The organism is Siminovitchia fortis, from assembly GCF_007681465.1.
GTDB classification, from domain to species: Bacteria; Bacillota; Bacilli; order Bacillales; family Bacillaceae_C; genus Siminovitchia; species Siminovitchia fortis.
Map to the genome: position 1 here is coordinate 1 of NZ_VEKZ01000006.1, position 48,352 is coordinate 48,352.

Below are 48,352 nucleotides of genomic sequence, written 5' to 3' on the forward strand. Positions count from 1 at the left end.
GAAAACTATCGGATTCGAAAATGGATTTACTGATAGCTGCTTATTCGAGAAACATTCTCCGTTTGCCAATATAATTTATTTAGCTCAAATTATATAGCTTGTTCAACATAAAGGGCTTTGCCCTCTCCGGATAAATGCCTTCTGTCAGGAGCCATCTCCAAGAAAATTGCCCACTGTTTTGCCCAATCGTTCCAAAGAACAACAGATCTGGTTTAATTATATTGACCGGAAGCCCTCTAGTGTGAAAAATCCTTCCGTCGTCCAACTTTTCAAGAATAACCGTCTCATCAATAATGTCAATCACCTGAAAAAGGGTATGAAAAGATCTGTTAAAATGATAAAGCAAGTGTTCAATTCGATCAAAATCTTTTTTAAAATCCCAGCCCTCCTTATGGAAATCCGGATATTGCTTGAGAAATAGGCGGTTGAGGAGTCGTTCGCATATTTTTAAATCAATCAACGCTTCGTCAGAATAGGTCCTAACCTCTTGAGTCCATCTGGTGCCGGCTTTCTTATCAATACGTTTGACAAACCTATTAAGTTCAGAAAGAAAATTCTCGACTTCTTTCTCTTCTTCAGTGACTTTAAAGTGGTGGGGGAAATGGGCGAAAATGAGTTCTTCCCAAAAGGGAGGATGACAGTCATTCCAACTTGGAGGACAGTGATCTTCCAGATAATCGGTCATGTAGCTTGAAAAGACTTGAAGAAATTCATTGCGGATCATACAACGGGGCTTTTCGCGCTTAAAGGCTATTAAATCTTTCCCATAGTACTGATACAGCCCGCGGTATCGCATCTTAAACTGGGAGCTGACCTGCAAATCGCTCAGAAACTCCTGATATTCTTCCGGACTGGCGAAAGAGTGCTTGAACACTTTGACCTCAGGGATTTGATTCAATATTTATTCAACCTGCTTTCATAATGGATTTATTGGAGCCAGTATAGCGTACCCCCCGCAAGCCTGTCATATCGTCAAAATTGAACTTTTCCCGGATGCTTTTGTTGAAAAATAAGATTTAGAGAAATTTTTAACGGCTTGGCTTACCTTTCGGAGACGAAAAGTTAAAAAATCGCAAAAAATAAATCCCACGCCAGATGAAGCCCGGTTAATTTTTCGTCCGATTAATACTTTGAATATCTAATCAAACGTTTGATTAGCTGACTCAAAGCCAATAATCGTGCAATCAAAAAAGCCCGTTTTTTAAATCAAACGTTTGATTAGCTGTTCCAAAACCAAAATCATGCTTTTCCTTTCATCAAGCATATATAATGTGAGGAGTACCTTTTAGAAAGGATATCTCACGATGAAACAGCAGGATTTTACGGCCGGGCCGATTGGGAGGCAGCTCCTTGCTTTTTCGCTCCCGATTCTGGTCACCAATCTTCTTCAGACTTCCTATCAATTTATTGACAGTCTTTGGGTCGGGAATTTGCTCGGGGCCAATGTTCTTGGGGCTGTGTCGGTTTCGAGCACGGTCATTTTTACTGTTCTTTCTTTTATCATCGGTGTGAATAATGCGACGCTGACAGTCCTTTCCCAGCTTAAAGGGAAGGACGACGAGGCCAAGCTGAGGAGTTTTGTCAACGCATTTGTTGTCATTTTAAGCGGCATGGCGATTGCTCTAGGGGTTGCAGGGTTTATTTTTGCAAAAAATATTCTCCAGTTCCTTGGCACTCCTTCTTCAATGATTGCAGAGGCTGTCAGTTATTTGCAGATTAACTTTCTCGGAATCTTGTTTTTGTTTGGCTATAACTTTATTTCTACTGTTTTCAGGGCGCTCGGCAACAGTAAAACTCCTATCCGATTCGTCCTGATTGCAGTCATTTTAAATGCGGTTCTCGACCCTATATTTATCTACGTCTTTGATTGGGGGATCGAAGGGGCGGCTTATGCGACGATTGTCGCGCAAGGAGCGGCGTTTGTGTATGGCCTGTTTGTCAGCATCCGTTTCAAGCAGATCCCTTTTTCTATTCCAAAACTTCCGAAAAGGGAAGAGGCATCCATCATCCTAATGCAGGGGATTCCATCAGGTCTTCAAATGACGGTAATTTCCGCTGGGCTTGCTGCGATCATGAGCGTTGTCACTTCGTTCGGTCCTGATGCAGTGGCAGGTTTTGGCGCGGCGCAGCGTCTGGACAGTATCATCATGCTGCCGGCACATGCGCTTGGCACAGCTGTCAACAGTATGGCGGGACAGAATATTGCCATCAAACAGTGGGACCGGGTCAGGCAGATCACGGTGTATGCCCTGTTTTTGAACTTAGCTGCTATGTTATTGGCGGCTGTCATCATTTTTATTTTTGCAAGATGGGGAATCCGCATGTTCGTTTCTGATGAAGGGGCGGTTGCCTTTGGGACGGAATATGTGAAAATCATCGCCTTTTTCTATCCGTTTCTCGGCCTCAATTTTGTGTGGAACGGTGTTGTTCGGGCTTCAGGGGCCATGTTCCAGGTACTTATGCTCAATATTATTTCTTTCTGGGTCTTGCGTTATCCACTCACATTTATTTTCGCGAAATTAATAGGCGAAAAAGGAATCGGTGCCGGCATCGCCGCCAGCTTTGTCATCAGCAGCATTCTCGCATTCGGCTACTATCGATTCGGGAAATGGAGAGAAAGGGAGCTGTTTGAGGAAACGGCCTAATAAAATGCCGTGGGTAATCAGGATGAAACCTGAATTTTGAATACTTACGGTTTTCAAAAGCTGCATAACCATGTAAGATGGAACTATATATTAATCTATGATAGCCCGGATCTTGAAAGTTGATCCGGGCAGACTTTTATGCATTCTTAAAGAATACCAGATGGAGGACGGAAAAAATGGAAGTGTCAGTCATGGAAACACGAGAAGAAAAAGACTTTTTAGGAACAAAGGAAGTACCCGTCGATGCTTATTACGGGATTCAAACACTCAGGGCAGTGGAAAATTTTCCAATCACGGGAAACAAGCTTCATGAAGAGCTGATTAAAGCATTGGCCATTGTTAAAAAAGCTGCGGCATTGGCGAACACGGAAGTCGGATTGCTGCCGGGGGAAATCGGGCAGGCGATTGTTGAGGCTTCGCAGGAGATCATTGAAGGGAAACTGCATGACCAGTTTATCGTGGATCCGATTCAAGGCGGAGCAGGCACATCGATGAATATGAATGCCAACGAGGTCATTGCGAATAGAGCGTTGGAATTGCTCGGCAAAAACAAAGGCGATTATGCCTCCATCAGCCCCAACTCCCATGTGAATATGGCCCAGTCTACTAACGATAGTGTTCCGACAGCCATCCATGTAGCAGTACTGAATGTTCTGGATGGATTGCTGTCAGTCATGGAAGATATGAAAGCCGCTTTTGAAAATAAGCAAAAAGAATTTGACCATGTTGTGAAAATGGGAAGAACACATCTTCAGGATGCTGTCCCCATCCGTCTCGGCCAGGAGTTCGGTGCATACAGCCGTGTCATCGGAAGGGACATTAAACGGATCCGCCGCTCAAAAGAGGGGCTTTACGAAGTGAACTTGGGAGCAACAGCAGTCGGATCAGGCTTAAACGCTGATCCAAAATATATCGAACTGGCTGTTGAATATCTTCAGGATATCAGCGGACTGCCGATGGTTGCAGCGGAAAACTTGGTTGATGCAACGCAGAACACGGATGCTTACACAGAGGTGTCTGCCGCGTTGAAAATCTGCATGACAAACATGTCCAAAATTGCAAATGACCTGAGATTCATGGCGTCAGGACCGAAAGCGGGCCTTGCGGAAATCAGTCTTCCCGCAAGGCAGCCGGGTTCATCCATCATGCCCGGAAAAGTGAATCCGGTCATGGCCGAACTGATCAACCAAATCGCTTTCCAAGTGGTCGGAAATGACCAGACTATCAGCCTGGCTTCAGAAGCGGGGCAGTTTGAACTGAACGTGATGGGGCCGGTCCTTGTCTACAATTTGATGGACTCTATCACAGTAATGACAAACGGTTTCAGAGTGTTCACTGAATACTGCGTTTCGGGCATCATCGCCAACGAAGAAAGAATGAAACATTACGTAGAATCGAGCGTGGGCATCATTACTGCGGTCAACCCGCATATCGGATACGAAGCCGCTGCAGCCATCGCTAGGGAAGCTATTGAAACAGGCCGTTCCGTCCGCGAACTTTGCCTCGAGCTAGGCGTGCTGACTTCTGAAGAGCTTGATCAAATTTTAGATGCACATGAAATGACCAACCCGGGAATCGCCGGTGCGGCTTTGTTGAAAAGATAAAGGAAAAATGGGAATCCTCGACATGAACGGGGGTTCTTTTTTTCGGATAAATCACGAAGTCTTGCCCCTTAAAAAATTAAAAAATGATGTTTTCCATAACGGATGATTAAATTATCATAAAAAGGGAAAACTTCAATATATTAAAGACCATAAGAGATAGACGAACTACCTTTCGCCTGTTAGTATAAAGGTACTACTAGGGCGAAAGGAAGTGAATTTAGTGGTAATCGATTTCAAAGATAAAAATGTAGTACTTAGAAGAAATGAATCAAGTGGGGTGCTTACATTGAATAAACCTCGGGACATCAAAGACATTGAAAAGGGCCTGGGGATTGATCAAATAAAGCCGATTACACTAACTCCTTCCGACAGCGAAGATATGAACGAAAAAGAACAGGAGTTAAGGGATTGGTATGAGCATGAACTCAGGAAATTCTTTGAATCGCAAAAAAGGGAGTTCCCTTAGTAAGCGTGAATCTTTAACAAGAGCCAGGCGAAGCGCAAAACACGGTGACTTCTTTTTTGCCAAATGGGCTACGAGTGATGGATATGTAAGGGAATCTCCTTGTTTAGTTGTAAGCAATCACCCAGATCCACATGGTGAAATTATTGTTTTAAAGTGCACCACACAGCAAGCCAAGACGAGTTTTGATGCACCCGTTTCTTGCTTGAAATTTCCGAGTGTCGTAAGATGCAATAAAATTTACACAATAGAACGAAGTCAACTTGCTTTTCCGATTTCAGCTTCGATAGATACCAATGAATATCAAGATATAATGAACAAATTAGCTGCAGCGTTGTGTCTGTAAGACATTCTTTGATTTCAAGGAGTGTCTTTTTTTATTTTATTACTGCTTTAAACACATAACTAACCTTATCGTATCCCATTTTTTCTTCGTAAAAGCGGTGTGCATCCGTCCGCTGCAGCCCGGAAGACAGCGCAACGCTTTCGAACTGGTTTTCCTTTGCCCATTTATGCACATATGAAAGAAGTTGTTCACCGTATCCTTTTGAACGACTGTTGGCATCCGTAACTAAATCGCAAATCCAAATGAATCTCCCGTAATATAAAGTGATCATGGGCTGGAAACCAATTACCGCAACGATTTTCCCTTTATAGAGAAGCGCGAACATTTTGTAGCCCTCTTTCTCCTGTGCTTCAACGACCAATTCAAGATATGAGTCTTCATCCAGATGGGTCCGCAGTTGCTTTATAACGGAAAAGGCTGACATGATCTCGTCATGCGATTGAAGCTCTTTGATTGTTACACTCATATTTAAACGCTCCTTTTTGTAAAGATCATATCCGCGTTCGCCAAACTTATCCACATTATAAATGAACTTGTGATGCAAACAACACACAGAAAAGGAATGCAACTCAGGAGAAAATTGTAGTATATCCCCAGATCCGCCACGAAGTTATCCACAATATCTGTATAACTTTCCGGGATTTCCCCAATCACAGTAAAATCAAGCCTTCCAATTGGAGGTTACTAACATATGGGCAGGTTAAGAATGGGTTTATCCCCAATGTTATCCACATTTGGGCATAAAAAAGGACAGAGTTGCCACCCTGTCCATCATCTCAATCAATCAAGAAACCAACTTTTCCAAACTGCTCGGCCTCTTCCAAACGGTTGAAGGCGATTTCGTACTTGCTTAACGGAAAAATGGCTTCGATTTCCGGTTTGATTTTATGTTTTTCCACAAATTCAATCATGTCCGTGAATTCTTCAGCACTTCCCATGGTGGTCCCAAGCATGTTGTACTGTCCGTAAAAGAAGCTGCGAAGATCCAACTTCACTTCATCTCCTGCAGAAGCGCCAAATGTAACGATTGTTCCGCCCGGACGAAGCTGTCCGACAGATTTGTTGAAAGTCGCCTCTCCGACAGACTCTATAACCAAGTCCACTTTTTCGCCGCCTAACTGTTCATCCCAATCACCGTTGCTGTCAATCGCTTTATCAGCTCCGAGTTCAAGTGCGCGCTGCCGCTTTTCTTCTGAGCGCGATGTAACATAGACAGTCGCTCCGACTGCTTTGGCAAATTTTAAAATAAAAGTGATGACGCCGCTTCCCGCTCCAGGAAGAAGGACAGTCATATCGGGTGTGATCTTTCCTCTTGTAAACAGGGCGCGATATCCTGTAAGGGCAGCAAGCCCAAATACCCCTGCTTCTTCCCATATTAGATGTTGCGGTCTGGGGACTGCATTTTCAGCCGGAATCACGATGTAATCGGCAAATGTTCCGTGGTCCGGAAGCCCGACAATCTCAAATCCCTCAGGCGGAGCATCGCTTTTTTCCTTCCAGCCGAGTCCAGGATTAATAATGACTTCGTCGCCAATGTTGACATTTTCAACGCCTTCGCCAACAGCATCAATAATGCCGGCACCGTCTGAACCAATAATGAGCGGCGGATCAGCCTGTTTATGGCGGTGAAGAACGAATAAATCTCGATGATTCATCCCTGTTGTTTTCAGTTTAACCCGTACTTCACCCGGGCCAGGCTGTCCAACTTCCATTTCCCGCAAAGAGAGACCTGCCATTCCCGGCTTGCCTTCATGAACGATCGCTTTCAACAAAATCCCCCCGTTTTGTGTAAATTCTAATCATTCTCATAGTCTATCATACAGAGAACAATTCTGCGTCCAAGTCAACTTATTTTATCAATTTTGACTCTTGCGAAAGTTCATGAACCATGTTTAAGTAAAGATGAGAGTTGAAGAAAAGAGGGATTCTAGATGGCTGATCCAGGGCAATTTGGAAAGCCGGCAGGTACGATTGGTAAATTTTTCGGGTGGATGATGGACAAATACAATAAGGATGAACATGAGGAAACAATACAAATTCTTGGTCTGCAACCGGATGACCATGTGCTGGAAATTGGGTATGGAACAGGCCAGGCGATTCGTTTGGCTGTGGATAAAATTCAAAATGGGAAAATTGTCGGCGTTGACCATTCAGATGCCATGTTTGAAGTGGCTTCTCGGAAAAATAAGAAATGGATTCATCAAGGGATCGTTGACCTTCTTGTAGGTGATGCAGGCAAATTGGATTTCGGTGAGGAGTCTTTCGACAAGGTGTACAGTATTCATTGTATCTATTTTTGGGAACAACCCGAGTCAAACTTAAAAGAAATTTATAGGGTGCTAAAGAACAAAGGAATAATTGCAATCACCATACGGACGGGTAAAGGAGAGGTCTATGAAAAATTCACGGATTCCAACGTAAAAAAGTGGCTTGAAAACTGCGGATTTAAACATGTCACGATCAAGCGCTATGGTAAAGCGAAACACAAGTCATCCATTATTTTGGGGGAGAAGTGATTTTTGCAAGGAAGGGAGTGCCGATTATGCTGGCATTAAAAAGGCTTGCTGCATATATCACTGATTTTCTAATCCTTGCGGTTGTTTTATCAGGATTACAGATGCTTATCAGCTTATTAACCGGTGGATGGCCTTTTGATCAATTCCGCACCGGCTTGCAAATTGAGTTATGGGTACTTTGTACAATGTCGCTTCCTGTATGGGCTTATTTCATTGTTTATGAATTTCGAAGGCAACAGACAGCCGGAAAACGATTATTCAGGCTCCGGGTCGTCCGGAATGATGGAGACAGAATAACACTTTGGCAATCATTTCTGCGAACATTCATCAAGCTCCTGCCTTGGGAATTAACACATCTCATCGTATTAGTCCCGGTACCTTGGTGGGAACCAGGGGCCGAACCCAACCATTTGATCTACATCCCGAATGCACTCATATTAATTTATATCATTTGCTTGTTCCTGACGGCTGGAAGAAAGGGACCGCATGATATCGTAGCGGGGACAGAGGTTAAGGCGTAAAGTGAAACTTTACAATATCTTAGTTCGTATTAAAAACAAACACACTGGAGGTAAAAAAGATGGAAAAAGAAGATACAAATCTGCAATTATTAAATGAACTAAAAGAACTGAAGGCAAGAGAAGAAATAAATACACAATTGCTGAATGAAGTAAAAGAAATGAAGGCCAAAATGGAAAAACTCGAGCAGGATATCGAGGACATTAAATTTTTCACACCGAAGCCAGTCGTAACCCCGGCAATGATCGGCCAAATTGGCGGTATCCTACTGGGAGCACTCGTTATTATCGGGCTTTTTTGGCTGTGAAAAATTTTGGCAGGCATTTTTACTATTCTTAACTGTGTCCGTGTGCCTCCATTAAGCTAAGGCGAAACGCGGGTTCCTGTACTGTTGAAACGATCCAATGCCCACGTTTGGAGAAAAACGCATAGCCCGGTCAACGGCTCCGCGATCCAAAGCCCGCGTTTGATGAAAAATGCGTTAACCGGTCAACGGCTCCGCAATCCAATGCCCGCGTTTGGAGAAAAACGCATAGCTCGGTCAATGGCTCCGCGAGCCAATGCCCACGTTTGGAGAAAAACGCATAGCCCGGTCAACGGCTCCGCGATCCAAAGCCCGCGTTTGATGAAAAATGCGTTAGTAGGTCAATGGCACTAAAAAGATCATAAATAATAGGTATTGTTTTATTTTTTATAGCAGTATATAATTCTATTTGTAAGCGTTTACACATATATTGATATAATGATATCAGAGGAGGAATGTGGATGGTACAATTCGTTGAATGGCTGAATGGTGTGTTATGGAGTTCTCCCCTTATTTATTTGGCACTGGGCATTGGCATCTTATTTTCTATTATGACTCGTTTTATGCAACTCCGCCTTGTCAAAGACATGATTACACAACTATTTTCGGGGAAAAGCTCCGATGCCGGGATTTCCTCGTTCCAGGCGATGTCGGTTGCACTATCGGGGCGAGTCGGAACCGGTAATATTGCCGGAACGGCAACTGCTATTGCATTTGGGGGTCCAGGGGCCGTCTTTTGGATGTGGGCGATCGCCTTTCTTGGCGCCAGTACAGCGTATGTTGAATCAACCCTGGCGCAAATTTATAAAGTGAAACAAGATGGCGAATACCGCGGAGGACCTGCATACTATATTGAAAAGGGCATGGGGAAAAAGTGGTATGCCGTGATCTTCGCAGTCTCAACTGCTATAGCAATGGCTTTTCTTATGCCTGGGGTGCAAGCGAACTCCATTGCAAGCGGTCTTAAAAATGCTTTTGGGATCAGCACTGTCGTCACAGGCATTTTTATCGTTCTATTACTGGGCTTCATTATTTTTGGGGGAATAAAAAGAATTGCAAGGACGGCAGAATGGGTTGTTCCGTTTATGGCCATCGGCTATGTTCTTGTGTCACTGATTGTCATTGCGTTTAACATTACCGAATTACCAGCTATTATTGCATTGATCTTTAAAAGTGCCTTTGGTCTGGATTCCGCCTTCGGCGGTATTCTGGGAATGGCGATTTCCTGGGGGGTAAAACGCGGAATCTATTCAAATGAAGCAGGCCAGGGATCAGGGGCTCACGCTGCGGGGGCAGCCGAAGTATCCCACCCTGCCAAACAGGGAATCGTTCAGGCGTTTTCTGTATATATTGATACTCTTGTCGTGTGTTCCGCCACCGCATTCATGATTATTATCACGGGCATGTACAATACGGTTCGCCCGGATAATACCTTTATTGTCAAACGTCTCGGTGATGTCGAGCCGGGGCCGGGCTATACCCAGGCTGCGGTAGAATCCGTTTTGCCGGGATTCGGTTCGGGCTTTGTGGCGATCGCACTCTTTTTCTTTGCTTTTACGACAATCATGGCTTACTACTATATATCCGAAACGAATGTCGCTTATTTAACAAGAGGAAGAAACGGGCAAATTGCGATGTTTATTGTAAAAATCGCCTTGCTGGCAAGTACGTTTTATGGATGCATCCGTACGGCCAAAGTGGCTTGGGACCTCGGAGATATCGGACTGGGCATTATGTGCTGGTTGAACATGATCGCCATCCTGATTTTGTATAAACCGGCCATGGTTGCTTTAAAAGACTATGAAGCGCAGAAAAAACAAGGGTTGGACCCAGTCTTCGATCCTAAAAAAGTGGGCATTAAAAACGCCGACTTCTGGGAAAGTGATGACTTTAAAAAGCAGGATGTCGGCTAAAAGCGCAGAGCCGGGCTGTTTGTTCAGCCCGGTTTTGCTGTGTGCCCCGCAGCAATACAATCTATATAGGTTGAGATAAGTTATCGCGATTAGTATTCAGAGAGATACAATTAAGTTTTGGCCACCGGAAGGATAGTTGCAAATTGTCCGGTGCTCTTTTTACGGCAAGGAATCATTAGATTGACCGAGCTCACAGACTTATCTCCCTTCTGGAGGGAATCTCCCGGATTCCGGCGTCGACTCCAGCGCCCGCGCAATCAGTTTAACGTATTACCCGGTCACTGGGCAGTGTCTCCAGCGCCCGCGCAATCAGTTTAACGTATTACTCGGTCACTGGGCAGTGTCTCCAGCGCCCGCGCAATCAGTTTAACGTATTACTCGGTCACTGGGCAGTGTCTCCAGCGCCCGCGCAATCGGTTTAACGCAGAACCCGGTCACTGGGCGTCGACTCCAGCGCCCGCGCAATCGGTTTAACGTAGAACTCGGTCACTGGGCAGCGTCTCCAGCGCCCGCGCAAAAGGTTAAACGCAGAACCCGGTCACTGGGCAGCGTCTCCAGCGCCCCGCGCAAAAGGTTAAACGCAGAACCCGGTCACTGGGCAGAATCTCCAGATCCCGCTCAAGAGGCTAATCGTTGCACCCGGTCACTGGGCGGGGCTCACATCCGGCTTATGGCAACACGGACACATCATTCTAAGTATTCGCTGGCTGGGTTCCGATCCCTCACTCCAACGCCCGCTCTACCCGATACAGGCTCAAGTCCATTTTCGGTTCCTTTCCCAAAGCCAGACACGCCAGTTCCGACCCCAAATAAGGTCCTGCGGTCAGACCGGTTGCCCCCAGCCCGTTTCCGATCAAGATGTTTTCAAATCCGGGCAGCTTTCCGAGGACCGGAATCGATTCAGGCGTATAGGGCCTAAAGCCGACCCGCGTTTCCAAAATGGTGCTGTCAGCAAGACCGGGTGCAATTTCCAGCGCCTTTTCCAAAATTTCATGCATCCCGCCCGCGGTTACACGCAAATCAAAGTTGGTGAAGTTTTCATAGGTTGCACCGGCAACGATCCGTCCATCTTCAAATGGTACGATGTATTGGCTTCCCGGTGGCATGATCACCGGCCAACTTTCCGTCTGTGTTTCAGGCAGTACCATATGTACAATCTGGGCCTTTAAATCTTTTGAGCGGAAATCAATCCCAATGGACTGCATCAATTCCCGGATCCACGCGCCAGCTGTAATCACGACTTTTGTTGAATCATAAAAACATCCATTTGCTTCAACACCTGCAACCTTTTTCCCTTCCAAAATTAGCTTTGCATCTCCATAAACCCTCCGCGCCCCTAATCGCTCGGCTGAATGTAAAAGGGCGTCCCGCAGCCTGCGGCCGTTTACACGCGCCGCGCCGCTGACATAAACGGAGCCGAACTCTTCCGCCAATGGAGGGAAAAGCGCGCGCGTTTCATTTGCATCCAGCAGTTTGATTTCCCCTATTTCGGGAGCGTCCTCCAGCCTTTTCAATGCCCGCTCCTTCATTTGCAGCAGTTTTTCCGTGTCTGAATGAAGGCTGACGGCCCCAACCCTCGCATAACCGGTTTCCGTTTCTCCGATTTCTTCAAGTTCAGTTATGAGTCCGGGATAGAACGCGGCTCCTGTTTTCGCCAGCCTGTACCAGTCCTTATTCCTGCGTTGTGACAGCCAGGGACAAACGATTCCTGCAGCGGCGTCAGTCGCTTGTCCCATATCCTTGCGGTCAATGACCGTTACATCCGCTCCTGCTTTCGCCAAATGATAAGCAGTGGATGCACCGAAAATTCCGGCGCCGATTACGATAATTTTGTCCATGGTTTACATCCTTTGTCTATTTATTGCTGTCTCAAGAATATGTTTTGGTTGACTTCCTTAATTCGTTGTAAGTATAAAAAACCCTTCTGTTTCAGACCATTCTGCGTATAAAATATTGCTCGTGTCGGAACAGCCTTCCTTTTTCAATTGCTCTTGCAGCCAATCGGCCGTTTTTCCGATAAACTTCAGCATGTCCTCTTGTACTCTTCCATTATCTACCAGCAAGATGGATGGCGATTCGTCTTTGACTTCCATCCGGAGCATTCCCGCGGTCGGCGGTTCAGCGGATGAATATTTCTTTACACTGATGGTACCGCTTGTCTCCAAATAGAGATCCCTCACCTCTTTTAATGAAAATATTCCTTTTTGGCGAAGCATTGTACGAAGCTGTTCCATTTCGATATGATTCTTGTTCAATTTTTCAAGATCCAGCTTTCCGTCTTTCATCAGCCTCGTTGAGCTGCCTTTGAAAAGCCTCCTCAGTTTGTCATTTTTTCCGACAAGAATCTCCACTATATAAATTAACACAGCCCATACGGCAACACCAAACAGCATTTGCCAAATGGATATTTTATGATCGTAAAGGCTTTCCTCAAGCAATGAGCCCAAAATAAGTGCATATACAAAATCAAATGGGGTGAACTGCCCCAGCTCTTTCTTTCCGAGCAGCCGTGTAACAGCAAGCAAAGCCCCAAGGCCCAATGCCAATTTGATGACAGTATCAAGATAGAGCATTTGAAACCTCCTCCAATTATTCTTTTTTATACCACAAAAAACGCTTGCTAAGCATTTGGCATGCGGCATTATAAGTTTTCTGCGGAAGGGAATACTATTCAATAATCAAAAGGAGGTCTGTTCTATGACAAATCATGATCATGTAAAACTGACCGCAAGTGAATTGTCCACATTTTTCATATCGTATTTGCGGGACACGATGGAAGTGTGTGTACTGTCCTATTTTCGTGAGCATGTGGAGGACCCGGATATTAAAGAAGCTGTTGAATACGCATTGCAGCTGTCGGAAATGCACGTTGACATGGATAGGAATTTATTTGACAAAGAGGGGCTTCCTACTCCGGCAGGGTTTATAGAGCAGGACGTTAATGTAAAAGCTCCAAGGCTGTTCAGTGATGAATTGATTCTCCAGTACGTGGCGAATTTAGGGATAGTGGGAATGAGCGCCTACAGCGTTTCCGTTGCGAATTCAGCCCGTCCGGATGTGCGAAAACATTTTACTTCTTGCCTTGAATCGGCAGCTGAGCTATATAACCGTTCGGCAAATATCTTGCAGGAAAAAGGATTATTCATCCGTTCCCCTTTTATTCCATATCCGGAAATCACCGAATTTGTTAAAAAGCAGCACTTTTTATCAGGGTGGGTGGGTAAACAAAGACCTTTGACGAGCACGGAGATCTCATTTTTATATATGAATTTATTGCGAAACAACCTTGGAGGGGCTTTATTGACAGGCTTTGCGCAAGTTGCAGAGTCAAAAGAAGTCCGTAAATTCATGGTGAGGGGATCAGAGATTGCCAAGCACCATGAGACTGTATTTAATAAGTTTTTATCTGAAAGCAACATTTCCACTCCGCTTCCATGGGTTTTAACTGTAACAGCGTCAAGGACTCCCGTGTTTTCCGATAAATTATTGATGTTCCATACAAACTCCTTAAATATTGCCAGTATCGGATTTTATGGCCAAAGCATGGCAGCCAGCCCGCGGAGGGATATAGGTACAGCCTACAGCCGTTTAATGATTGAAATTGGCGAATATATAACGGAAGGAACGCAAATCACGATTTCCAATGGATGGCTTGAAAAACCGCCTACGGCTCCTGACAGGCGAGATTTGACGAAGGGTTAAAAGATGTGAATTCGAAGGAAAAGTTATTTTGGAGTATTGCATTCCCCGGATTTGGACAATTTTTAAATGGTAAATATATTAAAGGAATAGTATTGCTTATATTGGAATTCTTGGTGAATATGCGGTCCAACTTTAATTCGATTATTATTTTCAGTTTTCATGGCGAGATCGGCAAAGCCATCGATCAGGCCGATTTTCAATGGCTGATGTTTTACCCTTGTATTTACTTCTTCTCGATATGGGATGCTTATAAGGATGCAGGAGGCGGAAAAGAGCCCTATTCTTTTCTCCCGTTTGCCTTGACAGCCTATTTCGTGACTTTGGGGGTCATTTTTTCAACCAAAATAAGATTTTTCGGTGTCCTGCTGGGTCCAATCTGGCTTCCGATGATCAGTGTCATTCCCGGGGTGTTGACAGGATTTTTATTGAAAAAAATACTGGCTGCAAAGTGAAAACGGCAGAAGATGATCTGCCGTTTATTCATTCCTTTCCTGCTTTCTTTTTTTTATAAAGGGAGATAATGGGCTGCAATAAAATAATGGAAGGGAGCAGGGTGTAAAGTACTTTTTCCGAAACGGTCATGACATGAAAAGGCCGGACCCAGTCACGGATGGCTTCCTTGAAACCAAAGCCGATAAGCAGGTCGGCGCTTATGGATAATACCATCATCATTACCATCATTAATAAAAAAATAATGATTATTTTCAAAACCTGCCTCATTCCTTCCTGCACATTTTCTTCCCTTGGGGATCATGGTTATAAAAGTGCTTTATTTTGGGTAAAACGGTGAGTGAGCCCACCTTTAGGATTCACTAAACAGGAGTGATCCATCCATGGAACAGGCCAAGATCAGTTCTTACCAATTGTTTGTCCTATTACTTTTGTTTCAGCTTGGAAGTGCTTTGTTGTTCCCGCTTGGAATCGATGCAAATCAGGACGCATGGCTCGCTATACTTATCGCAACCTTGGGCGGGTTTTTAATCTTTTTCATTTATTACGGCCTTTTTTTGATTTATCCTGATGTACTGCCGACGACATATGTCCAGGATATCATTGGGAAGTTTTTTGGAAGAATTTGCTCCACTCTATTTATGGTTTACTTTACATATTTCGCTGCAAGAATACTCAGGGATTTTGGTGAGATGCTCGCAGTGATTGGGTATCCAAGCACACCATTAGTCATCAACCACCTTTTATTGATCTTCGTTGTGGCCTATTCCGTCCGCAAAGGCATCGAAGTCCTGGCAAGGACCGGGGAAATCCTGTTTGTGTTGATTTATTTAATGGCACTCGCAGGATTTTCATTGATTGTTTTTTCCAGTTTAATTGATTTGGATCGATTAAAGCCGTTTCTTGAAGATGGTATTTGGCCGGTTATAAAAGTGGCTTTGACACAGATAATCTTTTTTCCGTTTGGGGAATTGTTTGTTTTCTCCATGATTTTCCCTTATATTGCCGATCGGAAAAAGGTGAAATTTGCAAGCTTATTTGCCCTGGGTTTAAGTGGCGTTAACTTGGCCATTAGTACGGCTATAAACATTAGTGTCCTCGGAGCCTTTGAGGTTAAAAGATCGCAATTCCCCCTCCTTGGCACCATCCAATCCATTGAAATTGCTGATTTTTTGGAGCGGCTTGATATTTTTTTTATGCTTGCATTAATCATTCTGGGATTTTTTAAGCTCAGCATGTATTTTTATGCGATTACGATCGGAATGGCTGACATATGGAATGTAAAAGAACCAACGAAGCTTGTTTCTCCAATTGGATTTGTCGTTTTGCTTTTCTCGATAGCGATTGCCAGTAACATGGAAGAACATGTGGAAGAGGGGGTTAAGGCTATTTCTATTAATTTACAGCTCCCCTTTCAAATTATTATTCCTTTAATACTTTTGATTATCGCGTTTTTTAAAAATAGAAAAAAATAACTCCGAGCCATCATTCGGAGTTATTTTTCATTTGGTACAGGTAAGGGTTGTTTTTCAAACCAGTACGCATGATGGAAGCATCAACGGATATTTTTACTTTCAATTCCGGGAAATGCTCTTCGTTCCAATTTTTTTGTAGGCGATCCCATGCCTGCGGGTGATTGCGGTATATGTTTTCTCCGAAACCGAAAATATCCGACTGGTTTGATTGTGCATGTTTGATCGATGCGTGTACTTGCTGTTTAATTTTCTTTTCCACCTTTTTGTCAATTTCATTTCTTACATATCTATCTTTCAGGTTGATGGGAACATCCACCTCCCCGATATTTCCTTTTACCCGAATCAGGATGGACAGGACAGGCTCGCCCTTGGAGACATCGGAGGTAACTTTTGTTTTTTCCCTTATGACCTGATAGGATATCACGTCTTTTTTATCTCCCCAATCGACCGGTACGTTCGTCTCCTTTATTTTATCCAGCGTCCATACAATACCTCTTGCTTTCCTTTTATCCACCCAATCAATCATATTGTCTCCTTTGAAAATGGCCAGGCCGTCGGCCGAAAGTTCAGCTTTTGGTTCAGTGTTGTCCAGGTTGCCGATGTTTTTGCCTTCTTTTACATTCCCCGTTACTTTAAAGGCCGGTATAATGGCTTCCTTTCCGGGAACGGTAAGGCTTTCCAGTACTTCCCGAATATTGACCGTCACGTGGCCCCCCCATAGTTTTTCAGAAAAATCCAGTGCTTTCATTATTTTATTGGCAGGAATTTTATCGATAGGAGTAGTAATTTTTAAAATATCTTCTGCCTTTGTTTCATGGGCAATCACGACCTTGGCGGTGTTCCGGAATTGGATATCCCTGTCAAGGGCATCAAGTACTCTGTATAGGCCTTCCTCTTTCGCCAGCTTATCTTCAATCACCACCAGGTTGGGGTGTGAATAATACAATATTCTTGACAGTTTACTGGATGCCTGCCGGGTTACTTCATAAATATTTTTTCCGGTTGCCTTATAAACAGTGACAGCCGGGCCTTGCCCCATTGACCCTCCCTCCACTCCCCCGGCCACATTGCCCGGATTTACAATTTGAAATGTGCCGACAAGCTTTCCGTCTTCACCTTTGTCAAAACCTACCGCCATGACAAAGGCCAAATCTGTTAATTCGTTATTGCTCCAGCAGCCTGAGAGTATAAACATATGGATGATAAGGAAAAGGCTCAACACTATTTTACGTCTCATTGGCACCACCTTGTCCCTTTTTGCGTATGGTCATTTCCCGGCTTCCGGGAGGATTCGGTTTATGCATATGTTCCCCATGGATTTGTTCGCCTTTCATAATCAGATTGGCCCTTCTCCTTGTTGTCCATAAAGGTACGCGGATCATTGTATCTCCTAAATTACCGATTGATAATGGGGCAAGCGGGGACGTGTACGGGACGCCGAATGACCGGAGACTGCATAAATGGACAGTGAGGAAGATGATTCCCAATATGACTCCGTACATCCCGAAAGTGGCAGCAATCACCATGAACAAGAACCTGATTAAACGGGCGGAAATGGCTATTGCAAAGGATGGGGTGGCGAAGTTTGCGATAGCTGTGATTGAAACGATGATGACCATCGCAGGGGAAACAATCCCTGCCTGCACTGCCGCCTGGCCGATGACAAGCGCTCCCACAATCGAAATGGCCGATCCCACAGGTCTCGGCATCCTGACCCCCGCTTCCCGTAAAATTTCAAATGTGATTTCCATCATGACTGCTTCCACAAAAGCCGGGAACGGCACTGATTCCCGTTGAGCGGCAATACTGATCACCAGCTGTGTTGGTATCATTTCCTGATGGAAGGTTGTCCCTGCAATGTAAATGGAGGGGGCGATAATTGAAATGAAAAATATTAATATTCGCAGGAAGCGAAGAGCGGTGGCTATATCAAACCGCATGTAATAGTCTTCAACGGACTGGAAAAATTGGATGAAGACTGCTGGAGCAATAAGGACAAATGGTGTTCCATCGACAAAGATCGCTATTCTGCCTTCAAGTATATTTCCTGCGACTGCATCCGGCCTTTCAGTATGATACAAGGTGGGAAAGGTTGTCCATGTCTGGTCCTCAATCAATTGCTCGATATAACCGGATTCAAGGATGGTGTCTATATCAATACTATTTAATCTGCTGCGGACCTCATCCACAATTTTATCGTTCACGACACCTTTTAAGTACATGATGGTCACGTTGGTTTTCGTCCTTTGGCCGATTTTCATTGATTCCGTCCATAAATTCGGGTTCCGTATCCGTCGTCTGACAAGGGCAAGATTTGTTTGGATTGACTCATTAAAGCCGTCCCTCGGCCCCCGGACTGTCACTTGGCTTTCCGGCTGTTCTACGGAACGGTGCTCCCCGCCGTGTGTACTTGCTGAAATCGCCTGATTTGTCCCATCGGTAAGAATAATGGTGTTGCCATCCATTAATTCCTGAAAAAAGCCATTCCATTCATGAATGGTTTTTAGGCTTCCCAATGCGACCCCTTCGTCTGCCAGCTGCTGCAGAAGTTCCTCAGGCGACCCTTCATATTGATGCGGGTTTGCCATGAACGATTCAAAAATAAAATCATTGATAGCTGCTTCATCAACAATCCCATCGACATAAACAATCGCAAAATTGGCAACAGGGGATTCTTCTGTCTTTAACGTCCTTATAATAATATCCGGACTGTTTCCTGTTTGTTGTTTAATGAATGCCAGGTTCTCCGGCAGAGAAGGCGATAGGAAGTCGGGCTCCTTTATATTTTTTTCGCTTTTCCCAAACAACTTTTTCTTTGGTCGTTTAAAAAGTGAAGACATTCATTTTTACCTCTTTTTCGTTGTTATGTGTCTAGCTCCAGCGCCTATCGACTAGCAGACTTCGCACCTAATGTGCTCCTGCGGCGCAGCTTATTCAGGATGCTTGGCTCACCTCGTCGCAAAGCTGCAGGAAGCTGACTCAAAGAAGTAGTACACGAAGTTTATCAAAGTAAGATGCTTTCCTACGATAAGTCAACATCGGCTCGTTCCTCGCCGTGTTGTCCGGCTGCGAGTGCCATCGGCTCGAGGTCATAAGCCAATCGCTGCTGAAGGCAAACTACGCCTTCTTCAGCGCTCGTCTTATGCTTGTCGCCGATAAGCAGGCACTCTCGCACTTCCTTATCCTTTATCTCGTCGGAGGCACTCCAGTCTGTACGTCGATGGGCAAGGCGCTTCCGCTTTTCTTATTATTTTCCTTTTCCGCCCAGGGGCTGAAAGGTATATGGTATTCCGATCATTCTTGCCGTCAGCTCATCGTAGGAAGTAAGATCTTTTCTTGAAAGCTCCTTCAATGAGCGTTTTCCCATTGCCCTCAAAGCCGTTTTCATCTCTTCGATGCTGGCGTTTAGAAACTTTTCCGCCGATTTCGCCCCGTCTTCCACCTTAAATTGATGACTGTATTTCCCTTCATTCCAAACGACCTGCGTCGGCGGTTCGAAAGGGAGGGCTTTGGTTACCTGGCTGTGGGCCGTTGCGAACAGTATGGCCGATCCCACATAAACGGCATCAGCTCCAAGGGCCAGAACTTTTAAAAAATGGCCGGGGATTACCAGTCCGCCTGAGACAACCAGGCTGACCCGGTCTTTCACTTTCCTCCTTTTTAAATGGTTCGAAGCCCGGACTACCGCATGTAATGTAGGTATTCCGAAATCATCGGCCAAAACCGGGGCACCTGCGTGAGTGGCCGCCTGTCCGCCGTCCACTGCGATATAATCGACACCCATTTCCAGAAGGTGATCGATATCTTCTTCAATTTTTCCGCCGGCTCCCATTTTGGCCCCGATCGGAACGCCGCCTGACTGGTCACGGAGTTCATCAACCAATTCCTTTAAATCCTTCAATGTCTGGTTTTCAAAAAAATGTTCGTGGATGATGGCATCTTCATCTTTTTTCAGGCCCATCACTTCACGGGCCCGGCCAGTCAGGTTTTTGGGTGAAATCTTTGCACCCATTGCAAGCTTCGCACCTTGTCCGAGCTTGATTTCAATCATGTCCGCACGCTTAATGAATTTTTCATCCTTTCCCCATTCCGTCTTTGAAAACTGCAAAATATATTTTCCGGCTGCATCCAATTCTTCCTGCAAGATGCCGCCTTCACCGGAATTGACAGCTGTACCGGTTTTGTTTGCGGCTTGTGCAAAAGACAATCTGACTTCCTTGCTGACACCGACTCCGTAGGCCATTCCGCTGATCATGAGCGGAATATCTATTTTCATCGGTTTTTTTGCTTTGGGCCCGATCGTGACACTGACGTCCACCTCGTCCTCGCTGGAAACAGCAAACGGAGAAGTCTGTGCAGGGATAAAGGTTATCGGATCCAAATGCGGCCAAGTCTTTGAAGAGCCGAGCGGACGGTGGAGGACATCACCGCTTTCGGTGCGCAGATTGTTTTCGAGTGCATTTTGAATTCCCATATGCTTGAAGCCTGGCATCATCTCGATGATATTTTCCTGATAACTGTCGGTAAAAATGATTTTTCCCGTCTGTCTCACAATCATTTTCATGATCGGGCGCCAGCTGAATATCACAATCAAAAATACGACAAATAAAAAAACAACGATTCCAAATGTAATATAGGACAATATATCTGCCATGCTCTTGTCCTCCAATCTCATATGGCTTGATTCTATTGTTTCTCAGATGGAAAAAACTATGTCACGCCTTTGAAAAATAGTGATGAAGCATAGAAAACAGGTAAAAAGCGCAAATTAACCCGAAAGGAAAGGAGATGAGACCGTGGATATATACAATAAATCGGCACACCGTCCGCTGCCCTTGCCTCCAAATAATTGGATCATGCGGCAGGCATGGCGGGATGTATTATTTCTCCATTGGCCCATTCAGCCGGAGCAGCTCCGTCCCTTTATTCCTTCATTGCTGGAAATTGATACATATGACGGGGCAGCATGGATCGGAATCGTGGCGTTTAGAATGGAGGGAATCTATTTCCGCGGACTGTCTTTCTTTTCTGTGGTTGCTCCTTTTTCCGAAGTGAATGTTCGTACTTATGTAAAATATAAGGGCAAACCCGGCGTATTTTTCATTTCTCTCGATGTGAACGACTGGGCTTCTTTGAATATTGCAAAAAGATGGTACCGCCTCCCATACCATTCGGCGGACATTGCCATAAGACGGAAAGGGAGTACCATCTTTTACGAATCGGTGCGAAAAAATCAGCCGGCCCGGTTTGAAGGATGCTGTACACCGAAACAGGAGGAATTTTTTGCGGCAAATGGCACCCTTGAGCATTTTCTTACAGAAAAATATTGCTTTTACACAGCCGGCAACAAAACAGATGTTTTTCATGGAGACATTCATCACCCTCCATGGCCGCTGCAAAGAGCGGAGTTCCAAACTGAAAGGAACACACTCTTTTCGCCATTAAACCTCGATATTTCCGGAGAGGCTCCGATTGTCCATTTTTCCAAAGGGGTCGATTCGCTGATGTGGAATGTAATGAAATTAAAAAAGCTTTAGGCCCGGTACTTTTTCGGAAAGTCGAGAGTATTTTTCGGAAACATTTCCCGCTGGCCAAATCCAATAAAATAAGCGAAGGGGGCATGCTCTTTGCATGCTGCCCTTCACCATTTCTGCAGGCCTGGGCATGATAAAGAATTTTGCAAACAGAATGGCGTTTTCCTATTCTATCGTCCCGGTACTCATAATTTTTGCATCAACGGAAACGTCAAATGTCAAATCAGGATATATGTTTTTCCATTCTTCAATCCTTTTTCCATTGCTTAATCTTGTTGCTTTATACCTTAATCCAAAGCCCAAAGGATCGACATCCTTATCCTGAAAGAGTGTCAAAAGCTTCAAGGCTTCTTTTTTTGTGTGTTTGGCTGCCCGACGGCTGTATTTGTTTAAATCCTTAGGTGACATATCAAATTTGGATTCTTCAACAAGCCCGACGACTAAAATATCCATTTTCAGGACGGGTTTTTTACCGGAAGTGATAATCTTATATTTTACCTTTGCACTATCAACGGAAAAGGTGAATTCCTTCTGCCCTTTGCCCACTTTAATGTCCATTTTATCTATATTATTGGCCAATAAATTATAATATTTTGTTTGCATAGAGGAGAGCTGTAATGTCTTAGTATTTTTGACTCCGGAAAAAACCACTGATTGATTAACCATCAGCTTATGCTTGTCCCCTTTTGTCTGAATGATGGGAAGAATCGGATCAAGCCCGCTTTCAACTATTTTCCTTCTTGCATCAAACAGAAAGCTTGAGACAATATAGGGACTTTCAACGCCATTGTCGGAAAAAAAGTTGCTGAGAGCAAATGTACCGGACATTTCCGTTTTGGGATGAACTTTCAATACTTTTTCAGCGGAGGGTTTCCCAACGGCGACCCATGAAATCATTTGGATATCTCTTCTTCTGAAAAAAAAGTCCAAGACATCATGCAAATTGTGTTCCAAAATACTGTCTCCCAAAACAATCACTTTGGCATGGCCAAAATCTAGTTCCTTATCTGTATGGCTTTTCAGAAAGCGGATGGCTTCTGACAGACTGGAACCTTCCTTGGAAATATAAGCGTATTTGGTTCCTGATTCCTTTAAGGAACCGGATGGAACAGCTAATTTTAAAATCACTTTATATGGCTCTTTCTCATTGTCCGAATGGTCTATGCCTATGGCCTGCACGAAAATCCGCTTATCAATATCTTTGAACCCGCAGCTTGAAAGGAACAGACAGGCGGCAAGCACAAGGAATATCTTGAAAAATTGTCGTTTCACGCCTTTGCCCTCCTTTTTATGAACCAACAGACTAAAAGGAAAATGACAATTTGGAAGGGTACAGCATTGAAGAAATAGCTTGAATACAATAACAGCTTATACTCGGAAAGGGCTGTGATAAGCTTTAGTGTAATCATCCAGAAGACGGCCAAGTAAAGGTATGGCGTCAAGTTCATTTTTTTCCATTGAAACCGCTTGAACCAAATGAAATCCTTACATGTTTCAATGGCTACATGCCAATGAATCAGCATACTTAAGAAAGAAATGGCCAGAAAGAACGGCATGAACAGATAAATGAGCCGCTCAATAAGGCCATATTTCATCCGAAGCGTATCACTCGTAGTAATAGCGGGATAGACCAGGTGGTCTATATGATTGAAGCCATTTAAGCCGATCGGGATGAAATAGGCGGCAGACAACACGGAAATGCCGGTCACTCCAATCAAAAGCAATTGCTTCCAGGTCAGACGGCGCTTTTTTTGAGTAAAGGCACGATTGAAAATGATGATATTCATCACACCGACATAAACAAAGGAGGAGGCAGAAAAAGCACTGTAATTGGGAAGGTGATTCGTATGCATAATCGCTTCCCTCACAAAGTCCCATTCAAATTGATCACTGAAAAAAGGTTTTATCATCATGTAAATAATGACGGGTATTGTAATAAAGAGAATATTTTCTACGGTGTTCAGAACGGTTTTTGTATTCATCAAAATCCCGAAAGAAACAAAAATTAAAATGCTGGAGGCAATCCATAACAATGACATATCCGGTGTCAGATATCGTTTAAGCATAAAAGAATAAGTGATTAAAGTAATGAGGCCGCCTACAAACCAAAAGGCTATGATGAATGTCAAAAATGGATAGTAAAACCAGGAAGGGGCATATTCCTTCAATAATTCAGGAAAGCCTTTTTCCGGGAACTTGTTGAAAAACTTTACAAATGAGTAAACGATAATAAAACCGAAAATGACTGACAGAAGCATGGAGGGGATCGCACCGTTTAACCGTTCGTTCAGAAGGATTTTCGGTACTGCCGATATCATGTTTGCAGTCATATTGACAAACAAAAGGTAATACATAAAGCGGTTCATGATTGGCTCCCCTTAATCTCTTGATTCCTTCCTTTATAGAAAAATTTCAAGTAAGGCTCCCCAAAGCTGCTTTTATTCGTCAAATACATGATAACCCCGAGGACGCCGAGCATTAATCCGGCCATGCCCGATACAGTGGCAAAGAATAAAATGACATATCGGAAGACCCTGATGGCAAGACTCATTTCATTAATGGGAATGACAAAAGTGGAAATGGCCACCGCAGAGATGATAATAACCATCACATTGGACGTTAGTGCCGCTTCTGTTGCAGCAGTGCCCAAAATGAGCCCCCCGACTGTAGTGGCTGTTGCACTCACTATTTTTGGCAGCCGGATACTTGCCTCTGTCAGCAATTCCATGACAATCAACATGATCAGGACCTCAATGAATGAGGGGTAAGGCACTCCAATCCGGCTGCCTGCTATAGATAGAGCCAACTCCGCGCGAAAAACATCCGGATTATAGGAAGTGACCGCCACGTATAATCCCGGCAAAATTAAGCAGTTAAATAAACCGATATACCGAAGAATAACTGAAAACCTGGACACCCAGTAAGTGTGATAGCTGTCCTCGGCGGCTGTCATGAAATCAAAAAATATGGCGGGGGCCATGATAACGTTGGAGTCCCCATCAAGAAGGAGGAGGACCTTCCCTCCTGCCAGATTGTACACCATCCGATCCGTTCTTTCCGTCATCATCATGCTTGGAAATAATGAAAATCTTTTGTTGTTAATCAGAAATAATAATTCGGAACTGGATTGGACGATATCCCTGTCAAGGGCATTGATTCTTTTTTTTACCTTTTCCAGCGCTTCATTTTTTACATCATCCCGATCATATATGATCGCCAATGATTGATTGGATTTTTTTCCGACCGTCATCATTTCAATCGTAAGGGACGGCTGGTGATAGCGCTGACGAATAAGATTGACATTTGTCATGATGCTCTCGCTCAAGGCAAGCTGCGGCCCTTGAATGCTAGGTTCCACATTGCTTTCCAGGACCATATCATTGCTCACCAAATTAAAGTCAAACAAAAGAAGGGAATCATTGACATGAATTAAAAGACTGCCTTTCGTCAGCTCCAGCAAAATTTGCTCCTTTGATTCAATGTCGATCTGATTTGGAAGAGACGTCAAGTAAGCTTCCACATCATTCATGGAAGACAGTTCAAAAAAAGTCCTGATGATGCCTTCCTGCAAACGCTGGCCGTCAACGACCGTTTTTATATATATAAGCTTGATATGTTTTTTATCGGTGTGAAGCGGTTGATGTACAAAATCAAAGGAACCCTTCAATTCCTCCTCAATCCAGCTGATCGTTTCAGAAGGAGTGTACATGATCGGGATTTTTTTGCGCATATGTATGAATCTCCTTTTGGGGCCTGTCCCCCACCACGTTAAAGTGTTAAAGCGATCTATGCTTTATGCTCAAAACATACTGGTGTTATCTTGTCACGAATGGGTTTGTAATATGCAGAAGGAAGGCATGATATTCGGAGACACAATCTATAAATACTCTTTTGGAGCTGTCTAAAAAAGCCCCTAAAATAAATCAAGCGGAGAAAAACGATCTTTTCCTCCACATGATGGATTCCTCAATTAAAGGGATAGAGGACCCTAATCCGGGCGTCCGCACAGGAGGCTTACCAAGCGAACGCGGTCACTGTTAGGAGTCTCCAGTGCCCGTGCAAGAGACTAATCGTCGACCACGGTCACTTTACTATTAGCTCCGTTAATAGCAGTTCCGGCTTGACCGTTTCGATCGGTCGAACTGGGGACATTTTGACATTGCACCGGCGGGAATTTTTTATTTCTTTTTTTTCGTCATTATCCATCTAATACTCATAATCAAAATGAAGCTTTGTATAATTCTCTAGGATATCGGGATAGCATAGCGGACAGTATTTTCTGCGGGGACGATTCCAATCACTCGGCAGCAGCGATAGTTGATTTCTCCAAAAGAAATTTTCACAACATGCACATTCTTCCTTGTTCATAAAAGAAGGCAACCCCTTTTTCAAATATTTTCATTTCCTTTTCATCTTATGCTCCGCTATTGCCCAAAGGGTGGGCGTTTGCCCTAAAACAATCTTGATTTGGACGGTTTCCATTTAATGTAACCAGCCGTCTCGTGATTTTTCGATCCAATTAAACCGGTAAAAATTCAATTGACAGTGCATACACACTAGTCTATAATTTTTTCGAAATCAATAACTTCAGACTATTTTTAAAAGGGAGGAAAGTGAACGCTATTTATCAAAGGGGAGTTTCAAAAAAAATGGGGGTAATTACAGCGTGAGATTTAAAAAAAGTATTCTTTCATTAGTGGGAGCAATTTTCATCCTTGGGGCATGCAGCAGCAATTCCTCCGCGCCCGAATCGGAGCCGGCGGACGAAGGTGAAAAGGAAAGCAAGGAGACATATACGATCGGCGTGACCCAGCTTATGGAACATCCGGCATTGAACCAGGCAACTGAAGGGTTCAAGAAGGCGATTGAGGAAGCGGGGCTTAACGTTGAGTATGACATGCAAAATGCCCAAGGCGACAACAGTGCCAATGACACGATTGCTTCCAACTTTGTCGGCCAAAATGTGGACCTTATTTTTGCCAACTCAACACCGAGTGCCCAGGCAGCATTGAGTAAAACAACGGAAATTCCGATAGTTTTTACATCTGTCGTTGACCCGGTCGGTGCGGAATTGATCGATTCCATGGAAAAACCCGGCGGTAATGTCACCGGGACAAGCCACCATCATCCGGAATCAATTCCGAAAGCCCTGGAGTATTTGAAAAATGAATTGGAAGCCAAGAAAGTCGGAACCGTCTATAATGCGGGAGAGCAAAATTCGCGCGCCCAAATCGATAAAATCAAAAAACAGATGGATGAATATGGATTGGAATTGGTCGAAGCGACAGTTTCCACAAGTGCGGATGTAAAGCAGGCGACGGAATCAATCGCCGATCAGGTCGATGCTTTTTATTGCATTACCGACAACACTGTAGTATCCGCGTTTGAGTCAGTTGCCGATGTTACGACTACCGCAAAGGTGCCGCTGCTGGCGGCCGATCTTGATTCCGTTCCAAGAGGCGCCTTCGCTGCATTTGGAGTAGACTTCTTTGAAGTCGGCCACGGAGCAGGTGAAATGGCAGTGAAAATTTTAAAAGGGGAAGCCAAGCCTGCAGACATTCCTGCAGAGCCGCCGAAAACATTGAAGTTTATGGTGAACAAGGAAGTGGCTGATACGATCGGAGTGAAAATCAAGCCGGAATGGGAAGCTGAGGTTTACGAAAAGTAATAGAAAAGATCTCCTTTTTTAGGGAGATCTTTTTGCTTATACCAGGGGCTGGCTTATAAAATTGTGGATTTGGCCATATCCCGGGTCCCGGCACATATCCCTATTTCTCGGCTCATAATTTGCGGTTTAGGTACATATCCCAGTTTCTAGGCTCATAATTTGCAGTTTTGGCGCATATCCCCGGCTACCCGGCACATATTCCAAAGGGCAAGATACTTACCTTTTTTTTCTGAAAAACTCCCGGACCAAAAAGGCGGACTGGGGGAAGTGCAAGCCCAACTGCCAGGCGCCCATCCCTCTTATCTTGTAATCTACGGCCAATTGAAATTTTGTTGCCCGTGCCCGCACATCCTCAAACCAGACGACGTGTCTTCTTCCATTTTCATCCCAATATGTGTAATGGGGCTGCTGATATTCTGTGGAATATTGGATCGGCACTTGGTACCTCATTGCCGTTGCATATGCATTGGAAACGGAAAATGCACTGGCGCTGGCAACTGTGCCATTTGACATCGTCCAATTATATCCGTAGCGGGGGACGCCCAACACAATTTTATTCCTTCCCATCTTCGTGAGGGCATAGTCCAGTGTTTTTCTCACTTCTGTGATGGGGGCTACAGGCCCGGGATCGCTTCCGGCCTCATGCCAGTCATACGCCATGATAAAGACGAAGTCGACTGCAGCTGCAATGCCGCCGTAATCAAATCCTCTCAGCCACGGGATGTTGTCGGAAGTCTTTGCAGGAACAGCCGCGGAGATACTGAACCCCTCCGGTTTCAGGCGGTCCCTGAGGGCCGCAAGGAATCCGCTGTACAAATCCCGTTCACTCTCGAGGACCTGCTCAAAATCCACATTGACACCGGCGTAATTTTTACTCTTGACCAAATTATAAATATTATTGATTACCCTCTGCCGGAGTGTAGGGTTATTTAAAATTCTTTTAGTCAATTGCGGGCTAAACCCGGTTTCTGTCAAATTGGTGATAACCGCAATCGGGTTGGAACCATTCTCTCTGATGAGGGAAATGAGCTGACGGTCATCCAAAGCACTTAAACTTCCATCTTCTAAAACATGATATTCAAACACACCGAAATTCGTAATGATCGGTGCAAAGGTTTGTACGTTAATCCGGTTTTGCGCGGGCGTAGCAGGGGTTAAATAACTGAGCCCTTCCTCCGTATATTTTTCTCTCGGCGGCAAATAAAGCTCCATTCCTACGGTTAATTCATCGGATTGAAGTCCATTGTACAGGCGAATCGTTTCCGCCGGAATGAAAGTCATCTGGGCAATGGAAAAAAGCGAATCGCCAGGCTGCACAATATATATATTCGAAGGGACAAGCAAATCCTGGCCGGGAACGAGCCGGTCCGTTCTCAAGCCGTTAGTGATGCGAAGGCTGTCCATTGAAATCCGGTACTTGGCCGCGATTGAAAACAGAGAATCCCCCAGTTTCACAACATAAATAAACATACGGCACCCCGTTTCATTTTCAGCAGATGGTCTTTTAAAAATATATATGAAGAGACGGCTGCTCATATGTATGGGAAGGGAAGGAACATGTCTGAATGATTTGGTCCGCGAAGAAGGAGGTGTGGTCCAAGGTTGATGGAGTATGATGGGGGCGGGGAGGAAATGATCCGAAGTTGATGAAGTATGATCCAAGTTGGTCCAAAAAAGGCGGGTAATGATCGGGTGGAGTGTGGTAATGCAGGGATATGATCCGAAGACTCTTTAAATGAAATGAAGCCACTAGAGCTTCATTTCATTTAATCTTTTTTATCGCCTGCACGTATTGTTCATACCACTTTTTCCATTCTTCTGTACGGTCGATTGCACGGCCATCCAGCAACGCGCCTATCACATCCAGGCATACATGCCATCCGGCAAGATCCTTGGGTGTGTGATCCGTTATGTTGTTGATTTTTTCAACCAAGATTAAATCACAGCCATCCGCCCGGGGGTGCAATTCAAAGCGGACACTGTCTTCCCACCATGAAAATTCCAAAACGGAAAAACTCCTGAATTCTGTAATCTCAAGTTTCTCAAAGGTGCCGTCCCCCATATCAAATTGCATAAAGCCGCCTTCCCGAAGGTCGCCAACCTGCAGTTCAGGAAACCATTGGGCGAGTTTTTCATTTTCCGTCAACCAGGACCATACTTCTTCGACGGAATGATTCAAGTGACGTTCAAATCTGGCAATGCAGGTTTCCCTCGTTTTTTCAATGTGTGCTATCACCATTGTTCCTCCAATCGCAGTGTTTTACAGCATTTCCAGTGCTTCCATATCTATAATCCTTATCTTTCTCTGGCCAGTCTGCTCAATCCAACCGTTTTCCTGGAACTCTGCCAGCGTACGGCTTACGGTTTCCGGTGTCGTGCCCAAATAGGAGGCAATGTCTTTTTTCGGCATGGGCAGGGTGATGGAGGAGGAATCGTGGTCGGTAGCAAGCTCCACAAGATAGGCAGCGATCCGTTTTTCAGTATCTTCCGAAGTCAGGCTGCTGACTAGCCTTTCCGTGCGTTCCAAGCGTCGGCTGAATTCTTCCATGATTTTCAAGGAAATGTTGGGGTATTTTTTTAAAAATATTTCCAAATCACTGCGCCGCATGACACAAAGGTCGGTTTTTTCCATTGCAACAGCATAATGGTCAAAGGGCGATCCTGAAAATAAGGCGAGCTCGCCCATAAAATCGCCCGGCTCCAAGATGCGGATAAGTTGTTCTTTCCCTGATTCTGATAAGCGGAAAATTTTCACTCTTCCCCGGTGGACGATATAGAGGTGGGCAGAGGTGTCGCCGGCTCCGTATATTTCTTCCCCTTTTTCATATTTCGTGGATCGTGTGGCTTTGACGATTTCCTGCATTTCATTCTGATGTAAATGGTTGAAAATCGGAACCAAAGAGACGCAGAGTTTCTGCATCTCTTTAACATTCGGCTGAAGGTGTCCGCATTTCCTCATAGGTTACCCGCCCTCTCATTGTTAATAAATTTTTTACCCTTCCGATCAAGCTGTTTTCGTACCCAGTTTGTATGCCGCTGTGCGCACTCCTGCTCTTTTTCCATTATTATACCGAACGAGGCGGACCGCGTTAAGGATGACGATTAGGACACTCAGTTCATGGATGAGCATTCCGGAAGCGAGAAAGACCTTTTGAAGCAGAACGCCGATCAGGAGCAAGGTGACGGTTCCAACCGCGAAGAATGTATTTTGTTTCATGTTTCGGACAGTCGCTTTCGCAAGGGAATACGCGTGTGCGAATTGATCGAGTTTGTCGGCCATGAGAACGATATCCGCTGTTTCCATGGAGATGTCTGTGCCGGATCCGCCCATCGCCAATCCAATATCCGCGGTGGCGATTGCCGGGGCGTCATTGATTCCGTCTCCGGCCATGGCGACGTGTGCACCTTTTTCTTTCAGCTCTTTCACTTTCGCAACTTTATCTTCAGGCAGCATTTCCGCAAAAACATGGTCGATGCCCAATTTATCTGCAACGAGCTCAGCTGTATGGCGGTTGTCTCCTGTGAGCATATAGACTTGCTTCACGCCGGCAGTTTTTAATTTTCCGATGGCTTCCGCGGCTTCCGAGCGGACCTGGTCAGCAATGGAGATAATGCCTTCGGCTTTGCCATCTGCCGCTGCAAAAATCGCTGTGTTTCCTTGTTTTTCTTTTTTAATGGCATAAGCTTCGACCTCAGGTTCGATTACAATTCCGCTGTCTTCCATCAGTTTTCTGTTTCCAACCTCAAGGACCCGGCTTTTAACCTTTGCACGGAGTCCGTTACCTTTCACAACTTCCACGTCTTCCGGCTCATTTGTAAAAGACAGGCCGCGAAGCTTGGCTTCTCTTACAATCGTCTGCCCCAAATGGTGTTCGGAGGCGACTTCCGCTTCGGCAACGAGTCCGAGCAAGGCGTTTTCGTCCATGGAGAAAGCTTTGACATCCGTCACTTCCGGCTGACCTTTCGTCAAGGTGCCGGTTTTATCAAAAACAACCGTGTCCACTTTGCCGAGCTTTTCCATACTTTCGCCGCCTTTGATCAACACGCCGTTCTTCGCCCCGTTCCCGATTCCTGCAACGACTGACACGGGTGCAGAAATGACAAGCGCTCCGGGACAGGCGATGACGAGGAAGGTCAGGTGAATTCAATGTTTCTTGTAAAAATAAAGACGATGATCGACAGGATGACGATGGCTGGTGTATAAATGTTGGCGAATTTCTCAAGGAATTTTTCCGTTTTCGTTTTGGACTCCTGGGCTTCTTCCACAAGCTCGATAATCTTGGCGAACGTTGTATCGTCGCCGACTTTTTCAGCGATGACTTCGATATAGCCGTTGTCGATGATTGTTCCGCTGAATACTTTGTCATCGGCTTTTTTACCAGCTGGAGAGGATTCGCCGGTGATGGCTGCTTCGTTGATAAAAGCAGAACCTGTAACAACTCTTCCGTCCACCGCCACTTTTTCTCCGGACTGGATAAAGACGCGGTCGCCTTCTTTCACTTCATCCACAGGGATGGTGACCTTTTCGCCGTTGCGGAGAACGGTGGCTTCCATAGGAGCCATGTCGATCAGGGATTTAAGGGAAGACCTCGTTTTTTCCAAAGTGCGGGCTTCCAGATAAGCTCCGAATAAAAATAGGAAAGACACCACGGCAGACTCTACATATTCGCCGATAAAAAGCGCTCCGATAATAGCAATGGATACGAGCAGCTCAATGCTGAAAGCTTTCATGCGCAGTGACTGAACCGCTTTGATTACGATGGGATAGCCGGCAATCACGGTGGAAAGGATCAATAGATAGCTCTTGTATTCTCCGAGTCCTGTCAAATGGAAAAGAAGAGCTGCCGCGAGCAGCGATCCGGTGACCGCTGCGATGCGGGCTTTCGTTTGTCCGGTCATGATTCTCCCTCCTTAGGCAACTTTTTTGGATAAAATGGGATAGCCAAGCTTTGTGATGATTCCTTGTAGTTTGTCTGCTGAAACGACTGCTTCGTTATAAATCACCTTGACTTTGCTGGAATAGAACAGCACTTTTGCTTCCTGAACGCCTTTTTGTTTTTTGAGTGCTCCCTCGATTTTTTTAATGCAAGATGGGCAAGTGAGAGCTTCCATTTGGAATTTAACGGTTTTCATTTAAAATTCCTCCTTGTTTTTGTTGTTGATATCTCTTTCTATCCTTATTTTAAGGTCTTTTGGCCATTGGCTCCTTGACGGGGGTCAAGTTTGGAAAAGAATTTGGGGCCTGTCCCCCAGCACTTTAACGCGTTACCCCAGTGGGGGACAGGCCCCTTATATGGAAAGATGTGAATTTCACCTGTTCCTTCGACAAATTATTATTGGTTAAGGCAAAGGGAGAGGAGAAGGAAAATGAATAAAGAGACGTGCAGTCTATTCGTTGCGCGTTTCTTTTTTGTTTGACATAAATTTGTATCCGTTATAATATTTATTTATTAATAAATAAAAAAAGGATGATCACATGGCAAAAGAAGATAAAAAAGAACTGATCATAGAAAATGCCGTAGGAATTTTTGCAGAGATGGGCTACTATAAAGCGACTACCGCAATGGTGGCAAAGGCAACCGGCGTAACACAGCCATATGTGTTCCATTTTTTCCAAAATAAAGAGGAGCTGTTCAAAACGGTGATCGACCGTGCGTTCAGCCGGCTTTATGATACATTTGCCGAAGTGGCAGCACCTGCCGATCAGTTGATTGAAGCGATGGGCTGCGCTTTCTCGGAAACTATCGGGACTCACCGGGATGAGGTATTGCTGATCATGCAGGCTCACTCGATTCCAGAAGAAGGGATCAGGGAGCATGTCCGCAAATTGCACCAAACCATGCTTGATGCATTGACGCAAAAATTTGAGAGAGCAGGAATTCCTGAGGCCAAAAAGACAGCGGCACATTTTATTGGCACAGGCTTGCTGATCACGGTTGCGGAAGTATTGGATTTACCGGAACTCATTAAGTAAAAAAAGAAAGTGATGAAGCTTTCTTTTTTTGAAATAATATTTATTGATTGATAAATAAGAAGAAAGGGTGAAAACTAATGTTCAATGGAGAAAAAGGGCTTGTCATCGCTGGGTTGATAGGTTTTTTGCTCGCGGCACTAACTGGTTCGGCCATTCTCATACGTGGGCCTATTGTTTTGCCTGAAGGTGATCTGGGGAATGCATTTTCGTTTAACGCTGCTATCGGTATTTTTATTCTTTCGATTGCTGCGGTTCTGCCGTTGGCCGGGTTCAGTCACAGGAAAAGGAGGACGGTCCGGTGGCTGTTCATCTTCTCATCTCTGTATGCTTATGCTATCGAAACGATTCAGCATTTCCGCGGTTTGAATCCCCGGTTTTCACGTGAGGGAGGCGCAGTTGATGCGATTGCCGGAATGGCCTTTGGCGTTGTTTCATTATTGCTCGTAACCTTGTGTGTCTTGCTTTTGATTCAATTTTTCAAAGTTTCGCATAGGCCGCTTCTCATACTCGGCATCCGTTATGCATTTTTATCCGTATTTGCTGCCAATCTCGCAGGTGTGGGCATGGCCCTGCTGCAAAGCCGATTTGTTGGAGGTGCAGGAAACCTGATCGTGCTGCACGGGATGGGATTTCATGCCTTGCAAACATTGATTGTGTCCGGCTGGCTTTTGGAAAAAGTTAAAGGAAGGGACCATTTGAAAAAAAGACTCATCCATGGTGGAAGCATCGCTTGGATGCTTGCCATTTTATTGATAGGGGTTCAAACGGTGCTGGGCCGACCTGTATTTGAACTCTCCTTGCTGCCGATCCTTGCAGGCCTTCTGGTCATCGCTTGGCTTGCAACCGTATGTGCTGCATTTGTTCTTTTTTTAAATGCAGGGGAAGACCCGCGAGCTGATGCAACTAAAATTATGGAAAAACCGGTTACATGAAAAAAGCCGGAGAGGAGGCCTCCGGACGGCTACATTTTCCTAATAATGAAATTATCCTCAAGCAGCAGCCAATTCTGCGGAAACGGATAGCCGAGGACCCAATAGCTTATTCCGCGTAATCCGTACTCTTTTACTAAATCGAACTTTGCCTGGGCGCTGCGCGCATCCTCGAACCATACTTCGTGGCGGCGTCCTTGTCCGTCCGTATACCGGAAAAACGGGGATTGCGCCCTTTCGTTATATTGGATGGCGGCACCGTACTGCAATGCCCGGCGGACGGCTTCCTGCATATCAAACGTTTCGGCTTCCTGTCCCTGAACATGGGGAAGCAGCCAGTCGCGGGCATATAGTTGGAACCCCATCATGATTTTATTCCTTGGAATGACAGTAACGGCGTACTCAATGACCCTCCGGATTTGGTTGAGCGGAGAAATTGCCTGCGGCGGTCCAAGGCGGTATCCCCACTCGTAGGTCATCAACACGACAAAATCAACAATTCGGCCGTGCGCTTCATAATCGTGCGCTTCATATAAAAGTCCTTTCTGTTCACTGCTTGTTTTAGGGGCCAAGGCTGTTGATACAAAATATCCGAGCGGATGCAAGCGGTCGACCGCACGTTGAAGAAATTGGTTATACAATTCCCGGTCCGTCTGCCGTACGTTCTCAAAATCGACGTTCAATAAGCGGTAGCCTTTTTCATTCATGATATTGATGATATTTGTCAGCATCCGTTCTTGGAGAGCAGGATTAGAAAGAATCGTATGAGCCAGCGTTGTTCCGGGGTTTTGGGCTGTGAAATTTGTGATACACATCATCGGAACGACATGTCTTTCAATCGCTGCTTGAATGATGGGTGTATCGTTGATTGATCCGAGGGTTCCGTCCGCCTTCATGATATAGGCGAAAGGAGATGCGTACGTAAGGTGCCGCCCCACTTCCCGGACTTCCCCGGCGCCGGTCCCGCCCATATTGATGGTATAGGCATTCACATCAATGACAGGCTTTGGAAAAGGAATCGTCAACACAGCACCTGTTTGAATGAGATTCGGATTTTGAATCCTATTCAATTTTACAATTTCCTGTACAGTCGTTCCGTATCGCTGGGCAATTTGCCAGAGAGTTTCACCTGATTGAACAGTATGGATACGGGCAGGGATAACCAGGACAGTACCAATCTTAAGCATATTCGGGTTTGCCAGTTGATTTACCCGTACAAGGGCATCCAGCGAGACACCATACCTTTGGGCGATCTGCCAAAGCGTTTCCCCGCTCCGGACGACATGCTGACGGGCCGCAATCGGAACAACAAGGGCCTGGCCGACAGTGAGGCGGTTAGGGTCAGGCAATTCATTTGCCGCTGCAATTTGAGAAACATTGCTGCCATAGCGGCGGGCGATCCCGGATAGCGTCTCCCCGCTGCTGACAACATGAATGATCATAAACATCCTCTCCTAAACAAGTCATATGATAAATGTATGCGGAAAGAGCGGCGGCAAGAATAAAATATGAGGGGACAGGCCCCCGGGCCTGACCCCTCACACTATTTGATATTGATGTAAATTATCAAAATCACCGCAGCCAAGACAACCCTGTAAATTGCAAAAGGCATCAACTTGATTTTGCTGATCAATGCCAGGAAGAAACGGATGGACAGCCACGCAAAAACAAAGGCGCTGATAAAACCGACAACAAAAAATGGAATGACGTCTACGGTGAGAACATCCATTTTTTTATATAAAGAGACGGCGCTCGCCCCGAACATGATCGGCACAGCCATAATAAAGGTGAAATCTGCCGCGGCACGGTACTTCAATCCGAGCAGCACCCCGCCTGAAATCGTGGCGCCTGATCGGGAAAAGCCCGGCCATAGGGCGATGCATTGGAAAAGGCCGATCAAAAAAGCCTGCTTGATTGAAATGTCATCAAGGCTTGTTCTTTCCGTCGCCGAAGAAGAGGATCTCGCTTTCCAATCGGCCGCCGCCATTAAAATCGCCCCGGCCACGAGACTGATTAAAACTGTCTCCACGGAAAATAGGTATTTATCGATAAAATCTTCCAATGTAAATCCCAATATGGCGGCTGGAATCAAGCCGACGATTACGTGCGTCAAACGAAGACGGGAATGTCCCTCTTCCGGTGCGGGTGAATTCGCAGTCCTGATTCCGATCAAGCTCAAAATCCTCGGCCAAAAAACGATGGCCGCCGCCAGAACGGAGCCTAACTGGATGACCACTTTGAACGTATTGGCCACTTCCTTTGACTTCAGCAGCTCTTCCGATTTTAATAAAATATCATCAACAATAATCATATGGCCTGTCGACGAAACAGGCGCAAACTCTGTCATGCCTTCAACAAAACCCAATATTAGTGCAACAATGAATTCCCAGATGCTCATTTCTATTATTTCCTCACTTTCAAATCACTGGCCTCATTTTACATGTAAAAGTCGAAAAAGAAAACAGGAGATTTCCGAATGCGGTCTTCAAGACTTGTCCACTCTTACTATTAGACGCTTTTTTTTTCGCCATTCCTACGCGGCTGTCGAAAATCATGCCTGCATTAAATATATGAACTTAAGAAAACGTATAGTATAATATTTTATAAAAGTGTGTTCGGCCAAAAGGCGGACAGGCAAACTTAATTCTTGGGAGGTGTGCGCCTTTTTTTGAAAGGCGAACCATTTGGACGTTGTCAGTTTACTCTTAATCGTATTATTGATCGCATTGACTGCTTTTTTCGTAGCAGCTGAATTTGCTATTGTAAAAGTCAGAAGTACCCGCGTTGACCAGTTGATCGAGGAAGGAAAACCTGCTGCCAAGGCGGTAAAGCATGTCATCACACATATGGATGAATATTTATCGGCGTGCCAGCTCGGGATTACGATCACAGCCCTGGGAATAGGGTGGCTGGGTGAGCCTGCCGTCAAATCGCTGTTCGATCCTTTGTTTGCAAAAATGGAGCTCGGACCGGCTGTCACCCATATACTTTCAATCACAATCGCTTTTCTGATCATCACCTTTTTACATGTTGTCGTCGGTGAACTGGCCCCTAAGACAGTGGCTATTCAAAAAGCGGAAGAAATTTCCTTAATGACTGCAAAGCCGCTGATCTGGTTTTACCGGATTGCTTTCCCGTTCATCTGGGTGCTGAACGGTTCTGCCCGCTTGATGGTGAAAATTTTTGGCCTTCATTCGGTATCAGAGCATGAAGTTTCCCATTCAGAAGAAGAGCTCAGAATTATACTTTCTGAAAGTTTTAAAAGCGGAGAGATCAATCAGACAGAGCTGACATATGTGACCAATATTTTTAAATTTGATAACAGAGTTGCAAAAGAAATTATGGTTCCCCGTACGGAAATGGTTACATTTTCAACTGATGAAGAGATTGACGATTGGGTGGATGTGATCCAGGATGTGAAATTCACCCGATATCCCGTACATGAAGGCGATAAAGACAATATTATCGGGTTGATTAATATAAAAGATATCTTATTGGAGCAAATCAAAAACAGGGATTCGGACAGCGAACTGGAGATATCAGCATTTATCAAGCCGGTCATCCATGTAATTGAAACGATTCCAATCCGCGACCTGCTGCTGAAAATGCAGAAGGAGCATACACATATGGCTATCCTCCTCGACGAATACGGCGGCACATCGGGCCTTGTCACTGTTGAGGATATTGTGGAAGAGATTGTTGGGGAGATCAGGGACGAGTTTGATGCGGATGAGGTGGAAGATATCACGAGGGTAGGAGAAGACCACTTTATTTTCAGCGGAAAAGTACTGATACCGGACGTCAACGACCTGCTTGGAACGCAACTTTCCGACGAAGACGTCGACACCCTTGGCGGGTGGATTTTATCGAAAAAATTTGATGTGCTGGAAGGGGAAACCCTCCATTCCGATGGCTTTGCTTTCAAAGTCACTGAATCGGACGGACACCAAATCCACTTCGTCGAGGTGTTCAAAGAAATCATAGACGAAGCGACTGCAGAAGCCAACGAAAAAGAGTTAAATCACGAAGAAGCATGACGAAAAAAAGCGCTGTTGAGGGCGCTTTTTTGTGCTTTAAGAGGGGGGGCTTTTTTTGTTTTTTGGGGACAGTCCCTCTTAACGTAGATTGTGGGCAAATTGTATGACGGGTCCCAAACAGAATTTAATTATCGGATTATTGAAATCACAATTTGAACGAATAATTTTCATGTGTTAAAATAAAAATAACAAATATGTCAACTTAACATATAAGTTAATAAAAGGGGATGGACGGCGAAAATGGACTTTAATCATTTTGGTTTATTAGCCCCCGGTGATCATGAATATACCATTGATCAGTTAAAGGAATCGTTTTTGGTGAATGGACCAAAAGATGAAAAGCTTTGGGATAAGGAATGGAGACTTTTTTTAGTTGAAAATTTATCACTGATGGTAAATCAGCTTTGGAAAGTAGGCATTACTGAAATTTATATCGATGGATCTTTTGTAGAAGATAAAGCACACCCAAATGATATTGATGGCTATTTTGAATGTGATGTCCGGGATTTGCCCACACTAGTAAGAGAATTGAATATTCTTGAACCGGATAAAATTTGGACTTGGGATAACAAAAGCAGAAGGCCATACAAAGGCTTCACAAAAAAACAATTGCCGATGTGGCATAAATACCGCGTAGAGCTATATCCGCATTACGGTCAATTTTCCGGAATTCAGGATCAATATGGACATGATTTGTTATTCCCATCCGCTTTTAGGCAGACAAGAGATACATTTAGACCAAAAGGCATCGTGAAAATAATAGATAGTTAAGCGGCTTATTAAGATCCCTATTAAATAACCTTTTAAAAACATAAAGGTGCGTGATTTTTACATGATTAAAACAGAGAGTGCTTATAAGCAAGCTGTTGAGAAACTTAAACAGGACAAAATATTTATTAAGGAAAAAAGAGAGAAATTATTAGAAATGGGCCTAGAGGAAGATCATATTGAGCTAGCCATGCAGCCATATATTACTTTTCATGAGCAACTGAAAGAAGAGGTTGAATATTACGAGCAGATTAAGCGCGGGGAGTTCGGACCTGTATTTAATCTCCAAACGATAGGTAAAACGCTTATAGCCTATAGAATTTACATTGGTATGTCACAACAGGAATTAGCAGAAAAATTAGGAGTCTCACCATCCCAAGTTTCTCGGGACGAAAAAAATGAGTATTTTGGTGCAACAATCGAACGCATTCAAAGTGTCATGGATGCGATGGGCATGATTTCAGTAACTAAAATTGAAACAAATACAATTGTTTCAGCATAGTAATACTTATAATTAACGGAAAAAATACCTGGCGCCTAGATCCAGGTATTTTTACTTTTAAGGCAGGCCCCCGCCGAACAAATTAAATAGGCAAATCAGGCTATTTCCATTTTTCTTTGTCCAACCGCGGCGTCCATTGACAGCAGACTGCGATATGAATGAAATCAGAGCGTTCCTCCGCCCGAAACTAAGCGCCCTCTCACTTCCCCTTGACTTCATATATGATTTTACATATGATAAAAGCATGATGAAGAAAGAGAATAAACAACAAAGAGCCTATCGGATTATTAAGTCAAGGATTGTAGAAAAGGTTTATGTACCCGGCCAAAGGCTTGTGATTGATCAGCTGGCAAGGGAATTGCAGACGAGCTCCATACCGATAAGGGAAGCGATCCGCCAGCTTGAAGCGGAGGGGCTGATCGAATACAAGCACAATATCGGGCCGGTTGTGGCGCCGATCAATGAGTCTGAGTATTACGAGAATCTCCAGGTTCTTGCTGTCCTTGAGGGGTATGCAGTGGCATCCTGCTCGCAAAATTTCCCGGCTGCCAAGATCATGAAGCTGAAAGAAAAAAACAAACAGATGAAGGAGGCTTTGGAAGATTTCGATATCATTGCGTATGCCAAACTGAACGCAGAGTTTCACCAGCTCATATACGAGGAGAGCCCAAACAAGGTTTTGATCGAAAATATCCGGAACTTATGGAAACGCCTGGACTCCATCAGGGGAATCGGATCTACGCTGTATTCCGGAAGGGTGAAGGAATCGATCAAGGAACACGAAGAAATCATCTCTTTGCTTGAGAAAAAAGCGGATCCGCAAACGGTCGAGGAATTGGTTCGTACGCATAAACTACGCACAGCGGAAGATTTTGAAAGACGCCGTTCCATGAGAATGGAAAATACGTTGGAAAGTTGAGAAACAGTACGCGTGAGGTCTGTTTCTTGTTTTTAAAAAGAAAATGTAAGCGGTTTCTATTGTTCTTTTTAAAAAGTGTTTGACATGATATATGTAATCGTATATGATTTAATTGTTCAGAAAATTAATCAGCATTTAAAATAATTTTATATAGGAGGACTTGAATATGCCATCTTATAAAGAAGCAAAAGAAAGATTCAGAGGGTCCATTGCTCCGGTTATTACTCCTTTTAATGAAGATGAAAGCCTTGATTTGGAAACGTTTAAAAAATTGATTGATTGGCAGATTGAAAGCGGCAGCCACGGAATTTCTGTTACCGGAACAAGCGGCGAGCCCAGTTCCTTGACGGTCGAAGAAAGAGAGCTTGTCATGGAGACTGCGATGAAAGCGGTCGCAGGTCGTGTGCCGTTTCTCCCTGGAACAGGATCCGTCAACCATAACGAAGCGATGAGATTGACGAAAGCTGCCCAGGAAATGGGTGCGGACGGGGCGATGGTCATTGTGCCTTATTACAACAGGCCGAACCAGCACGCGCTTTACAAACATTTTAAAACAATCGCCGATGCAGTTGACATTCCGATCATCCTCTATAACATCCCCGGAAGGACAGCAGTCAACCTTGAAGTGGAAACGATTGCACGCCTTGCCGAGGACTGCCCGAACATTATCGGAATCAAGGAATCCAATAAAGACTTCGAACATGTGAACCGCGTCTTGTTAAAAGCCGGCCGCGACTTCAACCTGTATTCGGGAATCGAGCTTCTTTGCTATCCGATGCTTGCGATTGGCGGAGCCGGCCACATCAGCGCCACATCCAACGTCGCGCCGGCACCGGTTGCCGAAATTTACAACGCGTGGGCACGTGGTGATGTAAAACGTGCACAGGACATGCACTTTGAGATGATGGAACTGAACGACATTCTTTTTAAAGACACAAACCCTTCAGTGGCAAAAGCGGCTCTTGGCATGATGGGCAAAATCAAGCCGGTATTGCGCAAGCCGATGGATATTCCATCTGAAGCTTTGCAAAAAGAGCTTCGTGAAGTGCTTGTAAACTATGGAATCGAACTGAAAGACGAAGTAAAGAGCTAATTTCATATACTTTCAGACAAAAAGAATTGCGGCGGGTTTTGCAAACCCGCTCTCTCCCTGAAACGAGAATCTTTAAGGAAGGTGACTATGTTGGCACAAAAAACAGCAGAACAGGCAAAGGTACGCGAACACACCAGGCAGCCCGATGTAAAGCTATTTATCAATGGCCAATTCACAGAATCCGAAAGCGGAGTCTACTTTGATAACCCGAGCCCATTCACAAACGAAACAATCAACCGTGTGGCAGAGGGAAGAAAAGAAGATATCGATAAAGCTGTCCAAGCGGCCAATAAAGCGTTTAAAGAAGGCCGTTGGGGTAAAATGAAAGTTTCCGAGCGCATGAAATATATTGAAAGAATCGCAGATTTGATCGATGAAGAGGCCGAGGAGCTTTCATATCTTGAGTCCCTTGATACAGGACTTCCAATCGCGCAGACAAGGAACATGGCCGCGCGCGCTGCCGAGAATTTCCGTTTCTATTCCCGCATGGTGCAGACAAGAATGCACGGAGAAGCTTACATGCAAAACAGCGAGTTCGTCAACTACACCGTATACAACCCGCTTGGCGTTGTCGGATTGATCACACCATGGAACGCACCGTTCATGCTGACGACATGGAAAGTTGCACCGGCGCTTGCAACCGGCAACACCGTTGTTTTAAAACCGGCGGAGCTTTCACCGCTTACGGCGAATAAACTGGCTGAAATCATTCAAAAAGCGGAGCTTCCTGAAGGCGTATTCAACATCGTTCACGGATTCGGGGAGACAGCAGGAGCTTCACTTGTAGCCCACCCTTCAGTGGAAGCGATTTCTTTCACAGGTGAAACCGTGACGGGATCCGTCATCATTAAAAATTCAGCTGACACGTTGAAAAAGACTTCCATGGAGCTTGGCGGAAAATCACCGTTGATCGTGTTTGACGATGCTGATTTCGACCGCGCGCTTGATGCAGCCGTATGGGGATTGTTCTCTTTTAACGGCGAACGCTGCACAGCGAACTCCAGGGTGTTTTTACACAAAAACATCAAAGACAAATTCGTCGAAGCTCTGAAACAAAGAGTTCAAAACATTAAAGTCGGAGATCCGATGGATCCTTCCACCCAATTGGGGCCGCTCATTGACAAAGGCCATTTTGAAAAAGTAAAAGGCTATATCGAGATCGCCAAAGAAGAAGGATGCGAAGTGATCCAGGGTACGGTTCCTGAGGAATTCAAAGCAGGAAACTACGTACCTCCAACGCTGCTTTTAAATGCGGCAAATGATATGAGAGTCGCGCAGGAAGAAATTTTCGGACCGGTCATGGCCGTCATTGAGTTCGAAACGGAAGAAGAGGTCATTCAGGCGGCAAACGATGTGAAATACGGTTTGGCAGGTTATGTCTGGACGAACGACATCAAACGGGGACACCGCGTTGCACAGGCGGTTGATGCAGGAATGCTCTGGATCAATGCCCAAAATGTGCGCGACCTCAGAATTCCGTTCGGCGGGACGAAAGCGAGCGGCATCGGACGCGAAGGCGGGCATTACGCCATCCTCGAATTCTATACGGAACCAAAAGTCATTCACGTCGCTATCGGCGACCACCATATTCCGCAGTTCGGAAAGTGATCATAAGGAGAGTGAATATAAATGCCGGCAAAAACAGGAAAAGAGTATTTAGAACGATTAAAGAAAGCGAACAACAATGTTTACATTCATGGAGAGAGAGTCGACGATGTCACGGAGCACCCTGCTTTCAAAGGTGTCACACGCTCCATGGCGCGCTTGTACGATCTGCAATATGAAAAACCTGAAAAGATGCTCTATACATCTCCGACAACCGGGGATAAAGTCGGGATGACTTATAAAATCCCTGAAACCATCGATGATCTGATTGCACGCCGTGAAGCGATCCAGGAATGGGCACGTACATCAGGCGGCATGATGGGACGCGCGCCGGATTACATGAACGCTGAAGTGATGGCGACCGGTGCAGCAGCAGACTTCTTCGCGGAAGCAGATCCGAGTTTTGCTGAAAACGCAAGAAAATATTACGAATATGCACGTGAAAACGACCTGAGCCTGACTCATACATTGATCCACCCGCAAGTGAACCGTGCGAAAGCACAGGCGGAGCAGAAAGATGCAAACGTGGCCCTTCACCTTGTGGAAAAAAGAAGCGATGGAATCATTGTTGACGGTGTCCGTTTGCTGGCAACGCAGGGCGGCATCACCGATGAGTTGATTGTCTTCCCGTCTACGGTCAATAAATCCGATACAAAGGACGATCCATACTCACTTGCTTTTGCCATTCCGAACAACACGGAAGGGCTGAAATTCCTCAGTCGTGAAGCATTCGACTATGGCAAGTCAACCTGGGATCACCCGCTTGCCTCCCGCTTTGAAGAAGGGGATGCCATCGTTTCATTCGATAACGTCTTTGTTCCTTGGGAGCGCGTTTTCGTCTGTGGAAACGCCAGCCTTTGCAACAGGACTTTTAAAGAAACAAACGCGGTTGTCCATATGTCACATCAGGTTGTTGCTAAAAATATCGTGAAAACAGAGTTCATCCTTGGTGTCGCACTCAGCATCATGGATGCTATCGGAATCGACCAATTCCAGCATGTACAGGATAAAGGCGCCGAAATCATGCTGGTGCTTGAAACGATGCGTTCCCACATGTACAAAGCGGAGCACAACGCGCAAATCGATAAATGGGGCATGATGACACCTGATTTTGCGGCGCTTGACGCAGCGCGCAACTGGTACCCGCGCATCTACCCGCGCCTTGTTGAGATTGTAAGAATCCTTGGCGCATCCGGCCTGATGGGCATCCCGACACAGGCCGACTTCGAAAATGAAGACATCGGAGCGATCCTTGACCGCGGACTCCAAGGCAAAAACCTGAACGGCTACGAGCGTGTCCAACTGTTCAGATTGGCATGGGATATGACATTAAGCGCTTTCGGGGCAAGACAGGCGCATTACGAATACTACTTCTTTGGAGATCCGATCCGCATGGGCATGACTTATTTCAACGGATACGAAAAAGACAAATATAAAGATTTCGTTTCTGAGTTTCTTAAAAAGGAACCATCATCCAAGCCGGATTTTATAAAAGCATAAGGGGGTAAAATTCTGATGGATTTTAATATCATTCGCTGCGCACGCACAGTTTTGCATGTGACTGACCTGGAAGCTTCAAGAAAATATTACGTTGATACACTCGGTTTTATTGAAACGGAATCAGATTCAGAGAATTTGTATTTAAGAGGACTCGAAGAGCATAACCATCACAGCATCCACTTGAAAAAAGCGGAGAAGCCGGTTGTGGAAGCGCTTGGCTATAAGGTGGCATCAGACGCTGACCTGGATGCGCTGGATGAATTTTTTACAGCAAAAGGATATCAGACAAAATGGTTGAAAGAAGGGGAACAGCATGCCCTCGGGCGTGCACTCCGCGTACAGGATGTTTCGGGCCTGCCCCTGGAATTCTTTGCAAAAATGGATCATGCAGAGCGGTTGCTTCAGCGCTATGACTTGTATAAGGGAGCGCGCATCCAAAGAATCGACCATTTCAACTGCATGGTGGAAGATGTGGAAAAGGCGCAGGATTTCTACATGAAGGATTTGGGATTTGCCTGCTCGGAGTATACGGATACAAAAGAGGGCGATGTATGGGCAACATGGCTTCACCGCAAGCAGACCGTCCATGACCAGGCGTTCATGAATGGCGAAGGGCCGCGCTTGCACCATATCGGATTCTGGCTTCCTGATCCGCTCGCATTGATCCATGCGTGCGATGTGCTGGCAGCTTCAGGATACGGAAAAAGCATCGAAAGAGGGCCTGGACGCCACGGGTTGTCCAACGCATTTTTCCTCTATTTGAGAGATCCGGACGGACACCGTCTCGAATTGTACAGCGGCGACTATTTGACAAGCGACCCGGACTTCAAGCCGATCCGCTGGGATATCGACGACCCGATGCGCCAGACATTCTGGGGCCACGAAGCACCGGACAGCTGGTTCAACGAAGCATCTGTTGTCCTGGATGTCATCAGCGGCAAGGAAGTGCCATTGAAGCAGCCGAAACTTGCGAAGCGCAAGCCTGAATTTGTGATATAAAGTTTAGGGATAAGGGGAATTTTTACAAAAGGGGGAGAGTCGAATGGAAGATCGCCTGTTTAGAACAGCCATGGGAAAATTCGCAACGGGAGTGACAGTGATTACAACGAAAGTAGGGGAAAACGTGCACGGCATGACGGCCAACGCATTCATGTCGGTATCCCTGAACCCGAAGCTCGTCCTCATTTCCATCGGAGAAAAAGCGAACATGAACAAACTCATCAAAGAATCCGGCAAATTCGCCGTCAGCGTGCTGAATGAGGGCCAGCAGGATCTCTCCGCTTACTTTGCCGGCCAGGTCAAAGAAGAAAGAAACATAGAGTTCGATACGTTCAACGAACTGCCGGTCATCAAGGATGCCCTTGTCAACCTGACGTGCAACGTCCATGAATCCGTGATTGCAGGAGACCACACACTATACATCGGTGAAGTGACCGATCTCCGTGTCACAGATGGTGAGGCGCTCGGATTCTTCGAAGGTAAATATAGAAAAGTCGTTTAAAAGGGATCCCGCTCGTCTTCAAGGTTTTTCGGAAGGCGGACGGGATGTTTCTGTCGGGGCGAAGTGGATAAGTTGCAGAAGCCAGCCTCTAAAAGGGACAAAGGTCCGGCTGAGCTAGGGTAAGCAGAAATACCCGCGGATAACGGAAAATACCCACGGATAATCGGAAATACCCGTGGATAATCGGAAATACCCGCGGATAGTCGGAAATGCCCACGGATAACAGAAATACCCCCGGTTAACAGAAATACCAATTTCCGCGAAGAAAATAAGGGGTGAGAATATGAGTCTTGTAAAAGCGAGCCTTCATGGGCTCGGCGTTTGGGATGAAATCCAGGCAAATACGAATGATGCAACAGTTGAACTGCACGGACAAAAGCAGCCTGTTTCAGATGTTTCCTGGAATCCGCCGGTGAAAGGAACGGTTTACGGCGTGCTGTTGAACTATCAGGGGAAATACGATGAAATGAAAGAGCAATTCAATGAGGCACCTTATAAGCAGCCACCGAAAGCTCCAATTTTATATATCAAGCCTGCCAATACATTATCAGGATGCAATCAGCCCATTCCGCTGCCGGAAGGGGAAAAAGAGCTGGAGGCCGGTGCCGCGCTTGCAGTTGTGATTGGAAAAACTGCGACCCGCATTAAAGCGGAGGACGCGTACAAATACATCGAGGGCTATACGATTGCAAATGATGTCAGCATTCCGCATGAAAGCTATTACCGCCCTGCGATCAAGCAAAAAGCGCGCGACGGATTCTGTCCGATCGGGCCGTGGATCGTTTCCCAGGACGACGTGACGGACCCGGGGGAGTTGGAAACCCGAGTTTACATCAACGGGGAATTAAAGCAGGTAAATAATACGAAGAACCTGATCCGTTCGATTCCGGTCTTGCTTGAAGATGTAACCGAATTTATGACTCTTCGAAAAGGCGACGTATTACTTGCCGGAGTTCCCGAGCAGTCGCCGCACGTAAAAGACGGAGATGAAATCCGTATTGAGATTGACGGAATCGGAGCTTTGGTGAACAAAGTCGTTTCCGAGGAAAAGCTGGCTGAAGGAGGTCATGCATCATGAAACACGCACGGGTAGCTTGCTTTGGCGCGGTGCACGATGCTGTTGAAAAGGATGGAAAAATTGAACTTTTAGACGGCCGGATCGTTTCCGAAGATGAAGTCGTATGGCTTCCTCCCATCGAACCGAGAACTACATTCGTTCTCGCATTGAATTATTCTGACCACGCAGGCGAGCTTGCTTTTAAAGCGCCTGAAGAGCCATTGGTCTTTTTAAAAGGGCCGAATACATTTATTGGCCACAATGCGCAGACACGGCGGCCGGCAGACGTTACATACATGCACTATGAGTGCGAGCTGGCAGTTATAATCGGGAAAAAAGCAAAGAATGTGAAGCGCGAAGATGCCTGTGATTACGTCAAGGGTTACACAATCGCGAACGACTACGCACTTCGGGATTATCTGGAAAATTACTATCGGCCGAACCTCCGGGTGAAAAACCGCGACACATGTACACCGCTCGGACCGTGGTTTGTGGATGCTGCTGATATAAAAGATCCGATGAATCTGAAACTCCGCACCTATGTGAACGGCGAACTGAAACAGGAAGGGACAACAAAGGATATGATTTTCGACGTTCCTTACCTGATTGAATACTTGAGCAGTTTCATGACACTGGATGAAAATGACATCATTTTAACGGGAACACCGAAAGGAACGGTGGACGTCGTTCCAGGAGATGAAGTCATCACGGAAGTCGAAGGGCTTGGCCAGTTAAAAAATACGATCGTTGGAGATGAAGTTTTTTCCATAAAAAGCAGCCCTGAAAAAAGTGCAGCCAAATAAATAAGGAGGTGGATCGCAGATGCCTCATGTCATCGTTGAATACACGGATAACATTAAAGAGGAAGCCGAAATCGGCGGCCTGCTGAAAAAAATCAACGCGTCGCTCATCGACAGCGGCGGCGTCTTTCCAATCGCGGGAATTCGCTCCCGTGCCATCGAACTGCAAGATTATGTCGTCGCCGACGGATCGGAAGATGATGCATTCGTTCATGTCGCGCTGAAAATCGGCGGCGGCCGTTCAGAAGAGCAGCTGACGGCGGCGTGCGACAAACTGTTTGAAGTCGTGAAAGAGCACTTTGCCGGCCTGTTTGAAAAAAGATATCTCGCATTGTCAATGGAGGTGGAAGAATTTACAAGACCGACTTACAAACAGAATAACATTCACAAGCGATACAAAAAATAAGATCGAGTTGGAGCGCAGGCTGCCGGGACGGCGGCCTGCGCTCCAACTCTCATATAAGCGCTCCAACTCTCATATAAGCGCTCCAACTCTCATATAAGCGCTCCAACTCTCATATAAGCGCT

46 protein-coding genes and 1 pseudogene are annotated in these 48,352 nt (G+C 45.3%); 27 read left to right on the forward strand and 20 right to left on the reverse strand.

Annotation, left to right across the window (positions count from 1 at the left end):
• Positions 1 to 79 precede the first annotated feature (79 nt).
• Positions 80 to 898: a hypothetical protein gene (locus FS666_RS03355; RefSeq protein ID WP_144460599.1), complete on the reverse strand. Its 819-nt coding sequence runs from the start codon at positions 896 to 898 to the stop codon at positions 80 to 82.
• A gap of 406 nt (positions 899 to 1,304) precedes the next feature.
• Here FS666_RS03355 and FS666_RS03360 point away from each other — a divergent pair, with 406 nt between their 5' ends.
• From FS666_RS03360 to FS666_RS20610, 4 genes are all read left to right on the forward strand, one after another.
• Entirely contained in the window at positions 1,305 to 2,645 is a 1,341-nt protein-coding gene (locus FS666_RS03360) for an MATE family efflux transporter (RefSeq protein ID WP_144460600.1), read from the forward strand.
• Between the two features lie 176 nt (positions 2,646 to 2,821).
• Positions 2,822 to 4,249 carry an aspartate ammonia-lyase gene (gene aspA / locus FS666_RS03365; protein WP_144460601.1) on the forward strand — a complete coding sequence of 476 codons (1,428 nt, stop codon included), beginning with the start codon at positions 2,822 to 2,824 and terminating at the stop codon, positions 4,247 to 4,249.
• 211 nt (positions 4,250 to 4,460) lie between these two features.
• Positions 4,461 to 4,715, forward strand: a complete 255-nt coding sequence (locus FS666_RS03370) for a hypothetical protein (RefSeq protein ID WP_144460602.1) — start codon at positions 4,461 to 4,463, stop codon at positions 4,713 to 4,715.
• Positions 4,669 to 5,058: a type II toxin-antitoxin system PemK/MazF family toxin gene (locus FS666_RS20610; protein ID WP_186306488.1), complete on the forward strand. Its 390-nt coding sequence runs from the start codon at positions 4,669 to 4,671 to the stop codon at positions 5,056 to 5,058. Before FS666_RS03370 ends, FS666_RS20610 begins: the two co-directional genes overlap by 47 nt.
• Positions 5,059 to 5,089: 31 nt before the next feature.
• On the opposite strand, the gene FS666_RS03380 is transcribed toward FS666_RS20610, so the two are convergent.
• Positions 5,090 to 5,524, reverse strand: a complete 435-nt coding sequence (locus FS666_RS03380; RefSeq protein WP_144460604.1) for a GNAT family N-acetyltransferase — start codon at positions 5,522 to 5,524, stop codon at positions 5,090 to 5,092.
• 310 nt (positions 5,525 to 5,834) lie between these two features.
• The gene (locus FS666_RS03385) at positions 5,835 to 6,827 is read right to left on the reverse strand and encodes a zinc-binding dehydrogenase (RefSeq protein ID WP_144460605.1); all 993 of its coding nucleotides are present in this window, start codon (positions 6,825 to 6,827) and stop codon (positions 5,835 to 5,837) included.
• A gap of 162 nt (positions 6,828 to 6,989) precedes the next feature.
• Between FS666_RS03385 and FS666_RS03390 the strand changes: the two genes are divergently transcribed.
• The 4 genes from FS666_RS03390 to FS666_RS03405 all read left to right on the forward strand — a co-directional run bounded on the left by FS666_RS03390 (position 6,990) and on the right by FS666_RS03405 (position 10,310).
• On the forward strand, positions 6,990 to 7,574 hold the full coding sequence (locus FS666_RS03390) for a class I SAM-dependent methyltransferase (protein ID WP_144460606.1): 585 nt from the start codon (positions 6,990 to 6,992) through the stop codon (positions 7,572 to 7,574).
• 26 nt (positions 7,575 to 7,600) lie between these two features.
• Positions 7,601 to 8,095, forward strand: a complete 495-nt coding sequence (locus tag FS666_RS03395) for an RDD family protein (RefSeq protein ID WP_244943834.1) — start codon at positions 7,601 to 7,603, stop codon at positions 8,093 to 8,095.
• Positions 8,096 to 8,154: 59 nt separating this feature from the next.
• Complete coding sequence (locus FS666_RS03400) at positions 8,155 to 8,400, forward strand: hypothetical protein (RefSeq protein WP_144460607.1); 246 nt, start codon at positions 8,155 to 8,157, stop codon at positions 8,398 to 8,400.
• 458 nt (positions 8,401 to 8,858) lie between these two features.
• Positions 8,859 to 10,310: an alanine/glycine:cation symporter family protein gene (locus FS666_RS03405; protein WP_144460608.1), complete on the forward strand. Its 1,452-nt coding sequence runs from the start codon at positions 8,859 to 8,861 to the stop codon at positions 10,308 to 10,310.
• 722 nt (positions 10,311 to 11,032) lie between these two features.
• On the opposite strand, the gene FS666_RS03410 is transcribed toward FS666_RS03405, so the two are convergent.
• Entirely contained in the window at positions 11,033 to 12,148 is a 1,116-nt protein-coding gene (locus FS666_RS03410; RefSeq protein ID WP_144460609.1) for an NAD(P)/FAD-dependent oxidoreductase, read from the reverse strand.
• Positions 12,149 to 12,205: 57 nt separating this feature from the next.
• Positions 12,206 to 12,883 carry a DUF421 domain-containing protein gene (locus tag FS666_RS03415; RefSeq protein ID WP_120074952.1) on the reverse strand — a complete coding sequence of 226 codons (678 nt, stop codon included), beginning with the start codon at positions 12,881 to 12,883 and terminating at the stop codon, positions 12,206 to 12,208.
• 124 nt (positions 12,884 to 13,007) lie between these two features.
• Here FS666_RS03415 and FS666_RS03420 point away from each other — a divergent pair, with 124 nt between their 5' ends.
• Both FS666_RS03420 and FS666_RS03425 read left to right on the forward strand, forming a co-directional pair.
• A complete protein-coding gene (locus tag FS666_RS03420) occupies positions 13,008 to 14,012 on the forward strand; it encodes a DUF3231 family protein (protein ID WP_144460610.1) in 1,005 nt (334 codons plus the stop codon).
• A gap of 5 nt (positions 14,013 to 14,017) precedes the next feature.
• Positions 14,018 to 14,464 (forward strand): hypothetical protein, encoded by a 447-nt coding sequence (locus tag FS666_RS03425; RefSeq protein WP_144460611.1) that lies wholly within the window; start codon positions 14,018 to 14,020, stop codon positions 14,462 to 14,464.
• Between the two features lie 28 nt (positions 14,465 to 14,492).
• On the opposite strand, the gene FS666_RS03430 is transcribed toward FS666_RS03425, so the two are convergent.
• Positions 14,493 to 14,720 (reverse strand): YczF family membrane protein, encoded by a 228-nt coding sequence (locus FS666_RS03430; protein ID WP_144460612.1) that lies wholly within the window; start codon positions 14,718 to 14,720, stop codon positions 14,493 to 14,495.
• A gap of 125 nt (positions 14,721 to 14,845) precedes the next feature.
• On the opposite strand from FS666_RS03430, the gene FS666_RS03435 reads away from it, so the two are divergent.
• A complete protein-coding gene (locus tag FS666_RS03435; protein ID WP_144460613.1) occupies positions 14,846 to 15,937 on the forward strand; it encodes a GerAB/ArcD/ProY family transporter in 1,092 nt (363 codons plus the stop codon).
• Between the two features lie 10 nt (positions 15,938 to 15,947).
• Here the strand turns inward: FS666_RS03435 and FS666_RS03440 are convergent, their stop codons facing one another.
• The 4 genes from FS666_RS03440 to FS666_RS03450 all read right to left on the reverse strand — a co-directional run bounded on the left by FS666_RS03440 (position 15,948) and on the right by FS666_RS03450 (position 20,591).
• Complete coding sequence (locus FS666_RS03440; RefSeq protein WP_244943835.1) at positions 15,948 to 17,174, reverse strand: Ger(x)C family spore germination protein; 1,227 nt, start codon at positions 17,172 to 17,174, stop codon at positions 15,948 to 15,950.
• Positions 17,164 to 18,777 (reverse strand): spore germination protein, encoded by a 1,614-nt coding sequence (locus FS666_RS03445; protein WP_144460615.1) that lies wholly within the window; start codon positions 18,775 to 18,777, stop codon positions 17,164 to 17,166. The genes FS666_RS03440 and FS666_RS03445 overlap by 11 nt, the downstream gene beginning before the upstream one ends.
• Before the next feature lie 182 nt (positions 18,778 to 18,959).
• Positions 18,960 to 19,112, reverse strand: coding sequence for a hypothetical protein (locus tag FS666_RS19665; protein WP_164876254.1), 153 nt, complete (start codon positions 19,110 to 19,112; stop codon positions 18,960 to 18,962).
• A gap of 72 nt (positions 19,113 to 19,184) precedes the next feature.
• Entirely contained in the window at positions 19,185 to 20,591 is a 1,407-nt protein-coding gene (locus FS666_RS03450; RefSeq protein ID WP_144460616.1) for an FMN-binding glutamate synthase family protein, read from the reverse strand.
• A 142-nt stretch (positions 20,592 to 20,733) separates the two neighbouring features.
• On the opposite strand from FS666_RS03450, the gene FS666_RS03455 reads away from it, so the two are divergent.
• Positions 20,734 to 21,474, forward strand: coding sequence for a YqjF family protein (locus FS666_RS03455; protein WP_144460617.1), 741 nt, complete (start codon positions 20,734 to 20,736; stop codon positions 21,472 to 21,474).
• 162 nt (positions 21,475 to 21,636) lie between these two features.
• Here FS666_RS03455 and FS666_RS03460 read toward each other — a convergent pair whose 3' ends face one another.
• From FS666_RS03460 to FS666_RS03470, 3 genes are read right to left on the reverse strand one after another with little or no spacing between them, the layout of a single operon-like run.
• On the reverse strand, positions 21,637 to 22,743 hold the full coding sequence (locus FS666_RS03460; protein WP_186306487.1) for a Ger(x)C family spore germination protein: 1,107 nt from the start codon (positions 22,741 to 22,743) through the stop codon (positions 21,637 to 21,639).
• Positions 22,740 to 23,837 (reverse strand): GerAB/ArcD/ProY family transporter, encoded by a 1,098-nt coding sequence (locus tag FS666_RS03465; protein ID WP_144460619.1) that lies wholly within the window; start codon positions 23,835 to 23,837, stop codon positions 22,740 to 22,742. The genes FS666_RS03460 and FS666_RS03465 overlap by 4 nt, the downstream gene beginning before the upstream one ends.
• Positions 23,834 to 25,201: a spore germination protein gene (locus FS666_RS03470; protein WP_144460620.1), complete on the reverse strand. Its 1,368-nt coding sequence runs from the start codon at positions 25,199 to 25,201 to the stop codon at positions 23,834 to 23,836. Before FS666_RS03470 ends, FS666_RS03465 begins: the two co-directional genes overlap by 4 nt.
• Positions 25,202 to 26,137: 936 nt before the next feature.
• On the opposite strand from FS666_RS03470, the gene FS666_RS03475 reads away from it, so the two are divergent.
• Complete coding sequence (locus tag FS666_RS03475) at positions 26,138 to 27,139, forward strand: ABC transporter substrate-binding protein (RefSeq protein WP_144460621.1); 1,002 nt, start codon at positions 26,138 to 26,140, stop codon at positions 27,137 to 27,139.
• A gap of 216 nt (positions 27,140 to 27,355) precedes the next feature.
• Here the strand turns inward: FS666_RS03475 and FS666_RS03480 are convergent, their stop codons facing one another.
• The 5 genes and pseudogenes from FS666_RS03480 to FS666_RS03500 form a co-directional block, all read right to left on the reverse strand.
• Positions 27,356 to 28,609: a glycosyl hydrolase family 18 protein gene (locus FS666_RS03480; RefSeq protein ID WP_144460622.1), complete on the reverse strand. Its 1,254-nt coding sequence runs from the start codon at positions 28,607 to 28,609 to the stop codon at positions 27,356 to 27,358.
• A gap of 292 nt (positions 28,610 to 28,901) precedes the next feature.
• Positions 28,902 to 29,378: an SRPBCC family protein gene (locus FS666_RS03485; RefSeq protein WP_144460623.1), complete on the reverse strand. Its 477-nt coding sequence runs from the start codon at positions 29,376 to 29,378 to the stop codon at positions 28,902 to 28,904.
• A 21-nt stretch (positions 29,379 to 29,399) separates the two neighbouring features.
• Complete coding sequence (locus FS666_RS03490) at positions 29,400 to 30,098, reverse strand: Crp/Fnr family transcriptional regulator (protein ID WP_144460624.1); 699 nt, start codon at positions 30,096 to 30,098, stop codon at positions 29,400 to 29,402.
• Between the two features lie 45 nt (positions 30,099 to 30,143).
• Positions 30,144 to 32,038 (reverse strand): annotated as a pseudogene (locus FS666_RS03495) (heavy metal translocating P-type ATPase).
• Between the two features lie 12 nt (positions 32,039 to 32,050).
• Positions 32,051 to 32,272: a heavy-metal-associated domain-containing protein gene (locus FS666_RS03500; protein ID WP_144460625.1), complete on the reverse strand. Its 222-nt coding sequence runs from the start codon at positions 32,270 to 32,272 to the stop codon at positions 32,051 to 32,053.
• Between the two features lie 343 nt (positions 32,273 to 32,615).
• Between FS666_RS03500 and FS666_RS03505 the strand changes: the two genes are divergently transcribed.
• Together FS666_RS03505 and FS666_RS03510 are read left to right on the forward strand one after the other, a co-directional pair.
• Positions 32,616 to 33,113 carry a TetR/AcrR family transcriptional regulator gene (locus tag FS666_RS03505; RefSeq protein WP_120074919.1) on the forward strand — a complete coding sequence of 166 codons (498 nt, stop codon included), beginning with the start codon at positions 32,616 to 32,618 and terminating at the stop codon, positions 33,111 to 33,113.
• A 77-nt stretch (positions 33,114 to 33,190) separates the two neighbouring features.
• Entirely contained in the window at positions 33,191 to 34,045 is an 855-nt protein-coding gene (locus tag FS666_RS03510; RefSeq protein WP_144460626.1) for a hypothetical protein, read from the forward strand.
• Positions 34,046 to 34,074: 29 nt separating this feature from the next.
• On the opposite strand, the gene FS666_RS03515 is transcribed toward FS666_RS03510, so the two are convergent.
• Together FS666_RS03515 and FS666_RS03520 are read right to left on the reverse strand one after the other, a co-directional pair.
• The gene (locus FS666_RS03515; RefSeq protein WP_144460627.1) at positions 34,075 to 35,484 is read right to left on the reverse strand and encodes a glycoside hydrolase family 18 protein; all 1,410 of its coding nucleotides are present in this window, start codon (positions 35,482 to 35,484) and stop codon (positions 34,075 to 34,077) included.
• 101 nt (positions 35,485 to 35,585) lie between these two features.
• Positions 35,586 to 36,440 carry an undecaprenyl-diphosphate phosphatase gene (locus tag FS666_RS03520; protein WP_144460628.1) on the reverse strand — a complete coding sequence of 285 codons (855 nt, stop codon included), beginning with the start codon at positions 36,438 to 36,440 and terminating at the stop codon, positions 35,586 to 35,588.
• Between the two features lie 286 nt (positions 36,441 to 36,726).
• On the opposite strand from FS666_RS03520, the gene FS666_RS03525 reads away from it, so the two are divergent.
• The 12 genes from FS666_RS03525 to FS666_RS03580 all read left to right on the forward strand — a co-directional run bounded on the left by FS666_RS03525 (position 36,727) and on the right by FS666_RS03580 (position 48,230).
• Complete coding sequence (locus FS666_RS03525; RefSeq protein ID WP_120074909.1) at positions 36,727 to 38,079, forward strand: hemolysin family protein; 1,353 nt, start codon at positions 36,727 to 36,729, stop codon at positions 38,077 to 38,079.
• A gap of 240 nt (positions 38,080 to 38,319) precedes the next feature.
• Positions 38,320 to 38,850, forward strand: a complete 531-nt coding sequence (locus tag FS666_RS03530) for a DUF6932 family protein (protein WP_120074906.1) — start codon at positions 38,320 to 38,322, stop codon at positions 38,848 to 38,850.
• A 61-nt stretch (positions 38,851 to 38,911) separates the two neighbouring features.
• The gene (locus FS666_RS03535) at positions 38,912 to 39,349 is read left to right on the forward strand and encodes a helix-turn-helix domain-containing protein (protein WP_120074904.1); all 438 of its coding nucleotides are present in this window, start codon (positions 38,912 to 38,914) and stop codon (positions 39,347 to 39,349) included.
• A gap of 247 nt (positions 39,350 to 39,596) precedes the next feature.
• On the forward strand, positions 39,597 to 40,268 hold the full coding sequence (locus FS666_RS03540; protein WP_144460675.1) for a GntR family transcriptional regulator: 672 nt from the start codon (positions 39,597 to 39,599) through the stop codon (positions 40,266 to 40,268).
• Between the two features lie 166 nt (positions 40,269 to 40,434).
• The gene (hpaI, locus tag FS666_RS03545) at positions 40,435 to 41,361 is read left to right on the forward strand and encodes a 2,4-dihydroxyhept-2-ene-1,7-dioic acid aldolase (protein ID WP_144460629.1); all 927 of its coding nucleotides are present in this window, start codon (positions 40,435 to 40,437) and stop codon (positions 41,359 to 41,361) included.
• Between the two features lie 87 nt (positions 41,362 to 41,448).
• Positions 41,449 to 42,969, forward strand: a complete 1,521-nt coding sequence (gene hpaE / locus FS666_RS03550) for a 5-carboxymethyl-2-hydroxymuconate semialdehyde dehydrogenase (RefSeq protein ID WP_144460630.1) — start codon at positions 41,449 to 41,451, stop codon at positions 42,967 to 42,969.
• A 21-nt stretch (positions 42,970 to 42,990) separates the two neighbouring features.
• Positions 42,991 to 44,466 carry a 4-hydroxyphenylacetate 3-monooxygenase, oxygenase component gene (hpaB, locus tag FS666_RS03555; RefSeq protein WP_120074043.1) on the forward strand — a complete coding sequence of 492 codons (1,476 nt, stop codon included), beginning with the start codon at positions 42,991 to 42,993 and terminating at the stop codon, positions 44,464 to 44,466.
• Between the two features lie 15 nt (positions 44,467 to 44,481).
• Entirely contained in the window at positions 44,482 to 45,465 is a 984-nt protein-coding gene (gene hpaD / locus FS666_RS03560) for a 3,4-dihydroxyphenylacetate 2,3-dioxygenase (protein ID WP_144460631.1), read from the forward strand.
• A 43-nt stretch (positions 45,466 to 45,508) separates the two neighbouring features.
• Positions 45,509 to 45,967, forward strand: coding sequence for a flavin reductase family protein (locus FS666_RS03565; RefSeq protein ID WP_120074041.1), 459 nt, complete (start codon positions 45,509 to 45,511; stop codon positions 45,965 to 45,967).
• Between the two features lie 283 nt (positions 45,968 to 46,250).
• On the forward strand, positions 46,251 to 47,045 hold the full coding sequence (locus tag FS666_RS03570; protein ID WP_144460632.1) for a fumarylacetoacetate hydrolase family protein: 795 nt from the start codon (positions 46,251 to 46,253) through the stop codon (positions 47,043 to 47,045).
• On the forward strand, positions 47,042 to 47,827 hold the full coding sequence (locus FS666_RS03575; protein WP_144460633.1) for a fumarylacetoacetate hydrolase family protein: 786 nt from the start codon (positions 47,042 to 47,044) through the stop codon (positions 47,825 to 47,827). Before FS666_RS03570 ends, FS666_RS03575 begins: the two co-directional genes overlap by 4 nt.
• Positions 47,828 to 47,846: 19 nt before the next feature.
• Positions 47,847 to 48,230 carry a 5-carboxymethyl-2-hydroxymuconate Delta-isomerase gene (locus FS666_RS03580; RefSeq protein WP_144460634.1) on the forward strand — a complete coding sequence of 128 codons (384 nt, stop codon included), beginning with the start codon at positions 47,847 to 47,849 and terminating at the stop codon, positions 48,228 to 48,230.
• Positions 48,231 to 48,352: the final 122 nt, after the last annotated feature.

Excerpts from the sequence above, each read along its gene's own strand:
- FS666_RS03360 (WP_144460600.1), top strand. The coding sequence starts at position 1,305 with ATGAAACAGCAGGATTTTACGGCCGGGCCGATTGGGAGGCAGCTCCTT.
- aspA (WP_144460601.1), top strand. The coding sequence starts at position 2,822 with ATGGAAGTGTCAGTCATGGAAACACGAGAAGAAAAAGACTTTTTAGGA.
- FS666_RS20610 (WP_186306488.1), top strand. The coding sequence starts at position 4,669 with ATGAACTCAGGAAATTCTTTGAATCGCAAAAAAGGGAGTTCCCTTAGT.
- FS666_RS03380 (WP_144460604.1), bottom strand. The coding sequence starts at position 5,524 with ATGAGTGTAACAATCAAAGAGCTTCAATCGCATGACGAGATCATGTCA.
- FS666_RS03390 (WP_144460606.1), top strand. The coding sequence starts at position 6,990 with ATGGCTGATCCAGGGCAATTTGGAAAGCCGGCAGGTACGATTGGTAAA.
- FS666_RS03395 (WP_244943834.1), top strand. The coding sequence starts at position 7,601 with ATGCTGGCATTAAAAAGGCTTGCTGCATATATCACTGATTTTCTAATC.
- FS666_RS03400 (WP_144460607.1), top strand. The coding sequence starts at position 8,155 with ATGGAAAAAGAAGATACAAATCTGCAATTATTAAATGAACTAAAAGAA.
- FS666_RS03405 (WP_144460608.1), top strand. The coding sequence starts at position 8,859 with ATGGTACAATTCGTTGAATGGCTGAATGGTGTGTTATGGAGTTCTCCC.
- FS666_RS03410 (WP_144460609.1), bottom strand. The coding sequence starts at position 12,148 with ATGGACAAAATTATCGTAATCGGCGCCGGAATTTTCGGTGCATCCACT.
- FS666_RS03415 (WP_120074952.1), bottom strand. The coding sequence starts at position 12,883 with ATGCTCTATCTTGATACTGTCATCAAATTGGCATTGGGCCTTGGGGCT.
- FS666_RS03420 (WP_144460610.1), top strand. The coding sequence starts at position 13,008 with ATGACAAATCATGATCATGTAAAACTGACCGCAAGTGAATTGTCCACA.
- FS666_RS03435 (WP_144460613.1), top strand. The coding sequence starts at position 14,846 with ATGGAACAGGCCAAGATCAGTTCTTACCAATTGTTTGTCCTATTACTT.
- FS666_RS03440 (WP_244943835.1), bottom strand. The coding sequence starts at position 17,174 with ATGAGACGTAAAATAGTGTTGAGCCTTTTCCTTATCATCCATATGTTT.
- FS666_RS03445 (WP_144460615.1), bottom strand. The coding sequence starts at position 18,777 with ATGTCTTCACTTTTTAAACGACCAAAGAAAAAGTTGTTTGGGAAAAGC.
- FS666_RS03450 (WP_144460616.1), bottom strand. The coding sequence starts at position 20,591 with ATGGCAGATATATTGTCCTATATTACATTTGGAATCGTTGTTTTTTTA.
- FS666_RS03465 (WP_144460619.1), bottom strand. The coding sequence starts at position 23,837 with ATGAACCGCTTTATGTATTACCTTTTGTTTGTCAATATGACTGCAAAC.
- FS666_RS03470 (WP_144460620.1), bottom strand. The coding sequence starts at position 25,201 with ATGCGCAAAAAAATCCCGATCATGTACACTCCTTCTGAAACGATCAGC.
- FS666_RS03480 (WP_144460622.1), bottom strand. The coding sequence starts at position 28,609 with ATGTTTATTTATGTTGTGAAACTGGGGGATTCTCTGTTTTCAATCGCG.
- FS666_RS03485 (WP_144460623.1), bottom strand. The coding sequence starts at position 29,378 with ATGGTGATAGCACACATTGAAAAAACGAGGGAAACCTGCATTGCCAGA.
- FS666_RS03490 (WP_144460624.1), bottom strand. The coding sequence starts at position 30,098 with ATGAGGAAATGCGGACACCTTCAGCCGAATGTTAAAGAGATGCAGAAA.
- FS666_RS03500 (WP_144460625.1), bottom strand. The coding sequence starts at position 32,272 with ATGAAAACCGTTAAATTCCAAATGGAAGCTCTCACTTGCCCATCTTGC.
- FS666_RS03505 (WP_120074919.1), top strand. The coding sequence starts at position 32,616 with ATGGCAAAAGAAGATAAAAAAGAACTGATCATAGAAAATGCCGTAGGA.
- FS666_RS03510 (WP_144460626.1), top strand. The coding sequence starts at position 33,191 with ATGTTCAATGGAGAAAAAGGGCTTGTCATCGCTGGGTTGATAGGTTTT.
- FS666_RS03515 (WP_144460627.1), bottom strand. The coding sequence starts at position 35,484 with ATGATCATTCATGTTGTCAGCAGCGGGGAGACGCTATCCGGGATCGCC.
- FS666_RS03520 (WP_144460628.1), bottom strand. The coding sequence starts at position 36,440 with ATGAGCATCTGGGAATTCATTGTTGCACTAATATTGGGTTTTGTTGAA.
- FS666_RS03530 (WP_120074906.1), top strand. The coding sequence starts at position 38,320 with ATGGACTTTAATCATTTTGGTTTATTAGCCCCCGGTGATCATGAATAT.
- FS666_RS03535 (WP_120074904.1), top strand. The coding sequence starts at position 38,912 with ATGATTAAAACAGAGAGTGCTTATAAGCAAGCTGTTGAGAAACTTAAA.
- FS666_RS03540 (WP_144460675.1), top strand. The coding sequence starts at position 39,597 with ATGAAGAAAGAGAATAAACAACAAAGAGCCTATCGGATTATTAAGTCA.
- hpaI (WP_144460629.1), top strand. The coding sequence starts at position 40,435 with ATGCCATCTTATAAAGAAGCAAAAGAAAGATTCAGAGGGTCCATTGCT.
- hpaE (WP_144460630.1), top strand. The coding sequence starts at position 41,449 with ATGTTGGCACAAAAAACAGCAGAACAGGCAAAGGTACGCGAACACACC.
- hpaB (WP_120074043.1), top strand. The coding sequence starts at position 42,991 with ATGCCGGCAAAAACAGGAAAAGAGTATTTAGAACGATTAAAGAAAGCG.
- hpaD (WP_144460631.1), top strand. The coding sequence starts at position 44,482 with ATGGATTTTAATATCATTCGCTGCGCACGCACAGTTTTGCATGTGACT.
- FS666_RS03565 (WP_120074041.1), top strand. The coding sequence starts at position 45,509 with ATGGAAGATCGCCTGTTTAGAACAGCCATGGGAAAATTCGCAACGGGA.
- FS666_RS03570 (WP_144460632.1), top strand. The coding sequence starts at position 46,251 with ATGAGTCTTGTAAAAGCGAGCCTTCATGGGCTCGGCGTTTGGGATGAA.
- FS666_RS03575 (WP_144460633.1), top strand. The coding sequence starts at position 47,042 with ATGAAACACGCACGGGTAGCTTGCTTTGGCGCGGTGCACGATGCTGTT.
- FS666_RS03580 (WP_144460634.1), top strand. The coding sequence starts at position 47,847 with ATGCCTCATGTCATCGTTGAATACACGGATAACATTAAAGAGGAAGCC.